Origin of the sequence: Kutzneria viridogrisea DSM 43870 (assembly GCF_000525635.1) — a bacterium.
GTDB lineage: Bacteria > Actinomycetota > Actinomycetes > Mycobacteriales > Pseudonocardiaceae > Kutzneria > Kutzneria viridogrisea.
In genome coordinates this window covers 2,169,304-2,226,974 of sequence record NZ_CP007155.1, presented here as the reverse complement: position 1 = coordinate 2,226,974, position 57,671 = coordinate 2,169,304, and the positions used below count along the sequence as shown (strand labels likewise).

Here is a 57,671-nt window from a genome sequence, read left to right as displayed (position 1 = left end):
TTCGCCGCGACCGTGACGGGCAGCCCGCTGGAGAGCGCCTGCCGGGTGATCGCCCGCTACGAGCAGCGCGGGCGCGGCTACTACAGCGGGGTCATCGCGCTGATCGGCCCACACGGGTCCACTGTGGACGCACCAATCCTCATCCGTACCGCCGAGATCGCACGTGACGGCTCGCTGCGCGTCGGGGTCGGCGCCACGCTGGTGCGCAACTCGGTGCCGGACAACGAGGTCGCCGAGACCCATGCCAAGGCCGCCGGGGTACTCGCCGCGCTGCACGGCCGATCCGGTTCCGGCCCCGCGGTCCAGTCCTTCGCCGAGGACGAGCAGGTGCGGCAGGCGCTGGCCGCCCGCAACGGCACGCTGGCCCGGTTCTGGCTGGACAGCCACCAGTCGCTACCCACCCCGCTGGCGGGTCGGCGGGCGCTGGTCGTGGACGCCGAGGACACGTTCACCGCCATGTTGCGGCACATGCTGCGCACGCTGGGGCTGGCGGTCACCACCGTGCGGTACGACGCGGACCCGGACCTCGACGGCTACGACCTGGTCGTCGCAGGTCCGGGTCCAGGCGACCCGCGTGAGGTCACCGACCCGAAGATGGCCGCCATGCGGGCGATCGTGGACCGTACGCTCCACAGTGGACAGCCGCTGCTGGCGGTCTGCCTCGGCCACCAGGTGCTGTGCTCGCTGCTGGGCTTCGAGCTGGTGCGCAAGGAGCTGCCGTACCAGGGCGTGCAGCGGGAGGTCGACCTGTTCGGGGCGCAACACCGGGTCGGCTTCTACAGCACGTTCGTGGCCCTGGCCGGAGCCGACGCGTTCGGTGACGTGGCGGTGAGCCGGGACGCCGTCAGCGGTGAGGTGCACGCGCTGCGCGGTCCTCGGTTCGCCTCCACCCAGTTCCACCCCGAGTCGGTGCTCACCGAACACGGCATCGACCTGCTGACCAAGCTGGTGCTCGGCATCCTGCCGTAACGGGGCACTTGCCCGCGGGGCGGGAGATGCGCTGAGATGGGTCTGCCGCCGCCGGGCCCAGAAGGGACACCCATGCGCGCCTCCCGCCTCGCGACGGCGAGTCTGCTGATCGTCGCGACCGCCTTGAGCACGCCAGCCCCCGCCACCGCGGCACCCGCCGACGGCCAGTACTACCTGCAGAGCGCCGACACCGGGCTGAACGCCGCCGACAGCGGTGGCACCATCGCCGCCCACCGCCCCAAGGGCAACGAGGACCACCAGCAGTGGGTGCTCCGCAGCAGCGGGGACACCGTGACCCTCAGCAACGCCGACGAGAGCAACGCCTGCCTGGGGCGCAGCGGGGGCAAGGCCGTGCGCCTGGCCTGCGACAGCCCCGACGCGCGGTGGACCCTCGCCGAGGGCTACACCCTGCGCGCGCCCGGCACCGACTCCTACCTGCGCGCCGACCTGACGCTGGGCGCCGCCGCCCGCTGGTACCTCACCCCGGTCACCGCCCGCACCGCACCGATGCCCGCGGACCCGCGCCTGGACCAGGTCACCTTCCTGACCGCGCACAACGCCTTCGCCAACGGGGTGGACGGCGGGTTCGCGCCGCCGTTCGTCAACCTGTTCCCCAACCAGAACCGCGGCATCAGCCAGCAGCTCGCCGACGGGGTGCGCGGCTTCATGATGGACATCTACCAGACCCCCGACGGGGCCATCCTGTGCCACACCAGTTGCACGCTGGTGAGCAAGCCGGTGGCCCTGTGGGTGGACGTGCAGCGGGTCGTCGACTTCCTGCGCCAGCACCCGGACCAGTTCGTGACGATCTTCCTCGAGGACTACGTCGACGCCGCCCTGCTGCGCTCCGAGCTCGCCCGCGTGAACGGGCTCGCCGACCTGCTGTACCGCCCCGACCGCACCGGGGTCCGCCAGAACGGCTGGCCAACCCTGTCCTCCCTGGTGGCCGCCAACCAGCGGCTGATGATCTTCACCGACCACGACCGCGGCAGCGACTCGGTGGCCCGCGACAGCTTCGGCGTGATGTACCAGCGCGAGTGGACCGTCGAGAACTACTGGTCCATGGGTTCCGGGGTCGGCAACTCCGACTGGTCCTGCTACAGCCGGTGGTCCGAGATCCCGCTGACCGCCGACCAGTCCCCGTTCCACCCGCTGTTCGTCATGAACCACTTCCGCGACACGCCCATGAGCGGCACCATCAGCACCGACAACGGCAAGCTGCTCGACCGCGCCCAACGCTTCTGCCAGCCCGCCGCCCGCAAGAAGCCCACCTACCTCGCCGTGGACCGCTACGACCTCAGCAACCCCATGTCCGCCGTCACCGCCCTGAACGGCTACCTCTACACGCCCTGAGGAGTGCCATGAAAGTGCCGTTCGTGGCGTTAGACGCCAGGAACGGCACTTTCATGGCATCGGCTCGCGTCAGAGCTCGTTCACGGCCGCCGGACCACCGTGGTCACCGGCCCCTCGTGGGTGAGGCCCGCGCCGTGCAGCCAGCCGTCGAGCTGCTGCTGGACCCGGCCCAGGGTGGGTCGGCGGTTGGGGTCCTTGTCCAGCGAGGCCATGAGCAGGCGCCGGTGCACGGAGCGCTCGGGCAGTCGGTTGCAGGGCTCGCCGTTGGCGGCGGCCATCAGCGCGGCCATGGGGTTGTCACGGCTGCCGCGCGGGGGGTGGCCGGTGAGGGCGTAGCTGACGGTGGCGGCGAGCTGCCAGGCGTCGGAGGCGGGGCTGGCCTGCTCACCCCGAGCGACCTCGGGGGCGAGGAAGTCGGGGGTGCCCATCATCATGCCGGTGGCGGTCAGGGTGCTGTCCCCGCGCCGCCTTGCCAGGCCGAAGTCGATCAGGTGCGCGGTGCCGGACTGGTCGATGATGACGTTGGACGGCTTGAGGTCGCGGTGCAGCACGGACTTCTCGTGCGCGGCGCCCAGCGCACCGGCCATGGTCACCCACAGCCGGGCGGCGGCCACGTCGTCGACCAGGCCGTTGTCGTGCAGGGCCTGGGCGAGCGAGGGCCCCTCGACGTACTCCATGACGATCGCGAGGCCGTCGGCGTCCTCGAGGATGTCGTAGACGCGCACGCAGTGCGGGTGCCGGACGGCGGCCAGCGCGCGGGCCTCGCGCAACATGCGCTGCTCGCTGTCCGGGTCGGTGGCGTGCGCGATCTTGATGGCCACCTTGCGGCCCAGGCTCGCGTCCATGGCCAGCCACACCTTGCCGAAGCCGCCCTGGCCGAGCTGGCGGATGCGGCGGAACCGCCCGCCGAAGGAGTCCCCGGTGGCGTCGAACTTGGTGGGCGCGTCCAGGTTGGCGGTGGTCGTGGGCGTCACCGGCTTGTCCCGCATCCAGGGCAGCGGCCCAGGCGTGTCGGCGAGCCCAGCCAGCGGCGCGGCGGCACTGGCAGCGGCCACGGGCGGCAGGGCGGGCCGGGGCTGGGGCGGGGGCTGTTGGCGCACGGGCTGGGGCTGGGGCGCCTGCTCGTACACCCTGGTCGGCGGGTTGGGCCGGGGCGGGGGCTGCTGCGCGAGCGGGCGCTGGGTCTGGGCGGGCGGCGGCTGGTGCTGCTGGACCTGTGACCGCGGCTGCGAGGGCTGCGCGGCCGGGGTGTGGGCGGACTGGTGCGCCTGGTGCGACTGCTGCGGGGCGGCGGCGGGCGCGGGGTGCAGCACGGCGTCGCTGGGGGTGCCGACGGCCTTGACCACGAGCACGCCCAGCGCGCTGACCGGCAGGAAGCCGAGCCAGAGCAGGCCGGTGACCCCTGCGGACAACTCCGCGGTGAGCAGGGCGAAGGCGAGGAACGGCGCGTAGTACAGGCGTGCGGGCCAGCGGGCACCCCCGCGGAACGCCTGCTTGGCCTGGCGGGTGATCCAGAACAGCACGAACGCGGGCACGACGACCAGCGCGGCGATGGACACCCAGCGCACCGGGGCGGACTCGTAGCTGGTGATGGCCAGGCCGACTCTGGGCGAGCCGCCGAGCAACTGGTTCTGGCTGGGCAGCACGAAGCAGGTGTGCTCGGTGAGCGAGCCGACCCCGGACATGCCCAGGCTGGTGCCGCCCGCGGCGAGGGTCCGGAACACCTGACTGGCGCCGCCGAACAGCCAGAACGGCAGCAGGAAGTTGCCCAGCACGCCCAGTCCGATGAACACGGCGATCGTGCCCAGGGTGTACCGGTTACCACTGACCTTCCGGATCAGGGCGACGACGATCGCGGTCACGACCGGCAGCAGGGCGATCACGCCTCCTGCCGCGGCCGTGGTCCACAGCCAGTCGCCGGGGCAGATCCCGAGCCCGAACACGCCGTGCAGCCCGGACAGGAGCCTCCCGACCAGAGCGACGACACCATCCACGACGCCAGACTATTGCAATCGGGCCGGTGCCCGGCGGCGTTGCCGACTACCGCCGGGCGAGTGTCCTGATCATGGATTTGGTTGCTGGGACGCTCACCACGTCACGCCAGATACGTGAGTGAGGTCACAGTCGGCGACGGCCCCGGCGCCTGCGCCCGGCCAGCACCAGCAGCGCGCCCGCGAACAGCAGGAACAGGGCGCTGACCAGGCCGACCGTCACGTCGGCACCCGTGCTGGCCAGCCCGGGCCGCTCGGGCAGCACTGGCGGCGGCGGTACCGGACGCGGGCTGACCGGCGTGTTCGTGCCGCAGTCCGGCCCGGGGCAGTTGCCGCCCGGGGTGTCCGAGGTCACCACGTTGACCAGCGCGCGGTCCCCGGCGGCGGTCACCAGCACCGAGTACGTGACCACGGCCTGCCCGCCGACCGGCAGGTCACCGGTCCAGGCCAGCTTCGGCGCGGTGTAGCCGACCGTGCCGATGGTGGCCTTGGCGTCCCCGTTGTACGTGGCGTCGTCGAGCACGGCGGTCAGGTCATCGCTGAACGAAGCGTGCAGCAAGGTTTGCCCGATGTTCGTGACCGTGACCGTGTACGTCACGGTGTCGCCCGCGGTCGCCCGCGCCTTGTCCACGGTCTTGACCAGCTTCACGCCGCCGACCGGGGTCGTGGTGGCGCAGTCCGGCCCGGGGCAGTTCCATCCACTGACGGTGTTGACCAGTTTGTGGTCCCCGTTGCCGGTGACCTTGACCGAGTACGTGATCACTGCCTGCGCGCCGATCGGCAGCGAGCCGGTCCAGGTGAGCTTCGGCGCGGCGTAGTCCACCGCGCCGACCGTGGCCTTGGCATCGGCGTTGTAGGTCGCGTCGTCGAGGACCCCGGACAGGTCGTCGGTGAACGAGGCGTTGTCCTGCACTGTCTGGCCGGTGTTGGTCACCTGCACCGTGTACGTCACGAGGTCGCCGGGATTGGCCTGCTGCTGGCTCGCCCGCTTGACGATCTTCAGCCCGGCGACGGGCGTGCTGGTGCCGCACCGCGGGTCGGGGCAGTTGCCGCCCGGGGTCTGGGAGGTCACCGCGTTGGTCAGCACGTGGTCACCGGCCCCGGTGACCTGCACCGAGTACGTGACCACCGCCTGTTCGCCGACCGGCAGCACCCCGTTCCACAGCAGCTTCGGCGCCACGTAGCGGGCAGCGCCGATCGTGGCCTTGGCGTCCCCGGTGTACGTCGCGTCGTCCAGCACCCCGGACAGGTCGTCAGTGAACGAGGCGTTCAGCACGGTCTGGCCGGTGTTCGTGACCGTGACGGTGTAGACCACCAGGTCACCGGGCTTGGCCTGCTGCTGGCTCACGGTCTTGCTGATCCGCAGGCCCGGCAGCAGGGTCTCCGTCGAGCAGTCGGGACCTGGGCAGTTGTTGCCCGGCGTGTCGGAGACGACCGTGTTGCTCAGCTTGTGATCGCCCGCCGCGGTGACCTGCACCGAGTACGTCACCAGGGCTTCGGCACCGATCGACAGCGAACCGGTCCACGACAGTTTCGGCGCCGTGTAGGAGACCGTGCCGACCGTGGCCTTGGCATCGGCGTTGTACGTGGCATCGTCGATGACGTTGGTCAGGTCGTCGGTGAAAGACGCGTCCTGCACGGTCTGGCCCGTGTTGGTCACCGTCACGGTGTAGGTCACGGTGTCACCCGGCTTGGCCTCGGCGGAGCTGGCCTTCTTCACGATGCGCAGACCGGACACCGGCGTGGTGGTACCGCACTTGCCGTCCGCGCAGTTGTTGCCCGGCGTGTCGGACACGACGGTGTTGGTGAGCTTGTGGTCCCCGTTGCCGGTGACCTGCACCGAGTACGTCACCACGGCTTGAGCCCCGACCGGCAGCGTGCCGGTCCAGGTGAGTTTCGGTGCGGCGTAGGACGTTGTACCAACCGTGGCCTTCGCGTCAGCGTTGAACACGGCATCATCGATGACGTTGGTCAGATCGTCGGTGAACGAGGCGTTCTGCGCGGTCTGACCCGTGTTGCGGACGGTGACGGTGTAGGTGATCGTGTCGCCGGGATTGGCCTGCGCGGCGCTCGCGGTCTTGGTGATCTGCAAGCCGGGCAACAGGGTTTGGGTTGCGCAGTCCGGTCCGGGGCAGTTGTTGCCCGGTGTGTCGGAGACAACCGCGTTGCTGAGCTTGTGATCACCAGCCCCCGTCACGCGAACCGAGTATGTGATCACCGCCTGCGCGCCGATCAGCAGCGAGCCGGTCCAGGTGAGTTTCGGTGCGGCGTAAGACGTTGCACCGACCGTGGCCTTGGCATCGGCGTTGTACGTGGCATCATCGATGACGTTGGTCAGGTCGTCGGTGAAAGACGCGTCCTGCACGGTCTGACCGGTGTTGGACACCGTCACGGTGTAGGTCACGGTGTCACCCGGCTTGGCCTCAGCGGAGCTGGCCTTCTTCACGATGCGCAGACCGGACACCGGCGTGGTGGTGGAATTCCCGCCGGTCACGGAGTTGACCAGCTTGTGGTCCCCGGCCCCGGTCACCAGCACCGAGTACGTGACGACGGACTTGGCGCCGATCGGCAGTGTGCCGTTCCACGACAACTTTGGCGCCGCATAGGAGATCGTGCCGACCGTGGCCTTGCCGTCGGCGTTGTACGTGGCATCGTCCAGCACACCGGACAGGTCATCGGCGAACGAGGCGTCCAGCACGGTCTGGCCCGTATTGGTCACCGTCACGGTGTAGGTCACGGTGTCGCCGGGATTGGCCTGCTTGGCGCTGACCGTCTTCACGATCTCCACACCGGGCAGCGCGACCGTGTTGGTGCAGCGCGGGTCCCCGGACTGCGGGGCGCAGTTGTTGCCCGGGGTGTCGGAGGAGACCACGTTGCGCAGCAGGTGGTCGCCGGTGATCGGCTTGGCGACCGTGACCGTGTACGTGACAGTGGCCGAGGCGCCCACGGGCAGGCTGCCGGTCCAGGACAACTTCGGCGCGGCGTACGAAACCGTGCCGACACTGGCCTTCGCGTCGTTGGTGTACGAGGCGTCATCCAGCACACCGGTCAGGTCGTCGGTGAACGAGGCCGTGGGCAGGTCGATCTGGCCGTCGTTGGTGACCGTGACCGTGTAGGTCACCGGTTGCCCCGGCTCGGCCTGCTGACGGTCGGCGGTCTTGGTGATCACCAGGCCGGGCGCGGGCACCTGGCTGCCGCAGTCGGGGTTCGTGGTGCCCTGCGGGCAGTTCGTGCCCGGCGTGTCGGAGACCACCGAGTTCAGCAGCTTCTTGTCCCCGGTGTCCGGGTCGTGCACGGTCACCGAGTAGGTGATCACCGCTTGGGCACCGATCGGCAGCGAGCCGGTCCAGGACAGCTTCGGCGCGGTGTAGGAAGCGGTGCCGAGGGTGGCGTTGGCATCGTTGTTGTACGAGGCGTCGTCCAGCACGCTGGTGAGGTCGTCGGTGAAGCGTGCGTTGTCCTGCACGGTCTGCCCGGTGTTACGGACGGTCACTGTGTAGGTGATCCGCTCCCCCGGCACGACCTTGTCCTTGTCGGCCTTCTTCACGATGTGCAGACCGGACACCGGGGTCGTGGTGGAGTTTCCCCCGCTGACGGAGTTGACCAACTGGTGGTCCCCGTTCCCGGTCACCTTCACCGAGTACGTGACAACCGACTTGCCGCCAACGGGAATCGAGCCGGACCAGGACAACTTCGGTGCAGTGTAGGAGGTCGTGCCGATCGTGGCCTTGGCATCGGCGTTGTACGTGGCGTCATCCAGGACACCGGTCAGGTCATCGGTGAACGAGGACGCCAGCACGGTCTGGCCCGTGTTCGTGACGGTCACCGTGTAGGTCACCGCGTCGCCGGGGTTCGCCTGGGTCTTGTCCACGGTCTTGACGATCTGCACCCCGGACACGGGAGTCGTGGTGGAGTTGCCCCCGCTGACGGAGTTGATCAGCTTGTGGTCCCCGGCGCCGGTAACCTTGACGGAGTAGGTCACGACCGCCTGCGCGCCGATCGGCAGTGTGCCGGTCCAGGTCAGTTTCGGCGCTGTGTAAGACGTCGTGCCGACCGTGGCCTTGGCATCGGCATTGAACGTGGCATCGTCCAGCACACCGGACAGGTCATCGGTGAACGAGGCGTTGTCCTGCACGGTCTGACCGGTGTTCGTCACGGTGACCGTGTACGTCACGGTGTCGCCGGGATCGGCCTGCGCGGCGCTGACCTTCTTCACGATGCTCAGGCCGGACACCGGAGTTGACGTGGTGCAACTGCCGTCCGCGCAGTTGTTGCCGGGCGTGTCCGAGGTGACGGCATTGGCCAGCTTGTGATCACCATTGCCGGTGACCTTCACGGAGTACGTCACAACCGATTGCGCGCCAACGGGAAGTGTACCGATCCAGGTCAGTTTCGGCGCTGTGTAAGACGTCGTGCCGACCGTGGCCTTGGCATCGGCATTGAACGCGGCATCGTCCAGGACACCCGACAGGTCGTCCGTGAACGACCCGTTCAGCACGGTCTGGCCCGTGTTCGTGACGGTCACCGTGTAGGTCACCGTATCGCCGGGGTTCGCCTGGGTCTTGTCCACGGTCTTGACGATCCGCATACCCGGCAACAGGGTTTGGGTCGAGCAGTCCGGGCCCGGGCAGTTGTTGCCGGGAGTGTCCGAGGTGACGGCATTGGCCAGCTTGTGATCGCCATTGCCGGTGACCTTCACGGAGTAGGTCACGACGGACTGCCCACCGATGGGCAGCGTGCCGGTCCAGGACAACTTCGGTGCGGCATAAGCAACCATGCCGACCGTGGCCTTGGCGTCGGCGTTGTACGTGGCATCGTCGACGACGTTGGTCAGGTCGTCGGCGAACGAGGCGTTCAGCTCGGTCTGACCGGTGTTGGTCACCGTCACGGTGTAGGTCACGGTGTCACCGGGATTGGCCTGCGCGGCGCTGGCCTTCTTCACGATGTGCACGCCGGACACCGGAGTCGTCGTGCTGCACGAGGTGCAGTCGTTGCCGGGCGTGTCCGAGGCGACGGCATTGACCAGCTTGTGATCACCGTTGCCGGTCACGCGAACCGAGTACGTCACGACCGACTTGCCGCCGACCGGGATCGACCCGGTCCAGGTCAACTTCGGTGCGGTGTAGGCAACCGAGCCGAGGGTCGCGGCGCCGTCGGCGTTGTAGGTGGCGTCGTCCAGCACACCGGTCAGGTCGTCGGTGAAGGACGCGTCCTGCACGGTCTGGCCCGTGTTGGTGACGGTCACGGTGTACTTCACGGTGTCGCCGGGGTTCGCCTGGGACTTGTCCACGCTCTTCGCGATGAGCAGACCGGCCACCGGGGTCGTGGTGGTGCAGGTCAGGCAGCTGCCACCGGGACTGACCGGTGTGACCACATTGGACAGTCTGTGGTCTCCGGTGTCGGGCTTGCGCACGGTCACCGAGTACTTGGCCGTGACGGACTGCCCGGCGGGCACCCGGCCGAAGGCGAAGGTCAGCTTCGGTTGCGCGTACTGGGCGTTCGGCGCGGCGTCACCGTTGTACGTGGCGTCGTCCAGCACACCGGTCAGGTCGTCGGTGACGGTGATGTCGGTGACCACCTGGCCGTTGTTGGTGGCGGTCAGCGTGTAGGTGACCTTGTCTCCGGGGTTGGCGGAGGCCTTGTCCACCGACTTGGTCACGGTGTAGCCGGGGCCGGGGATCTTCGTTGTGGCGCAGGCGGAAGCCGGATCGTCAGGGCACTGGTTGCCGGGCGGCACGATGCCGGGCGGCCCACCGGTGCCCCTGGCGCGGTTGACCACCGACTTGCCGATGGCGGCCTCGGTCACCCGCACCTTGACGGTCAGCGTGGCGCTCTCGCCAACGGCCAGGTCGCCGACGGTCCACGTGGTGCCGTTGACCGTGCCCCGCGAGGGCGTCGCGGACAGCAAGGTCGTGCCCTCGGGCAGGGTGTCGCCGAGGACGATGCCCGGCGCCGGGATCGGTCCGTTGTTGGCGGCCCGCACGGTGTAGGTCAACGTGTCCCCGGGCAGGGCGTCCGCCTTGTCCACGGTCTTGGTCAGCTCGTACCGCGGCGAGGTCACGGTGTTGCGCACGGTGTTGCTGGTGCGGAACTGCTCGCGGCCGGTGTCCTTGCCCTTGAAGCGCAGGCCCGCCGTGTTGTCCAGCTTGGTGCCGTCGGCGGCCGCGGGGTCCACGGCCACCTTGAACGCGACCTTCGTGCTGGCGCCGGGCGCGAGGTCGGGTAGTGAGCAGATCACGTTGCGGCCGCTGGAGGTGCACTGCTGGTTGGACCCGGCCACGTAGCTCAGCCCGGTGGGCAGCGTGTCGGTCAGCGACACGGCGGTGGCGGTGTCCAGGTCGTTGGTGCTGCCGTCGGTGTGCCTGTTGGCCACGTCGAAGCTGTAGGTGATCTGGCTGCCCTTGGTGACCCAGCCCGGCGGGCTGTCGCTGGTCGTGCCCACGGGGTCGTTGGCCTTGGTGATCTGCAGGTCGGGCTCGGCGGCGTCGCTCATCAGCCACAGCACCTGCGGGAAGAGGAAGTCGCCGGTGGTGGAGATGTAGGTGTCCAGGGCGGTGGCCCCGGCCGGGATCTTCCCGGTGACGTCGATCGTCCTGGAGTCGTAGCCCTGGTTGTTGCTGCCGTTGGGATCGCGCGTGTCGACGTTGCTCCCGGTGCCGTCGGCGTTCACGGTGTCGATCCGGCTGGCGAAGGCGTTGTTCGCGGTCGGCTGCCCGTCCGGGCCGGGCAGGGACAGCCGCTGGCGCCTGCCGGGGGCGCCGAACTCCAGGTAGTCCCCGCCGATGGTGGCGTCCCCGTCGCCGACGATCACGCCCAGGGTCGCGCTCGGGGTCCGGCTGGACACCGCCTTCACCCCGGACAGCCCGATGTTGACCGCGGTGTTGGACCGGACGTACTGGTAGCCGTCCCACATCTGGAGGTACCGCAGCGGGAGCGAGTCGTCCTCGTAGGCGACCACCAGCGACCAGCCGCCCCAGCAGCCCGGGTTGGTCTGGTTCCGGCAGGCCGGGATGTCGGCCACGGTGTAGGTGCCGCCCGAGGACACCAGGCTCGTCACGTCCTTGACCCCGGCGTGCGCGGTCAGGCTGCCGCCCGCGTTGAAGTAGTCGTAGGTGTCGGCGGTCAGCCGCTGGTAGCCGCCACCCGGCACCTTGAAGGCGACCTGGTTGGCCCGGTTGGCGTCCCCAGGGTTCGGGTTCGGGAAGCCGTTGACCACGCCGCCCGTGCTCAGCTGCCAGTACAGCCGGGCGGTGAGCACCTTGGCCGTGGCGGGCATGGTCAGCTGCGCCGAGGAGGCGGTGCTGCCCGGTGCGCTCGGGTCGGTCTTCACCCAGCGCACCGAGTTCTGCTGGTTGTCAGCGGTGCACGGCTGGGTCGCACAGGTGATCACCGTGTTGGCGGCCGTGGTGATGGCGCCGTGCGCCAACCCGGAGTAGGCCGGGTTCGGGCCGATGGTCCGCTCGGTGCCCAGACCACGGGGCTGGGCCGCGGAAGCGGGAATGCCACCGAGCGAGGCCACCCCCACCAGGAAGGCCACAACCGCGCACACCACACGACGCCCGACCGCACGCTGCTCCACGGTCGGAACATACGTGCGGTCGGGCGGGCCCACCTGCTCAGATCAGCCCGACCCAAGCGCTGACCTGGGAAAATTCCCCCCTTCGGGTGTCAGCCGGGCAGCCGCCAGAGCTGAGCACCGCTCCCGTTGCACTCCCAGATCTGCAACTGCGTGCCGTCGGTGGTGGTGCTGTTCGGGTCGTCCAGGCACTTGCCCGACTGCGGGTTCACCAGCGCACCCGAGCTGGCCTTCCACTTCTGGGCCCCGCTTCCGTTGCAGTCCCACAACTGCACCTTGGTGGCGTTGGCCGTGCCGGAGTTGCTCACGTCCATGCACTTGCCCATGGCCTGCACCGAGCCGTCCCCGGTGAGGAACCAGTGCTGGGCGTTGCTGTTGTTGCAGGACCAGAGCTGGATGTGGGTCTGGTTGCCCACCTCGCTGTGGTCCACGTCGGCGCACTTGCCCGCGATGCCCGAGGGCACCGGACCGTTCGGGTACACCGGCTGGCCGTTGCCCCCGTAGGACGGGGGCGCGGCGGAGTCGCCCGCCGCCCATGCGGTGTTGGGCGAGGTGCCCAGCGCGTAGTCCAGGGTGCCGCCACTGGTGATGATCGAGGGCGGCAGGAAGGCGTTGTTCCAGGCCGACCCGTTCAGCGCCAGCGACTGCACGTACGGGGCGTTGTCCGCGGCCTGCGGTGCATTGATCGTCAGGGACTTGCCGCCGGGCAGGGTGATCACGGCCTGGGTGAACATCGGGCTGCCCAGCGCGAAGTCGGCCGTGCCCGGGGTCATCGGGAACATGCCCAGCGCGGAGAACACGTACCAGGCGCTCATCGTGCCCAGGTCGTCGTTGCCCGCCAACCCGCTCGGCTGGGCGGTCCAGATCTTGTCCTGCACCTGCCGCACGATCTGCTGGGTCCGGTAGGGCTTGCCGATGTAGTCGTACTCCCAGGGCAGTTCGATGCTCGGCTCGTTGCCCAGGTCGGCCTGGCTGCCGCCCGCGCCCTGGAACCCGGCCAGCACGCTGTCCAGGTACTTGCCCAGCTTGTCCTTGCCGCCGAAGGCGTTCGCCAGCCCGGCCACGTTGAACGGCACCATGCCGGTGTACTGCCAGGAGGTGCCCTCCACGAAGTTGTCCTGGCTGCTGGGGTTGAAGCCGCCGCTCCACGACCCGTTGGCGTCCCGGGGCTGCATGAGCCCGCTCGACGGGTTGAACAGCGCGCGCCACTCCTGGGCCCGGTTGGCGAACTTGGCCTGGTTGGCCGTGTCACCGAGCGCGCCCGCGAAGGCCGACAGCGCGAAGTCGGCGGTGTTGTACTCCAGCTGCGTGGACACCGGCCCGTAGAAGTTGCAGCAGTTCCACTGGCCGTTGGTGGGCAGGTAGCCGGGGCTGACCAGGTAGTTCTGCCCGGGGCGCACGTTGTTCTGGGTGTTGCCCTGCTTGAGCATCGCCGCCAGCGCGGTGGCCGTGTCGAAGTCCCGCGCGCCGAAGGCGTGGTAGTCGGCCAGGATCGCGGTACCCGGATCACCCACCATCACGTAGGTCTCACCGTTGTTGAGCGTCCACTTCGGCAACTGCCCGCTCTCCTTGTAGTCGTTGACCATCGACTGGGCGATGTCGCTGACCTGGCGCGGTGCGAGCAGGGCCGAGAGCTGGGCCTGGCTGCGGTAGATGTCCCAGCCGGAGAAGTTCGCGTACTGGGCGTGGCCGGCGGGCACGGTGTGCACCTTGTTGTCGAAGCCCGTGTACTGCCCGTTGACGTCGGAGTACACGTTGGGGTGCAACAGGGAGTGGTACAGCGCGGTGTAGAAGGTCTTCTGCTGCGCGGGGGTCCCGCCGGTGATCGCGATCCGGCCGAGCAGGTCGTTCCACGCCTGGTGCGCGTTGACCCGCACCCCGTCGAAGTCCCAGCCGCCGTTCTCGGTGTCCCGGTTGCCCTGGGCGTTGCCGGTGGACACATAGGAGATGCCGACCTTGGCCTGCACCACCTGGTTGGCGGTCGTGTCGAAGGTGAGGTACTCCCCCGCGGGCCCGGACAGGGCGGGCGCGGCGGCGGGCCGCTGGGGCTGCGGGGCGCCGGGCCTGGTGTGCGGGACCCGCGGGGTCTCGGCGGCGCTGAACGAACCGCTGGTGGTGAACGGCCGGTCGAACTTGGCCGCGAAGTACACCGTGTAGGTCGGGCTCGCCCCACAGAAGTGCCCGGTGGTCACCGATCCGGTGATCTCGGTGTTGCTGACCACGGTCACCGAGGTGTTGCTGACCGGGGTCGCACTGCCCGCCAGCTTGACCAACAGGTTGGCCTGTTTGGTCGCCGGGTACGTGAAACGGGCCATGCCCGAACGCGTTGTGGTGGTCAGTTCAGTGGTTATTCCCGAGGCCAGCTTCACCCGATAGGCCCCGGCATCGGCCTTTTCGTCGGAATGCGAGAACGCGGCGGTCGCCGAACCGTTGACCGAGCCGGTGGTCGGCAGGAACGGAACGTCGCCCATGGCGGCGCAGCCCGGCCCGGCCAGGTGGGTCAGGCTGAATCCGGTGATGCTGGAGTCCTTGTACTCGTAGCCGCCGCCGTCCGGCCTACTCGGGGTGTCCGGGCTCCACTGGACCATGCCGAAGGGCACGTCGGCCCCTGGGAAGTCGTCCGCGGCGTTGCTGGTGCCGATGAACGGGTCCACCAGCGAGGCGGGGTCGGCCACCGGCGCGGCCGAGGCCGCCGGGAGCGGTAACAGGAATCCGAGTGCCGTGGCCGCGGAAATCGCGATCACCGACACGGATCTGGGCAGGGACTTCATCAGATCCTCCCGCGCGTGACATCGCTGTCACCCCCCGTTGCTTCACGAGAGAAGTACCTTTGTGTAACAACCACAAGCACGCGCGGGAAATCTGTCGGATTCAGGACAGCGGGACTGCTCCCTGTGGGTTAACGGGGCGATTTCCAGCTCTGCGCCTTCGTCCCGTTGCAGGCGTGGACCTCCAGCAGGGTGCCGTTGTGTACGGTGGTCCTCGGCGCCTCCAGGCAGCGGCCGGACAGCGCGTTGACCAGTGCCCCGCCCTTCACCTGCCACTGCTGGGCCTTGTTCCCCGCACAGGTGAACAACCGGACCTTGGCCCCCTCGGCACCACCCGAGTCGCCCGCGTCGAGGCACTTGCCCATGGCCTGCAACGAACCGTCCCCCGGCGCGGCCCAGTACTGGGAGGGCACCTTGCCGTTGCAGTCCCAGAGCTGGACCTGCACCCCGTCGGCGACCCCGCTGCCGATCACGTCCGCGCACCTGCCCGAGCCCGCCGAGCTCAGTGCCCCGTGCGGCACGAAGGGCTGGCCGTTGCCGCCGTAGGAGGGCGGGGCCGAGGACGGGTCGCTGGCCCAGGAGGTGTTGGGCGCCTTGCCCAGCGCGAACTCCACGGTGCCGCCCGCGCTGACCGTGGACGCGGGCAGGTAGGCGTTGTTCCAGCGCGCCCCGTTCACGGTCATCGACTGCACGTACGGCGCGTCCGGGGCGGCCTGCGGGGCGTTGATCGTCAGCGTCTTGCCGCCGGGCAGCGAGACCACCGCCTTGGTGAAGACCGGGCTGCCCAGCGCGAGGTCGGCCGTGCCGGGGATCAGCGGGTACATGCCCAGCGCGGAGAACACGTACCAGGCGCTCATCGTGCCCAGATCGTCGTTGCCCGCCAGGCCACCGGGCTGGTCGGTCCAGATGGCGTTCTGCACCTCGCGGACGACCCGCTGCGCCTTGTACGGCTGGCCGACGAAGTCGTACTCCCAGGGCAGGCCGAGGCTGGGCTCGTTGCCCATGTCGGACACCTTGCCGCCGCCGTGGAAGCCCGCCAGCAGGGTGTCCAGGTAGGTGATCAGCTTGTCCCTGCCGCCCAGGGTCTCGGCCAGTCCGCGCACGTTGAACGGGATCATGCCGGTGTACTGCCAGTTCGTGCCCTCGACGAAGTAGTAGTCCTGGTACTTCGGGTCCAGGTCCCAACTACCGTCGGCGGTGCGCGCCTGGATCAGCCCGGTGTCCGGGTCGAACAGGGCACGCCACTGCTGGGCCCGGTTGGCGTAGCGGGTCTGGTTGGCGGTGTCGCCCATGGCACCGGCGAAGGCCGACAGCGCGAAGTCCTGGGTGCTGTACTCCAGCTGCGTGGACACCGGCCCGTAGAAGCTGCAACAGCCCCACTGGCCGTCCGCGGGCAGATAACCGGGACTGGTCAGGTAGTTCTGCCCGGGGCGCGCGTCGTTGGTGGTGCTGGCCTGCTTCACCATCGCGTTGAGCGCGGCCTTGGTGTCGAAGTCCCGCGCCCCGAAGGCGTAGTAGTCGGCCAGGACCGCGGTACCCGGATCGCCCACCATCACGTAGGTCTCACCGTTGTTGAGCGTCCACTTGGGCAGGTGGCCCATCTGGTCGTAGGCGTTGAGCATCGACCTGGCCATGTCGCTGGCCTGCTGGGGCGCGAGCATGGCCGAGAGCTGGGCCTGGCTGCGGTAGATGTCCCAGCCGGAGAAGTTCGCGTACTGCACATGACCCTGCGCCGCGGTGTGCACCTTGTTGTCGAAACCGATGTACTGGCCGTTGACATCGGAGAACACGTTGGGGTGCAACAGGGAGTGGTACAGCGCGGTGTAGAAGACCCGCTGCTGCGAGGCGGTCCCGCCACCGATGCGGACGCGGCCGAGCATGTCGTTCCAGGCCTTGTGCGCGTTGGCGTGCACCCCGTCGAAGTCCCAGGCCCGGTTCTCGGTGTCACGGTTGCCGCGGGCGTTGTCCACCGACACGTAGGACACACCGACCTTGGCCTGCACCACCTGGTTGCCGGTCGTGTCGAAGGTCAGGTACTCGCCCTTCGGGCCGTCCAGCGGCGGGTCCGGCTCCTCGTCCGGCGGTTCGACGCGCGGGGAGAGCTTGGTCAACTCCCCGCTGCCGGTGATCGGCCGGTCGAACCTGGCCGCGAAGTAGATCGTGTACGTGGGGTCGGAGCCGCAGAAGTGGCCGGTGGTCACCGAGCCGGTGACCTCGTTGTCCCCCACCACGTTCACCGTGGTCCTGGTGACGGCGTTGTGGCTGCCCGCCAGCTTCAGCAGCAGGTTGGCCTGCTTGGTGGCCGGGAAGGTGAAGCGCGCCATGCCGGAGCGGGTCGTGGCGGACAGCTCGGTGGTGATGCCCGAGGACAGCTTCACCTTGTAGTAGCCCGCATCCGCCTTCTCCTCGGCGTGCGAGAACGGGGTGATCTCCGTGCCGTCCGGCTTGCCAACGCTGGGCAGGAACGGCACGTCCCCCAGGGTGCCGCAGCCCGCGCCCGCCAGGTGGTTGAGGCTGAACCCGGTGATGCCGGTGTCGTTGTACTCGTAGCCACCGCTGCCCGGTCGGTGCGGGGTGTCCGGGCTCCACTGCACCATGCCGAAGGGCACGTCCGCGCCGGGGAAGTCGGCGGCGAAGTTCGTGGTGCCGATGAACGGGTCCACGACCGAGGCCGGGTCGGCGACCAGTGGCTGCCCCTGCGCCGCGGCGGCCGGTGTGACGGGTGTCAGCAGTCCGGCGGTGGTGGCCGCCGCCGTGGCGGCCACCACCAGCGCGCTGCGCAACGACATCAGGTTCCCCCTCTTCCACCCTGTGAGGTCACCAACATCGTCGCGGGGGATTTGTGGGGGAATTACTGAAAAAGCGCGTGCAACCTCAAGTTCTGCTCAACGGTCATCGGCCCCCAAAGCGGACCGGACCACCGGCAGCACCTCGGCCCCGAACCGGCGCACGGTCCGTTCCGCCAGGTCAGGGCGGCCCGAGCCCTCCAACATCAGCAGCACCCGGTCCACCCCGCTGGCGCGCACGCTGGCTTCCAGCCGCTGCGCGCAGGTCCGCGGTGTACCGATGGGGAACGTGCTCAGCACGAATTCGAAGACCTTCTCGAAGTAGTCCTCGCCGCGCTGGGGACCAGGCCGGTCGCGGAGCAGGACGTACTCCTGCTCCGCCTTGCCGTAGAACTGCCGCAGCGGCCCGATCAGCTCCGCAACTGCCTGTTCCTCGGTGTCGGCCACGTGCGCGATCGTGGCGAAGGCGTGCTGGAACGGGCCCGCGTGTCCGGCGCGCGCGGCTTCTTCGGCGTGCAGGGCAACGAGTTCTGCCTTGCTGGCGTCGTCCTGGCTGAAGAAGAACAGCATGGGCAGGCCCAGCCGGGCGGCACGGCGCGCGGCCTCCGGTGAGGTGCCCGCGAGGAAGGTCGGCGGGTGCGGGCTGGTTCGCGGTGCGGGTGCGGGCCTGACCTCGCGGAACTCGTAGAACTCCGTGTCGGCGGAAACCTTGCCGGAGTAGGAGTCCAGCAGCACGCGCACGGCCTGGTCGTAGCCGCGCTCCCAGTGGTCCAGCGAGCTCATCACCTCGTAGTCCACCACCGGACCGCCCCGCCCCAGCCCGAGGTCGAACCGTCCACCGGAGAGCTGGTCGAGCAGCAGCGCCTGCTCAGCGACGTGCACCGGGCTGTGCGTGGGCAGCAGCGTGACCGCCGTGCCGACCCGCAGCTTCTCCGTGCGGCCGAGCAGGAACGCGGCCATGGCCAGCGCGGAGGGGTTGACCCCGTAGGAGATGTAGTGGTGCTCGGTCACCCAGAGCTCGTCGAAACCCGACTCCTCGGCGGCCTTCGCGTTGGCCAGCGCGGAGTCGAACACCTGCTTGTCGGTCATGCCCTCGAACCTGCCGGTGAACAGCATGGCCCCGGCCCGGAACCCGGTCATCAGCCCTCCCCTGGCTTGCGGACAACCCATCCAAGTTAGCCTAGCCTAACTTTATTCGTTCGGAAGGACTGTTGACCAACGCCGGCTCACCGCGTAGAACTGCTCCTGCCGCGCCACCGCTACTCGTCATGAAGGACGTGCATGGTGACAGGACGGCTCGGTTCGGTTCTGGCGGTTGTGCTCAGCCTGGTGATCTCCCCGTTCAGCGATCCGGCGCACGCCGCCGCCCCACCGAAGACCGTGGTGCTGGACGGCAGCGCGCTGGCCACCGTCAAGCAGCAACTGGCGGGCGGTACCGCGAGCAAGGCCCAGCGCGACGCGCTCAAGGCGTTGCTGCACAACGCGGACGCGGCGCTGACAAAGGGCCCGTGGGCGGTGACCGACAAGAAGCAGACCCCGCCCAGCGGGGACAAGCACGACTACCTCAGCCAGGCCCCGTACTGGTGGGCGTCGAAGACCCCGACCCCGGACAACCCGCAGGGCTGCCCGTACGTGAACCGCGACGGCCAGCGCAACCCCGAGGCCGACGCGATCAGTGACCACACCGCGCGCATGGTGGCCTGGGACGCGATCACCGACCTGAGCCTGGCCTGGTACTACACCGGCAAGGCCGAGTACGCGCAGCGGGCCGCGCTGGACCTGCGGACCTGGTTCCTGGACCCGGCGACCAGGATGAACCCCAGCCTGACCTACGCGCAGATCATCCCGTGCCGCAAAGAGGTTCGCGGCACCGGCATCATCGACACCTCGCAGAACATCAGCCAGCTGGTCGACGCGATCGCGCTGCTGGACTCCGGCGCACCGGGCTGGTCCGGCGCCGACACCAGTGCGATCAAGCAGTGGTTCGGGCAGTTCCTGGACTGGATGCAGACCAGCCCGCAGGCCAAGGCCGAACTGGCCGCCACGAACAACCACGGCAGCTTCATCGACATGCAGAACGCCACGATCGCGCTGTACGTGGGCCGCACCAGCACCGCCAAGGCCATCGTGCAGGACGCGCGCACCAAGCGGATCGCCACGCAGATCAAGCCCGACGGCAGCCAGCCGCTGGAGCTGTCCCGCACGATGTCCTGGCACTACAGCAACTTCAACCTGACCGCGCTCGGGCGGCTCGCCGAGATCGGCACGCATGTGGGCGTGGACCTGTGGCACTACACCGCCCCGAACGGGGCAAACCTGCTCAAGGCGGTGGACTTCCTGATCCCCGCGGCGGAGAAGGGCGCCAGCGCCTGGCCGTACCAGCAGATCAACGGATTCGACCAGTCGATCGCGGTGGACGTGCTGCACGCCGCCGCCGAACAGGGCGGGGACGCGAAGGCCAGGGCAGCACTGGCCAAGGTGCCCGCACCCTCCTTCGGCGACCTGTGGCCGATCCGCCCCGCCTGCACCCCCCTGGACCCGCCAACCAAGTAGCGCCCCACCCGCGAGTCCCGCTCTGAGGAGCGCGAGTCCCGGTCTGGGGGCGACGAGTCCCGGCCTCGGGGTGACGAGTCCCGCTCTGCGAGCGACGAGTCCCGTTTTGCAGGCGACGAGTCCCGGGCGGCGGGCCCGGCTCAGCGGGACTCACGCGCCAGCGGGCGGGACTCGCACGCGGCTGGGCGGGACTCACGCGCCAGCGGACGGGACTCGCACGCCGGCGGGCGGGACTCACGGGGGCGTGTGAAAGGTGTCAACTGGGTGAGGTTGGGCCGGGATCCAACCTTTTCGGGTCGGCGTGCGTCGATACCGGTGTGGCGCGACTGACGGCAGGGGCAAGACTCCGACAAAACCGGCAAACCTCGCGGCGTGCCGTGCAGCCGCTGGCGGCCCCGCTCGCGCCCGAACCACGGCCACGGCCCGAGCCCAGGCGCATCGGCTGGCGGCTCTACGCGATCCCGCTGCTGCTGGTGATCACGGCACTGACGGTGTTCAACGTGTCCCGCCAGCCCGCGGACACCGCCCTGGCCGCCGGCACCGTCCCCGCACCGCAGACCGGCACCTCGTCCACGGCGATCTCGGTGGGCGAGGCGCCACCCGGCAGCACCTTCGACAAGCGGCTGCCCTCGGCCGAGCTGCCCGCGGGAGCCCCGTTGCCCGGCCCCGGCAAGGGCACCTGGCACGTCGTGCCGGGCACCTCGGGGCAGGTCGGCACGGGCAAGCTGACCACGTACTCGGTGGAGGTGGAGGACGGGTTCACGCCCTCGGGCGGGGACGCGGCCTTCGCGCAGATGGTGCAGCAGACCCTGTCCAACCCCAAGAGCTGGATCGGCGGGGGCAAGATCGCGGTGCGACGGGTGGACAGCGCTCGCCCGGACCTGCACATCCGGCTGGCCTCACAGCAGACCACGCGCGGCAAGTCCGTGTGCGGCTTCGACATCCCGTACGACACCTCGTGCCGGATCGGCGACGCGGTGTACCTCAACGACGCGCGCTGGGAGCTGGGTGCCGTGTCGTTCCAGGGCAACATGCTGCTCTACCAGCAGTACGCCATCAACCACGAGGTCGGGCACTTCTTCGGCAACGGGCACGTGGCCTGCGGCCAGAACGGGGCGCTGGCCCCGGTGATGATGCAGCAGACGCTGAGCACCTCCGACAACGACCTGGCGGAGTTGACCACCCAGAACCCGCAGGGACTGGTGATCCCGCACGACGGCAAGGTGTGCCAGCCCAACCCGTGGCCGTTCCCGCTGGCCGACCAGGGCCGCTGAGGGCGCGCGGCAGACGCCCTCAGCGGCCGGCCCAACCCGCTCAGATGCTGTTGACGGCCTCGTCGTAGTCCAAACGGGGGCTACGCGGGAACCAGGCGTCCGGGCCGGGGCGGCCGATGTTGACCACGACCAGGGGCTCCAGCGTGGTGTCGGCGAAGAACTCCTTGCGCACGCCCTCGGCGTCGAAGCCGGTCATCGGGCCCGCGGCCAGCCCGGCGGCGCGCACGCCCAGGATGAAGTAGCCGACCTGGAGCAGGCCGTTGAACCGGGCGAACTCACGGCGGGCGGCGTCGTCGGCGAAGTAGTCCTTGGCGTTCGGGTTGTGCGGGAACACCTTGGGCAGGGTCTCGTGGAAATCGGTGTCGGCGGCGAGCACGGCCACCAGCGGGGCGGTGCCGGTCTTGGCCCGGTTGCCCTCGGCCATGTGCGGCAGCAGCTTGGCGCGCGCGTCCTCGCTGCGCACCAGCAGCACGCGCAGCGGCTGGGTGTTCATGCTGGTCGGCGCCCACTTGACCAGGTCGTAGATGGCACGGACCTGCTCGTCGCTGACCGGTTCGTCGGTGAAGGTGTTCGCGGTCCGGGCCTCGTGGAACAGCAGGTCCTGCGCCTTCTGCTCGAGTGCGAGGATGTCGGTCGCGGCAGTCATGGTGAGCCTCCAAGTTCTCGCCGCGGGTCTCGAACCGGCCGCGGCCTCACTGGAGCCAACATAGCTGAACTCTCAACTATTTCCCGCACCCTGCGACGTGATGGCCCTCACAGGGTTGAAGAGCAGGTTGAGCGCCACCGCGGCGATACTGCCCGCGCTGATGCCCGAGTTCATGATCGTCTGGAACCAGTCGGGGAACTGCGCGTACACCGTGGGCACGGCCACCGGGACCAGGCCGAGCCCCAGCGCGACGGCGATCACCATCAGGTTCGAGTTGTCCCTGAAGGAAACCGCGCCCAGCATGCGCACCCCGCTGGCGGCCACCGTGCCGAACATGGCGATGCCCGCCCCGCCGAGCACCGGCATCGGGATCGCGGCGACGACCTCGCCCAGCACCGGGAAGAGCCCCAGCAGGACGAGCATGCCGCCCGCCGTGGCGACCACGAACCGGCTGCGCACCCCGGTCAGCGCCACGAGGCCCACGTTCTGCGCGAACGCCGTGTACGGGAACGTGTTGAACACGCCGCCCAGCACGGTGGACAGGCCGTCCGCGCGCAGCGCCCTGGCCAGCACTGGCGGTTCGACCGGGCGCCCGACCACCTCGCCGACGGCCAGCACGTCGCCACTGGTCTCGGTCATCGTCACCAGCATGACGATGACCATCGAGAGGATGGCCGCGGGCTGGAAGCTGGGCAGTCCGAAGTGGAACGGGGTGCTGACGCCGATCAGCTGGGCACTCGTGACGTGTGAGAAGTCGGTGAGGCCCAACGGGATCGCGGCCAGGGTGCCCAGCACGACGCCGACCAGGATGGCGATCCTGCCGAGGAAGCCCGGCACGAAGCGCTGCACCAGCAGGATGAGCAGCAGCACCCCGAAGGCCAGTGCGAGGTTGCGCGGCGAGCCGAAGGACGGGGCGCCGACCCCACCCGCGGCCCAGTTGACCGCGACCGGCAACAGGGACAGGCCGATGATCAGGATGATCGTGCCGGTGACCAGCGGCGGGAAGTAGCGCAGCAGCTTGGCGAACCAGGGGGCCAGCAGCACCACGACCAGTCCCGAGACGATCACCGCCCCGTAGATGGCGGGCAGCCCGCCGCCGGTCGTGCCGATCAGCACCATCGGGGTGACCGCCGCGAAGGTGCAGCCCTGCATGAGCGGCAGCCTGGCGCCGAACACCCACACGCCAAGGCACTGGATCAGCGTGGCCACACCGGAGACGAGCAGGTCCGCGTTGACCAGGTAGCCGATGTCCGAAGTGGACATGTGCAGCGCCCCGCCGACGATCAGCGGCACCGCGACCGCTCCCGCGTACATCGCGAGCACGTGTTGCAGGCCGAACGCGAGCAACTGGGCCTTGGGCGGTACCTGGTCGACCGGGTGGGCGCTGTGGCTCATCGGCGGAGTGTAGGTGAGCGGGATTACGTCGGCGTTGCGGATCTCGGGGCGGGGAAACGCCTCGCGGCCACCCCGGTCAGCGCCTCACGCGGCGAGCTTCTCCCGCACCTTGGCGGTGACCTTGCGCTCGGCGAGGAACGACAGGAACGGGATGGTGCCCGCGACGAGCACGCCGAGGGTGTAGGTGATGGGCCACTTCGCCTTGAGCGACAGGTCGAAGGCGAACACCAGGTACACCATGTAGAAGAACCCGTGGATGGGCCCGACGATGGCGACCAGCGAGGGCATGTCGGCGGCGTACTTGAGCACCATCGCCACGCACAGGACGAGCAGTCCGACACCGGTCACGTAGGCCATGAACCGGAACCTGGCCAGCGCACCACTCATCGTCAGTCCTTCGCGTTCAGTTGGGCGAGGTAGCTGTTGTACTCCGCCAGCGCCTTGTCCTCGGGCTGCTCGACGGCGGCGGCACGGCGCCACTCGGTCGGCGAGCGCCGAGGCGGGTCCTGCGAGACGGGCTGCTCGGGCACGGCCGGGACGGCGGCCTCCGCCTGCTGGGCGTCCTCGGCAGCGGCGCGTTCCTGGTCCAGCTTGTACATGCGCCAGTACATGAACGGCACGAACAGCCCGAACAACGGCCACTGCAGGGCGTAGCCCAGGTTCTGGAAGGTGCCGCCCGCTTCCTGCGAGCGGTCCCACTGCCACCACCCGAGTCGGAAGCACACCAGCATGGCGAGAACCGCGACCGCGTGCAGCAGCAGCCACCGGGGGGTGAGCAGCCTGCGAACCACGCTGTCGACGGTAACACCGTCACTCGCGCGGGTTACCGCCCGGTGCTCGCCTTCGCGGCGGCCTCGGCCACGGCGAAGACCTTCTGCCCGTATTCGACCGAATTGTTGTAGGACATGACCCCGGCCCACCAGCCCTGGCCCGTGCCCAGGTCACGGCCGCCCGCGCACAGGTAGCGGCCCGCGGTGACCGCGGCGTCGTCGATGTTCTGCGGGTCGGCCCTGCCGTCCCCGTTGCCGTCGGAGGCCCAGTTCCGCCAGGTGCCGGGCAGGAACTGCATGGGACCGACCGCGCGGTCGTGCACGGGGTCGCCGTCCAGCGAGCCGTGGTCGGTGTCGGTGATGTTCTCGATGCCGGTGGAGCCGTCCAGCGGCACACCGATGATCGCCTTGGTCTCGGTGCCGTCGGCGGCCAGCTGGGCGCCGCCGAAGCGACCGTGGTTGGACTCGATGCGGCCGATGCCCGCGAGCATCGTCCAGGACAGGTGGCAGGTGGGCGCCACCTTGCGCAGGGTGAGGTCCGCATTGGCGTATGCGCGTAGTGCGCGGGCCGGGATGTCGCTCGCGGCGGCAACCCGGTTCAACCATGCCTCGGCGGTCTCCTGACCCGTGGTGCTGGCCTGCGCGGCCGGCTCGCTGCCCACGTTGGCCGGTGCGGCGGCACCGACCTGCACGGGTGCGGGCTTGACCTGCAGAGCCGGGATGTCCGCGGCGGTGGGTCCCGGCGCGGGAGTGGTCGCCACGGTGAGCAACCACAGTCCGCCTCCGGCCACCACGAGCAGGGCCACGACGACCAGCAGCCGCAGCGCCACCCTGGGCGGTTGCGGGCTCTGGCCGGTTACCGGGGTCTCCTGCTGGATCGCCACGTCACACAGGCTAGCGGCTCGTACCGACGGTTTCGCTCGGCGAGCGGCGGCGCGGGCCGCCGGATCGCCTCGTCCTCGTCGGGGTCAGGGCCGCTGCTGGCGGTTGAGCCTTGCCACGCACCAGGCCGGGGCGCTGCCCCTGCGCAGGTGCTCCAGCACCGTCAGCGGTCCCAGCCTGCGCCCGAGGTCGGACGGGGCCAGACCGGCCGCGCGGTAGTCGAGCGCGCGCTGGTCCAACGGGCTGATGCCCGCGTCCCACCACTGCTCCGCCTCGGTGAGCGTGCCGGCGAGCTGCCAGCAGGACACCGCGCCCATCAGCAGCTCGTCCGGGACTCCCGGCAGGCGCTGCCGCATGGCGGCGACGAACGCGGGGTCAACCGCGTCGACCTCGAACAGACCCGTCGAGCCGCCTCGGGCGGCCCGCTGGGCGGGGATTCCCGGCCGCTGCCGCGGCAGGGTGGGTGGTGCGTCGGCAAGCCACTGGGACTTGATCCGATTCACTTCCTGGAGCTCGGCGTCCTGCGACCGCTCTGCGGTCCACTGCCGGACGAGCTCGTCGACCCCGGAGTCATCGACCATCCGTGCCTCCTCGTGGCTGATGATCACCCAACGCCTGCGAACGGTATTGCGTTCCGCCGCGGGACCGCTAGACCCGAATTCTCGTTACCAGGGCGTTATCGGTGTTAATGCACCCGGTCGGTGGAACTGTCCCTCCAGAAGCTACTTTCCGCAATCGGCCGAGCAGGTGTCACCGGGGGAACAGGTTCCGCACGAAGGCGATCAACTGCTCCGCCCCGTAGCGCAGGCCCCCGAGCAGGTTGTTGACGCCGACGGCGGAGTCCTTGGGCTGGCTGATCACCACGAACAGCAGCAGCGCCACACCAGCGATGATGAGGATCCTCTTCATGTTCGCCACACCTTCTTCGTCCGCTACCGGCAGGCGTCGCGGCCCTGACCCGCTCGGTGGCAACCACCCGCCACCATGGTCCCCCGCCCGCCTCAGGTTGTCGCTCACCGCAGTCGGCAGCAGCCCAGGCTGCCGTCATCCTCACCCGTTCAGGTCAAGGTCATGGACTCTCACAGTGAAGGTAGCGCACCACTCGGTGAACGCGGGTCAAATCGCCCGAAGGAGCGACTTCAGATGCGGCTCGTAATCAGGTAAGTCAGCCCGGGCAGCTGCTCAGCATGTCCACGAGTGCATCGTGTTCGGCCTGGGTCACGAAAAGTTGATAGGTGTGCTTGACAATGACCCAGTTCGTCGCGTAAGTGCACCAGTACGTCTTGGCGGGCGGCTTCCACTGGGACGGGTCCTGGTCGCCCTTGCCCCGGTTGCTGGCCGCGGAGACCGCGAACAGCTGCGGCGCGGTGAGGTCGTTGGCGAACTGCTGGCGCCGCTCGTCGGTCCACTCGTCGGCCCCGGTCCGCCAGGCGGCCGCCAGCGGCACCATGTGGTCGATGTCCAGCTCGGTGGCCTTGCTGACCTCCTTGCCGTCGTACGGGCTCGTCCAGTGCCCGCTGGTGGCCTTGCAGGCGGCGTCCTTCTTGACGTCCTTGCCGTCCCGCTCGATGACCACCTCGCGGGTGTCGCAGCCGCCGCCCTGGGTGATCCAGTGCTTGAACCGGTCCCGCGAGTAGCCCTTCATCGCGTGCTGCGCCTTGACCGGCAGCTCGGCCAACTGCACCTGCACCGGCGAGGTGCCCTGTGCGGTTGGCGGGGCGACCACCGTGCGGGTCAGGAACGCGGCGATCGCCAGCACGACGACGGCGGCCAGCGCGATCAGCCAGGTACGGGCGCGCATCAAGATCCTCCTCAGCTCGGCGGAGATCATTACGCACCCGGCCGCCCGATCGTGGGACGCTGACCGGCATGGCTGACACCGTCTTGGTCGAGCGCGAGGGCCCGGTCACCCAGGTGCTGATCAACCGCCCGCACGTGCGCAACGCCGTGGACCGGCCCACCGCGCAGGCGCTGGCCGAGGCCTTCCGGGAGTTCGAGGCCGACCAGGGCGCGGCCGTGGCCGTGCTGACCGGGGTGGGCGGCACGTTCTGCGCGGGGGCCGACCTGAAGGCAATCGGGCAGGGCCGGGGCAACCGGTTCGAGCCGGACGGGGACGGGCCGATGGGGCCGACCCGGATGCGGCTGCGCAAGCCGGTGATCGCGGCCGTGCGCGGTCACGCCGTGGCGGGCGGGCTGGAACTGGCCCTGTGGTGCGACCTGCGGGTGGCCGACGAGACGGCCGTGTTCGGCGTGTTCTGCCGCCGCTGGGGCGTGCCGCTGATCGACGGCGGCACCGTGCGGCTGCCTCGGCTGATCGGGGTCAGCCGGGCGATGGACCTCACGCTGACCGGGCGGCCCGTGGACGCCGCGGAGGCCCTGTCCATCGGGCTGGCCAACCGGGTCGTGCCGGACGGCCAGGCGGTGGCGGCGGCCGTGGAGCTGGGGCGCCAGCTGGCGGCCTTCCCGCAGGAGTGCCTGCGCAACGACCGGCAGTCGCTGCTGGACCAGGACGGGCTGGACGAGGACGCGGCGCTGCGGGCCGAGTACGAGCACGGGCGGCGCTCGCTGGCCGCGGGCGCGGTGGACGGGGCGGCCCGCTTCGCGGCGGGGGCGGGGCGGCACGGGGAGTTCTGAGGGGCGTGGGCCCCACCAAACGCCATGAAAGTGCCGTTCGCCGCACCCAACGCAATGAACGGCACTTTCATGGCACCCCCTCACCGCACGTAGGGCTGCAACCCCGGCCGGATCTGCTTGGTGTCCAGGAACTGGTGCAGGCCCTGCTCGCGGCCCCGCTCGGGGTCCAGGAACTGGGACTGCTCCAGCTTGGCGTACAGGTAGTCCTGGGCCTGGTCCCAGCTCATGTCCCGGCAGTGCTTGAAGCCGACCTTCGCCGCGCGCAGCACCACGGGGTTCTTGGCGAGCAGCTCACGGGCCAGCTCGGTGACCTCCTCGCGCAACCGGGCCAGCGGCACGCTGGCGTTGACCAGCCCCATGCGCGCTGCGGTCGGGCCGTCGAACTTGCGGCCGGTCATGATGTAGTACAGCGCCTCGCGGCTGCCCACGGTGTCGGCCAGCGCCTTGCTGACCACCCCGCCGGGCGGGATGCCCCAGTTGATCTCCGAGAGGCCGAACTGGGCCTCGTCGGCGGCGATGGCCAGGTCGCAGGCCACCAGCGGGATGAAGGCCCCGCCGAAGCACCAGCCGTTGACCATGGCGATGGTGGGCTTGGCGTAGTTGCGCAGCAGCCGCCAGTGCCACTCGGCGGCGTCGCGGCGCACCCTGGCCTGCACCGCCTCGTCCCCGGTGGCGTCCACCTCGCGGAAGTACTCCTTGAGGTCCATGCCCGCCGACCAGGCCTCACCCGCGCCGGTGAGCACCAGCACCCCGCAGCGGGGATCGGCCTCCAGCTCGTGCAGTACCTCGATCATCTCGCGGTTCATGGTCGGGTTCATGGCGTTGCGCTTGTCCGGGCGGTTCAGCTCCACCCAGGCGATGCCCTCGTCGGAGAACTCGACGCGTACGGTCTGCCAGCTCATCTGCCCTGCCTTCGGTACCCTGCGCTGTCATGCCAGTCCGCCAGCCCGACCCGGTGCAGGAACCCAGGTTGAGCTATCTCATCGGGCGTCTGGACCGGGCGCTGCGCAGGCAGATCGAACAGGCCGTGAAACCGCACGGGCTGACCGTGCCGCAGTACACGACCCTGTCCGTGCTGCGCCGCCACCGGGGCCTGTCCAACGCCCAGCTGGCCCGCCGGGCGCTGACCACCCCGCAGTCGATGAGCGAGGTGATCACCGCGCTGGAGCGGGGCGGGCTGATCAGCCGGGAGGCCGATCCCGGGCACGGGCGGATCATCCGTACCGAGCTGACCCCCGCGGGCGTGGCCGTGCTGGACCGCTGCGAGCCGCTGATCACCGAGATCGAGAACCGGATGATGGCCGAGTTGGCCGGTTCCGACCGGGACCGGCTGCCGCAGTTCCTGCGCAGTTGTGTGCGGATGCTCGCCTCTGGCGCCGAGAGCTGATCCGTTCACGCACCCGCCAGCTGGGTGCGCAGGACCTTCTTGTCGTACTTGCCCACGCCCGTCCTCGGCAGGCACCGCACCGGCACGATCTGCTCGGGCAGCCACCATTTGGGCACCCGCGTGCCCAGCCAGGCCAGCAGTTCCTCGGTGCTCGGCGGGGTGCCGCCCGCGGTGGCGACGATCGCGGCGGCGGGCCGCTCGCCCCAGTACGGGTCGGGCACGCCGACCACGGCCGCCTCGGCCACCAGCGGGTGCGCCGACAGCGCCTGCTCCAGTGCCAGCGAACTGATCCACTCCCCGCCGGACTTGATCACGTCCTTGGTGCGGTCCACCAGCTCCACCGTGCCGTCCGGGGCGATCCTGGCCAGGTCCCCGGTGCGCAGCCAGCCCCGGTCGAACCGGCTGGTGTTGCTGTCGTCCTCGGGGTCCAGGTAGGCGCGGACCACCCACGGCCCCCTGGACTGCAACTCGCCGACGGCCACCCCGTCCCAGGGCAGCTCGGCGCCCTCGGCACCGACCAGGCGCAGCTGCACGCCCGGGGTGGGCCTGCCCACCATCGTGACGGCCGCACCGGGGCTGTCCAGGTCGGTGTCCGGGGTCAGGTGCTGCATGGTGCCGCTGGGCAGCATCTCGGTCATGCCCCAGCCCTTGCAGAAGACCAGCCCGCGCCGGGCCACCTCGTCCAGCAGGGTGCGTGGGGCGGGCGCACCGCCGCACAGCACGCGCCGTAGCGAGCTCAGGTCGTGCCCGTCGGCGAGCAGGTCGATCCACACCGTGGGCACGGCGGCGGCCACGGTCACCCGCTCGGACTCGATCAGCGCGCCCAGGGCCGCCCCGGACACTTCGCGGCCGGGCAGTACGAGCTTGGTGCCCGCCATCGCCGCGGTGTAGGGCAGGCCCCAGGCGTTGACGTGGAACAGCGGGGTGATGGCCAGCAACACGTCCTGGCGGCTGATCGCGTGCGAGTCGACCGTCATCGAGGACATCGAGTGCAGCACCGCGGCCTGGTGCGAGGCGACCACACCTTTGGGGTGCCCGGTCGTGCCGCTGGTGTAGCAGATCCAGGCCGCGTCGTCGGGTTCGGGCACGAACCGTCGCACGGGCGGGCACACCGAGCCCAACAGGTCCTCGTACAGCGGGCAGCGCGCGAACGCCGGGTGCACGGGGCTGCCGTCCTCCATGACGACCACGTCGCGCACGGCCAGGCCGTCGCGCAACGGGGCGAGCCGCCCGGTGAGCGAGGCGTCCACGAACAGCACGTCGTCGTCGGCGTGCCGCACCTGGTAGAGGATCTCCTCGTCGGACAGCCGCACGTTGACCCCGTGCACCACCCGGCCCGCCGCGGGCACCCCGAGGAACAGCTCCACGTGCCGGTGGCTGTTCCAGGCGAAGGTCGCCACCCGGCCGCCCCGGGCCACACCCAGCGCGTCCAGGACACCGGCGATCCGGACCGCCCGCTCCCCCACCTCCGACCACGTTCTGCGATCGGGACCGGCCGGGCCCACGGACACCACCTCGGTGCGCGTCCCGACGGATCGGCAGCGTTCGAGCACCAGTTCCAGGGTGAGCGGGAACTCCTGCATCAGGGCTTTCACTACGCCTCCCGACAGACGCCAGCGGCACAACAATGTCAGGCTTCCTGATATTCGACGGTATCAGGAAGCCTGACACTTGGACAGGTCAGTTATGAACGGTGTGTGACGAGAACACCGTTCGGTGCCGGGTCGCTCGCGGGCTGTGCGAACATGTGCACTGCGATGCCCGCGACACCATCTCTCCCCCGCTCCAGCGCCGACCGTGGTCCGGTGCCGACGGGGCGTACTCCGGGACCGGACGGCACCACGGCTGCCGATGCGGAGGACAAGGCCGCGAAACCGGCCCGCCGCGAGCACCCGTTCCCGATCAGGACGGTGCTGCTGGGCACGGCGGGCATGGCCCTGCTGGCCTTCGGCGGCATCGGCGCGGGCGCCACCCTGATCCACGACCCGCTGCTGGCCAACGGCCCGTTCAACTGGGTCCGCTACGGCCACGGCATGATGCTGGCCACCTGGATGCTCTACGTCGGGCTCGGGCTGATCATCTGGGCCTGGACCAGGCTGGGCAGACATGCCAGGGCGGGCAGGGTCGGCACCGCCGACATGGTCCGCATCGTGCTGATCTGGACCCTGCCGCTGCTGGTGGCCCCGCCGCTGTTCAGCAAGGACGTCTACAGCTACCTCTCCCAGGGCGACCTGGCGCTGCACGGGCTGGACCCGTACGCGGTCGGACCGGCCGCGCTGCCCAGCCCGCTGTCGGAGAACGTCAGCTGGGTCTGGCAGAACACCCCGGCCCCCTACGGCCCGTTGTTCGTGCTGCTGGCCAAGGGCGTGGTCGCGCTCACCGGCACCAACCTGATCACCGGCGTGATCGGCATGCGGCTGGTCATGGCCATCGGCCTTGGCCTGCTGTGCTGGTCGCTGCCCGGGCTGGCCCGCCACCTCGGCGGCAACGCCCCCGTCGCGGTCTGGCTGGTCGCCGCCAACCCGCTGCTGCTGGTGCACCTGATCGGCGGGGCGCACAACGACATGCTGATGATCGGCCTGATGGCCGTCGGCGTGCTGCTGTGCCTGGACCGCAGGCACGTCTGGGGCATCGCACTGGTCACCCTGGCCTGCGCGGTCAAGGGCACCGCCGCGCTCGCGCTGCCCTTCCTGGTGTGGGTGTGGGCGGCCCGCATGCCCGGCTCCCCCAAGGCCCGGTTCGCCAAGGCCCTCGCCGCCTCGCTGGGCGTGTTCCTCGCCGTGTTCGCCGTGTGCAGCCTGGTCGCCGGGGTGGACCTCGGCTGGATCCCCGCGTTGCAGGGTTCGTCCACAGTGGTCAACTGGCTGTCCCTGCCCTCCGGGGTGGGCCAGCTGGTCTGGGGCCTGGTCTGGTTGGTCACCGGCTTCGGGGACGTGACCCCGTTCGTGGTGGTCGCCCGGATCCTGGGCGGCGCGCTGCTGGCCTACCTGGTCGTCAAGCAGTGGTGGCTGGCCCGCGAGGGCGGTTACGAGGCGATCCGCCGCGCCGCGTTCGCGATGGCGGCCGTCAGCCTGCTCGCCCCGGCCACCATGCCCTGGTACTTCAGCTGGGCGCTCGTGCTGGGCGCCGGGTTCGCCTGGTCCACCGGGGCGCTCACCGCAGCCGCCTGCGGCTCGGTGTGGATGCTGCTGGTGACCTACCCCGCGGGCGGCACCGCCCTGTACGACTGGGGCTACCTGCTGGTGACCCTGGGCGTGGCCGCGCTGGCCGCCGTGTCCCTGCTGCGCCCCGACCCGCTGAACATCTCCCTGCGCACGATCTCCGACGTGCCCGAGCAGTCGCTGCGGCACCACTAGTGGACCTGGACCTGGCCTACGCGCGGTGCCGGGAGCTCAACGCCCGGCACGGCCGCACCTTCTTCCTCGCCTCGCTGATGCTGCCCGCCCCGCAGCGGCCCGCCGTGCACGCCCTGTACGGCTTCGCCCGGCTCGCCGACGAGGTCGTCGACGAGATGGCGGCCGATCGCGGGCCCGCCGAGCGCTCCGCCGAACTGGACCGGCTGGAGCAGCAGCTCAAGCGGGGGCTGGCCGGTGAGCCCCCGACCCACCCGGTGCTCGCCGCGCTGGTCGACACCATCGGCCGGTACCGCATCGACACCGTGCTGTTCGAGGACTTCCTCAGCTCGATGCGGATGGACCTGCACCACACCGACTACGCCAGTTACGCCGACCTCGCCGTCTACATGCGGGGCTCGGCCGAGGTCATCGGCCTGCAACTGCTGCCCGTCATCGGCACGGTAGGCCCGCGCGAACTCGCCGAGCCGCACGCCGCCGCCATGGGCGAGGCCTTCCAGCTGACGAACTTCCTGCGCGACGTCGCCGAGGACCTCGACCGCGGGCGGGTCTACCTGCCCGCCGACGAGCTCGCCGCGTTCGGCGTGGACCGCGAGCTGCTCCAGTGGTGCCGTGACCGGCGCGGGTCCGATCCCCGGGTCCGCCGCGCCATCGCCCACCTCGCCGCCCGCGCGCGCTCCGTGTATCGCACCGCCGAGGCTGGTCTGCCACTGCTCGCGCCCACCGCCCGGCCCTGCGTGGCCACCGCGCTGACCCTGTACCGCGGCATCCTCGACCAGATCGCCGCCGCAGGTCACGAGGTGTTCCGCGGCCGGGCCGCCGTGCCGCCCCACCGCCGCCTCGCCGTGGCGCTGCCCGCCTTCGCCCGCGCCTGGGCGGTCCGCTGAGGTCGGCCACGTGGCCCATCGCGGTGGGAACGACCTAGGCCCCACCCACTTCGATCCTCACTGAAGCCATAGCGCCCCACGATGCCATGAAAGTGCCGTTCATGGCGTTGAACGCCGCGAACGGCACTTTCATGACATGCCGCTACGAGTGCTGGCTCAGGTCGGCGGCGCGGCGGCAGGCCTCCACGGCGTCCTCGTGCGGGACCTTGCTGTGCTCCATGGAGTCGGTGCAGCTGGCCAGCAGGCTGATGGTGCCGAACGAGCAGCCGACGACGACCTCCTGGGTCATCGGGGCGTGCTTGTCGATCAGGTACTGGAGGCAGTCCTGGGTCGCGGCGTGCGCGGGCGCGGCGGCTAGCACGGGGGCCGCCGCACCGGCGAGCAGCGCGGCGGCCAGTCCTGCGGAACGTGCCAAGCGAGGCATGAGGATCCCTTCGGTGGGGGTGGGACGGCCAGCCCAACCGAACAGCTCGGTCGCGTTCAAGCCGCCTGCCCCGTTCGAGGGACGGGGTTCACCTGATCCGTGTCAGAGACGCCCTCTTCAGCGCCTGGGTGCAGGACCGCATCACCGCCGCGAACACCGACGCGTTGTGCGTCGACAACGCGGACGAACTCGGCCGCGGAGGACGCCGCGTCACGGTCGACGGTCAGCCCCGTCAGGGACGGTCCGGCGCGCACGGCGACAGCAACGCCCCTACGTCATCGGTTTCTCGCCGGCACCACGTGCCCGATCTCCACTCTGGACACTTCAGTGGTGAGCTTCTCCGTGACAGCCACCACGTGGTGCGTGCCCGCGTGCGTGACGGCCTCGACGCTGAACTCCGCACCCGTGATGTACCGCTCCACCAGCGGCGGGTACCAGCCGGTCCACGACTCCCCCCGCCCGCGTCCCACAACCGCAGCCGCATCTGGTACTTGTCGTGCACCCAACGCACAGTGTCCGCCGAGTGGAACGGCAGGCGGAGCGCGTTCGCGATGGCGACCGACTTGTCCTGGCTGCTGTCGTTGAGCGAGGCGATGACGTCCACCCGCCAGGACCGGTGCAGGGCGCGGGCGGCGGCCACCCAGTGCTCGGTCGGCCGTTGGTCGTCCACGCCAACCACGACAACCGGGTCCACCAGTTCGTCGGCCCATCGCAGGGAACTGGTCCAACACAGCACGGCGGTCTGGAGGCTGGGCAAGATCCGAGCGAACCTCGGCTGCCAGTACCAGTTGCCGTCCAGGACGAGAACGCGCAGGTCACAACGCCTTCCCGCGCGGCGGCAGCAGCAACTCGGTGCCCGGCTCAGCGAGCAGGGTGATCTCGACGCCCTTGGGCACCGGCTCCACGATCTCGAGCGCCCCCACCAGGATGTCGTGCGGCGGGAACATGAACGAGATCGCGTCGGCCCCTGCCGGAACGCGCGCGGTCGCCGGCTCGACATGCCCATCGTGGTGTGCACGTCCTGCAGCATCCGGAGGAAGTCGGCGTCGTCGAACAGCGGGTCGGCACCGTCCACGAAGTGGTCGGTCTCCTCGTAGTAGGACGGTTGGGCGATGTTCACCCGCACCACCGGCATCGGCAACGGCGACGGCACCGAGGGCGCGCACCAGGGCAGGGTCGTCGGCACCTACCTGCACGGCCCGGTGCTCGCGCGCAATCCCGCGCTGGCGGACCTGCTGCTGGAGTGGGCGGTGGGCAACAGCGACTACTCCAGCGTCTCCCTGATGCTCGGTGGCGCGGAGCACCCGACCGAGCGACAACTGGACGGCACGGTCGAACTGCGCGAGCACCTGGCGGCCCTCGGTGCGGGTGCCGAGGTGCGCGGGCAGCTGGAGTTCTTCGCCCCGGAGTGTCCCGGCCACATCCTGTACGACCCGCTGCGGCGGGGACGTTTCGGCGGCACGCCCCGCCAGGCGGAGGAAATCGAGTGAGCTCGGGTCAGCGGGCCGAGACGCCCGACCGCCGGTCCCGTTACCCGTCGACGACCAGTTCCACGACCTCGTCCAGGCTTGTCACGTGTTCATGGTCGCCCGCGGGATCGGGACAGTTGTTGAGCGGAACGAAGTGCAGTGGACGCAGACCGGCCCGCCGCGCCCCGTCCACGTCGATACGAGCCGTGTCGCCGACATAAACCGTTCCCGTGGCCGGTACCCCCATCGCGTCGAGTGCGATCCGGAAAATCTCCGGATCGGGTTTCTCAACGCCGACGGCTCCGGAGTCGACGATGGTCTCGACGCGACACAGCGGTCCGTCTCCTACCTGGCAGACGCCCCCGCCCGCGAGCATGCCAGCGACCGTTCCCGTCGAATTGGACACGATTCCGACCGACACTCCGGTGGCGACGAGCCGGCGCAAGCCTCGCACCGCGCCGAGGGCGACCCGCGTCCAGTCAAATCCGGTGAAGACCCTCGTCATGTTCGCGACCACGTCATTCTCGTATTCGGCCGGAACACCGAGAGACCGAGCGTACGTGCGACGATATACGTCACGATCGAAATACCCTATGGCGTCCGTCGCAGCAACGGCGAGATAGTGCGCCCGATCGAACTCGACGGCCGCCGGCCGACCGAAAATCCCCACGATCGCCCTGCTCATGATGGCCGGGTTCGGCATCAACAACACGCCGCCCACGTCGAGCAACACCGCACTGTTCACTTATCCCCCTATAGTCGCCGAGTGTAGCGCAACGCGACGAACTATAGACACACCGTGACCCGCTTGCTAGCCTGGACAACGTTGCAACTACCCAGGGGGGGTGTTGGCGTACTGACGTCAGATGTCGTCCGAGCGTCCCAGCTTCTCACAGGTCGCGGCTGTGGGCCGCCATTTTTGCCGCCCACAGTACGCCATTTAGGCGAATCGTCGATTTGACAATTTTTTGGGGGGTCAAAATCGTGGAGCACAAGCTCGCGCCCATCGCGGCCGACGGCTCTGGGGAACTCATCGACGAGCATCTGATCGAAAAACTACGTATCGACTACTACTTCGACATCGACCGACTGCCCTTCAAGGAGCTGTTCGCGGGTCTGGAGACCGTCCTGGAGATCAAGCCGGCGCTCGTGGACTGGCTGGACTCGGTGGCCCGCAGGGACGTGCGCGGTGACGTACACCCCCGGGCCTTCGTCGAGGGCGACGTCGTGGTGGAGGAGGGCGCCCAGATCGAGGCCGGGGCGTACGTCGAGGGCCCCGCGGTGATCTGCGCGGGTGCGGTCCTGCGGTCCAACGCCTGCATCCGCGACCACGTGGTGATCGGGCCGCGCAGCAAGATCGGCCACTGCACCGAATTGACCAGGTCGGTGCTGATGGCCGACTCCATGGCCACCCACATGGCGTTCATCGGCGACTCCGTGATCGGCAACAACGTGAACATCGGGAGCTCCTGCGTGACGACCAACCTCCGGGTCGACCGGCCTGTAAGGGAACCGGCGACCGCCGAGATCGTGCTATCCATAGAGGGCTGGACCGTGCCGACGAGGCAGACGAAGTTCGGCGCCATCATCGGGGACCGGACCCAGCTGCCCGCGCTGATCTCCACCTCGCCCGGCACGCTGATCGGTCCGGGAACCATCGTCATGCCACGCGGTCAGCTCGGTGGCGTGCTCCCGGCCGGCACCCGGGTCAGGTGAGCGCGCGGATGAGCCGTCTCGTTGTGACCGGAGGCCACCCGCTCGTGGGCACCTGCCCGGTCCAGGGTTCCAAGAACGTCGCACTGCACCTGTACGCGGCCGCGCTGCTGATGCGTGGACCGGTCACGATCCACAACGCCCCCGCGATCACCGACACCGCGGTGTGCGTGGAAATCGCGACGCACCTCGGTGCGCAGGCTGGTTACGTGGGCACGGACTTCCATGTCACCCCGCCGGCTCGGCTGGGTGACAGCATCCCGGCCGAGTTGGGGCGCCGCATCCGGCCGACCGCGTGTTTCGGCGCCGCGGTCCTCGCCAGCACCGGACGGATCTGGTTCCCGCTGCCGGGCGGCGACGCGTTCTGCGATCGGCCCATCGGGCTGCACCTGACCGCGATGGCCAACGCCGGCGCCACCGTCGAAAACCGCCACGGCGGCGTCGACGTGCGGCTGACGGACGCGCGGCCCAAGGCGTTCAGCATGTCACTGAACACCCCGTTCGGCCCGAGTCTTGGTGCGACCGTGACAGCTCTGTTCATGGCCGTGCGCGCGAACGGCACCTCCGTGCTCGAGGACATCAGCGTCGAGCCGGAAGTGCTGCACACCGTCGACTTCCTCAACAGCGCCGGGGCCAGGATCGAGCTGTTGCCCGGCAACCGCGCGGAGATCACCGGTGTCGACGAGCTCGGCCACGCCGACTGCACGGTGCCCGCCGACCGTCTCGAGGTCGGCACGATCGCCATCGCGGCGGCGATCACCGGCGGGCAGGTGCTGCTGACCGACACCAGGCGCGCCGACCTGACACCCGGCTTCCTGGACTGCGTCGAGGCCATCGGCATGGTGCTGCACGACCAGCCGGACGGCCTGTTCGTCCGGATGGACGACGAGATCCGGCCCGGCGAGGTCGTCACCGGACCGCACCCGGAGTTCCCGACGGACCTACAGCCGCAGGCGACGACCTTGCTCACCCAGGCCAACGGCACCAGCCAGGTGGTCGAGCGGGTGTACCAGCAGCGCGCCACCCACACGCCGGGGCTGCGGGCGTTCGGCGCGGACATTGAGCAGGAGGGCAACCGGCTGAAGATCTCCGGACCCACCGCGTTCACGGCAGCGGACGTGGAGGGCAACGACATCCGCTGCGTCACCGCGCTGGTGCTGGCCGCGCTCGCCGCGCGGGGCGAGTCCCGCATCGCCGGCCTCTACCACCTCGCCCGCGGGTACGGCGCGCTTGTGCCGAAGCTGATCGCGCTCGGCGCCGAGATCACCTTCGTGGAGAACGACCCTGGAATGATTGCCCCATGAGCGAAACCTGGTCGGACCGAGCGGCGCACGCCATCGATCCGCGCGTCAAGGAGTTCGTCGCGGCCAACGCGGCCCCGGGCGCGATCGTCGTGCTCGGCGACGCCGAGCGGACCCACACGGTGGCCCACGGCACGGTGGAACCGCATCGCGCCGCGGTGCTGCCCACCGCGGCCGTGCGCTACGACCTCGCGTCACTCACCAAGGTCGTCGCCACCTGGCCGCTGGTCGGCAAAGCCGTCGCGGCCGGTCAGCTGGATCTGGACGCGCCGGTCGGCGGCTACTTCGACCTGCCGGCGCTGCCCGGGTCCGTGGTCACCACGCGGCAGATCCTCTCGCATACCAGCGGGCTTCAGGCGTCGACGCGCTTCGACCGCTATGTCGGCCCCGGCCCGGACCTGGTCGAGCGGCTGCTGTCCGAGCCGCTACAGACCGTTGCCGGCACAGAACACCGCTACATCAACCGCGGTTTCATCCTGCTGGGTCTGCTGCTGGAACGGCTGTCCGGCCAGCCGCTCGACGTGCTGGCCGAGCAGCTGTGGCGGCAGCTGGGCATGGACGCCACCTGCTACGGGCCCGTTCCAGCCGACGTGACCGTGGCACCGACGGAGATCCGGCTGCCGGGCACACGTCCGGCCTGGGGTGTGGTGCACGACGAGAACGCCGCCCTGATGGGTGGAGTCGCCGGCCACGCCGGAGTCTTCTCCACGGCCCATGACCTGGCCCGGTACAGCCGTTGCCTGCTCGGCGTCGAGCAGGTCGATCCCGGTCTGGCCGCGTTCCTCGGCCAGAGTGCCCGTCCGCACGTCACGGATGCCGACGGCAGCCGCGGCCTTGCCTGGTTGCTGGCGGCGGACAACGAGGTTGTGTACCACCACGGGTTCACCGGTACGAGCCTGTTCCTCTCGTTGGCGCACAGGCGTTTTGCTGTGCTGCTGTCCAACGCCGTGTACAGCTCGCGGGAACGGCATGGCGTGGCCGGACTGCGCGCCGAGTTGCTCCGGGAGGTTGTCAGCCCGTGATCAAGCAAAGTGCGCCGGCACTGGACACCGACGTACCACTGCGGCCGTTGACGACTCTCGGTGTCGGTGGGAACGCGGACCGGCTGCTGCGCGTCACCAGTGCCGGCGATCTCGTCGAGTACGCGGCGGGTATGGCCGCCGACGAGCCGCCGCCGCTGCTACTGGGCCACGGCAGCAACGTCGTGGTGTCGGACAGCGGGTTCCCCGGCACGGTGGCGCTGATGTGCGGTGGTGGGATCGAGCCGCGCTCGGTTTCCGGCGACCGCGTCGAGGTCGTGGTCGATGCGGGTGAGTCGCTGGAGCGCCTGGTCCGTTTCGCCGTGGACGAGGGGCTCGCGGGCGTGGAGTGCCTCGCCGGTGTCCCCGGCACGGTCGGGGCTCTGCCGGTGCAGAACGTGGGGGCCTACGGCCAGGACGTCTCGCAGATCCTGCTGCACGCCGACGTGTTGGACTGGCGGACCGGAAGGCGCGGCCGAATGACGGCACGTGAGTGCGAATTCGGATACCGCGACAGTCGGTTCAAGCGGGAGCCCGGCCGGTACGCGGTGCTGTCGGTGACCTTGGGGTTGCACCGCCGTGGACTCGGCGAACCCGTTGCCTACCAACAGCTCGCCGACGAACTCGGGATCGCCGTCGGCGACCGGGTGCGGCTGGCCGAGGTCGAGGCCGCCGTGCTGACCATCAGGCGGCGCAAGGGAATGGTGGTCGACCCCGCCGATCCCGACAGCCGGTCGGTCGGCTCGTTCTTCCTCAACCCCACGATCCCCCTGCCGGACTGGGACGCCTTCAGCGAACGCCTGCTCGCGGCGACCGGCCGTCGGCCGCCGCACCTCGCCGACGTCGGCGACTCGGTCCGCACCAGCGCCGGCTGGCTGATCGAACAGGCCGGATTCACCAGGGGGCAACGGTTCGGGACGGCCAGGATCTCCACCAAGCACACGCTCGCGCTGGTGGCCGAGGAGGGCACGAAGGCCTCAGACATCTGGCTGGCGGCCGGCACCATCGTGAATCGCGTGCACGACATGTGCGGCGTCCGGTTGCATCCGGAACCGCGGTTCGTCGGTCCGTTCGACGAGTACCCGACACCGGGAGGTGACGGGCGGCATGCCTGACACCGCTTCCCCGATCGACCTGCCGCTGCCGCGGGAACATCTCGCCGCGCTGCTGTTCGACCTGGACGGCACGCTGATCGACACCAGGGCGATCAACAGGATCGCACTGGCCGCGGTGTTCCGACCGTTCGGGCTCGAACTGGCCACGCTGCCACGACCGCCGGAGGGCACCGCGTTCATCGACTGGGTGGCGCACCTGGTCGACAACGGGTCGCTGCCCGCCGACGTGGACACCGCGGCACTCTGGCGGCACTGCGAGCGTGAGGTGATCGAACGGGCCACGCAGGCGCCCGCGATCGGCCCGGTCGTGGCGCTGGCCCGCTGGGCAGGCGCGTGGGCGCCCGCGGTGCCGACAGCGGTGGCGACCGGGAGCAGCCGCGTCGTCGCCGAGTCGCTGCTGGCGGCGTCCGGGCTGGACGACCTGTTCGGCGTCCTGGTGACTCGGGACGAGGTCAGCAGGGGCAAACCGGCGCCGGATCTGTTCCTGGCCGCCGCCGAACAGCTCGGCGTGCCGCCGTCGGGCTGTGTCGTGGTCGAGGACACCGACATTGGACTGTCGTCGGCGCGCAGCGCGGGAATGGCTACGCTGGACGTCAGGCCGTTCAGGGAGACCTGATGGGCGCGCCCGCGCTGTCCCGCCCCGACACCGACCACCGCCGGGGCATGGTGATGTGGGTGCTCGGCGCGTCGGTGTACCTCGTCGCCGTGTTCCACCGCACGAGTCTCAGCGTCGTGTCCGGTCTGGCCGAGCAACGGTTCGGGATCGGGCCGGCGGAGCTGTCCATGTTCACGGTGCAGCAACTGCTGGTCGCGGCCGGGCTGCAACTGCCGGCCGGGCTGCTGGTGGACAGGTTCGGTCCACGTCGGACACTCACCGCCGCACTGGTGCTGATGGCCGTGGGACAGACCGGGTTCGCACTCATCGCCGACTTCCCGCTCGGTCTGGTGGCCCGTGCGCTGCTGGGGTTCGGCGACGCGTTGACCTTCGTCAGCGTCCTGCGGCTGACCACGTCGTGGTGTCGGGAGAAGCGGATCGCGCTGCTCGTGCAGTTGACCGCTGTGCTGGGCATGGCGGGCAATCTCCTGAGCACTGCCCCGCTGCACCTGCTGCTGGCCGATCTCGGTTGGACCCCGACGTTCCTCGGCACTGCCGCACTGACCGCCGTGCTGGGCTGCCTGATCTACGGCACGGTGCGGGACTCCCCCGTGCCGGTACCGGTGAGCACGCAGCCATCGGAACGGCTGCGTGGCGTGGTGGCGGACCTCGCTGCGGTGTGGCGGGTGCCCGGCACCAGGTTGGGCTTCTGGATGCACTTCACCAGCACGTTCTCGTTCATGGCGTTCTCGCTGCTGTGGGGCTTCCCGTTCCTCACAAGGGGACAGGGCATGTCCCCGGCAGCGGCCAGCCAGGTGCTCGCGCTGCTCGTCGTTGCGAACATGGTCGCCGGTCTGGTGTTCGGCCAGCTCGCGGCCAGTAGTCGACGGACACGGGTGCCGGTCAACGCCGTGACCATCGTCGTGGTCGCCGCGCTGTGGGCGGCCGTGCTGTGGTGGCCGGGGCCAGCGCCCTATCCGCTGGTGGTGGCGCTGGTCGTAGGGCTCGGGACCTGCGGTCCGGCCTCGATGCTGGGGGTGGACGTGGCCCGTACGGCCAACCCACCGGAGAAGGCCGCCACCGCCGCGGCCACGGCGAACGTCGGCGGGTCCATCGGCGCACTGGTCGCGGTGGGGGTGGTCGGCGTCGGGCTGGCCCTGCTCGACCACCTGGCGGTAGCCACCGCGACCGCCTACACCATCGCTTTCACCGCGCAGTGGTCACTCTTCCTCGTCGGCGGCACCCAGATCGTCCGCTACTGGCGAATCACCAGGAGCGCTCGACCGACTGGCCGGCTTCCATGAAGGTCGTGACCCCAGCGGCCCTTGCGCGCAGCGCGCCGGTCACCCGCCGGACCAGTCGAGGTGAACAGCGGTCCGCGAGATCGTCCGGCGCGACGAATTCGATGGCCTGGAGTTCCGGGTCGCAGGGGCGAAGAGACTGCCGCAGTTCACCATCGAGGACACCGCCGTCGAAAACAAATCCCAGCATGGCTCGACAACCAGGCTCCGGAGGCACCCAGTCGACACACAGCAACCGTCCCGATTCCAGGTCGAATCCCAGCTCCTCCCGAATCTCACGAACACACGTCATCCAGGGGGAATCACCGGCCTCCGCGATACCTCCGGGAATTTCCCAGCCAGCCTTGTAGACCGGTTTCACGAGCAGCAGCCGGTCGTCCGAATCGAACAGCAAAGCCCCACCGGCCACCGGAAAACCCGGCAGCGTCGCATGCCAGTCGGCGGGATAGGTGGTCGAGGCCGGGTCGCCCGACGACGGTTGTCCAGGCATGACATATCCCTCTCGTCACTTCGGAGTGCATACGAAATCCGCGTACTCGGTCACCACACTACCGCACCGCGACACGGCCCGTGACGATATCGCAGCGAAATGAACACCTACAGCCCAGTCGAAACAGCATCAGGGGGAACGGTGAAGGTACTGGGGATTCATGACGGCCACTCGGCGTCGGCCTGCCTCGTCGACGACGGGAAAGTCGTTGCCGCGATACAGGAAGAGCGGCTGGTCTACGAGAAGAACCGAGGCGGCTATCCGGAGCGTGCGATCGGCCGGGTGCTGGCGACCGCCGGTGTCGAGCTGGCCGACGTGGACCGGGTGGCGTTCAGCACCCGGGAGTTCCGCAACCTCAACATGCGCAACGCCGCCGACGTGATGGCCACCTACGGCCGCATGTTCACCGACCCGTCCGGGCAGCGTGCGCTGGAGTCGGAGGACAACGAACAACAGCAGCAACGGCTACGGTCCGCCCGGCTGACCGAGGCCGGCTTCCCCGCCGAGCGGATCCAGTTCGTCGACCACCACACCTGCCACGCCACCACGGCGTACTTCGCGCGCGGCACCTTCGACCGAAACATCCTGGTGATCACCAACGACGGTCACGGCGACGGGCTGTGCGCCACCGTCTCCATCGGCCGCGGCGGTGAGCTGACCAGGCTCGCCAGCGTGCCCAAGGACGACTCGATCGCCGCGATCTACAGCTACATCACGTATCTGCTCGGGTTCACCCCGCTGGAACACGAGTACAAGCTGATGGGCATGGCGCCGTACGCCGAGGACAGCGGGCACGCCAAGCAGGTCTGCGACTACTTCGAGTCCCTGTTCGAACTCCATCCCGAGCAGCCGCTGCTGTGGCGCAGGACCGCGGGCACCACGCCGGTGTCCGCGCTCGCCCCGGAGATCGAGAAGGCCATGCGGTTCCGGCGGTTCGACGCCATGATGGCCGGATTGCAGATGTTCACCGAGAACCTGGTGACCCGCTGGGTGGCACGTGTCGTCGAGGCGACCGGGGTGACCGACCTCGCGCTGGCCGGCGGCATCTTCATGAACGTCAAGCTGAACCATCGGATCGCCGACCTACCGGGGGTCCGGTCGGCGTTCTTCTGCCCGTCGGCGGGCGACGAGAGCAATTCCTTCGGCGCGGCCTGGTCGCTCGGCGGTGTGCCCGAACAGGGTCGGCCGCTGCCCCACCTCTACCTCGGCACCGGTTACACCAGGCAGGAATGCGAGAAGGCGGTCGCCGATCACAGCTTCCGCAAGCGTGTCCGGGTCATCGAGATGTCAGATCCCGACGAGCAGTGCGCGCTGCTGCTGGCCGATCGACAGATCGTCGCCCGGTTCGCCGGGCGGATGGAGTTCGGGGCCCGCGCACTGGGCAACCGGTCGATCCTGGCCAACGCCAGCGATCCCGACGCGTGCTCGCTCATCAACCGCATGATCAAGCGGCGCGACTTCTGGATGCCGTTCGCACCGACGATCCTCGCCGAGCACGCCGACGAGTACCTCGTCCCGCACCCGGACTGCCCCGCCGAGTACATGGCGCTCGCCTTCGACGTCAGGCTGTCGGCGCACAAGCACCTCACGGCTGCCACCCATCCGCACGACCACACCTGCCGACCGCAGATCCTGACCGCCGAGGCCAACCCGGCCTACCACCGGCTCATCTCACTGTTCCGTGAGCACACCGGCATCGGCGGTGTGCTCAACACCTCGTTCAACCTGCACGGATACCCCATCGTCGAGACACCTGAGCAGGCGCTGGACGTCTTCGACTCCTCGGGCCTGAACTACCTGGCCATCGAGCACCTGCTCGTGCAGGAGGTGTCCGAGGACGACTGAATGGCGTACCGACGGGCAACCTGCCCTCCAGCCAGGGGACCAGTGCCCACCCGGGAGGGGTGGTGAGCACCATCAACGCAGGTGAGAGTGCTCACTACCCCTAACCGGGTGTCAGAAGGCCAGAGCCTGGGCGCGGCGCTTGACCTCGCGGCCGCGGTCGCCGCGCAGTGCCTCGATGGGCGAGCCGGGCAGCGTCTCGTCCTCCTCGAACAGCCAGCGCAGGATCTCGTCCGGGGAGTAGCCGGAGTCCCGCAGCACCGTGATCGTGCCGGGCAGCCCCTTCACGACCCCCTCCTCGCCGAGGAAGCAGGCGGGCACGTACAGCACGCCCTCGCGGCGCACGGCGAGCAACTGGCCGTCGCGCAGCAACTGGTGCACGCGCGTCACGGGCAGGCCGAGCCGCTCCGCGACGTCGGGCAGGGCCATGACCTCCAGATCGGGGTTCAACACGTCGGCGGCAACTGGGATGGCGCTCACCTGGCCCACGATGCCACATCCCCGTTTGTGGTGCCTTGCCCAGGCACGTCGGGCGCCTCGCCTACCATCGTGTGTCGTGGGAACCCAGAGCGTGAGCCTCGTCGGGGGGCTGCTGGAACAGCGGTACCGCGTCGACGCCCTGCTCGCGCGGGGTGGGATGTCGGCGGTGTACCGCGGCGTGGACACGCGCCTGGAACGATCCGTGGCGATCAAGGTCATGGACGAGCGGTTCGCCGGTGACCAGACCTTCATCGACCGGTTCGTCCGGGAGGCGCGCACCGCGGCGCAGCTGCACCACCCCGGGGTGGTCGGGGTCTACGACCAGGGTGTCGACCACTCCCCCGAGGGCGAGCGGGTGTTCCTGGTGATGGAACTGGTCGCCGGGGGCACCCTGCGCGACCTGCTGCGCGAGCGCGGCGCCCTGCCGGTGCCGCTGGCCGTCAGCGTCATGGAACAGGTGCTCTCGGCGCTGGGCGCGGCACACCGGGCCGGGCTGGTGCACCGGGACGTCAAGCCGGAGAACGTGCTGATCGGCCGCGGCGGCGTGGTCAAGGTCGCCGACTTCGGCCTGGTGCGGGCGGTGGCCAGCGCGAACACCACCAGCGACTCCATGATCCTGGGCACGGTGGCCTACCTGTCGCCGGAGCAGGTGGCGACCGGTGCCTCAGACGCCCGCAGCGACGTGTACTCCGCGGGCATCCTGCTCTACGAACTGCTCACCGGGGTCCCGCCCTACACCGGGGACAACGCGATCTCCGTGGCGTACCGGCACGTGAACGACGACGTGCCGCCGCCGAGCGAGGCGGCCACCGGCAGCATCCCGCCCGCGCTGGACGACCTGGTGCTGCGCGCGACCCGCCGCGAGCCCTCGGGCCGCCCGGCCGACGCCGACGCGCTGCTGGCCGAGTTGCAGCGCACCGCGGGCGCACTGGGCATCCCGGCGATGGCCGTGCCGCTGCCCGCCACCGCCGACGTCCGACTGGACGACAGCACGATGCGGGTGCGCGACGACGGGCCGCCCACCGAGAAGATCGCGCCGATCACCATGGCCACACCGCGCCCCACCGGGCCGACGCCGATCGGCCCGCAGGGCACCCGTGCCATGTCCCGCGAGGAACTGGACGCCAACGCGATCACCGCACGGCACGAGCCGGTGCCCGCGGGGCCCGCACCGATGTCGGCGGCCGAGCGCTACCACCAGCAGCGCAGCCGCAGCAGACGGATCTTCACCATCTGGATCCTGATCATCGTGCTGCTCGCGGCGGCGATCGGCACCACGGCCTGGTGGCTGGGCTCGGGCCAGTGGTCGCAGGTGCCCCAGGTCAAGGGCCTGGAGCAGTCGGTGGCCGAGCAGCGGCTGCGCGACTCGAACCTGACCTTCCACGTGACCAAGGTGCGCAACAACACCGCGAAGCCAGGCATCGTGCTGGACGTGCGCCCCGGTGAGCTGCAACAGGTGCAGCGCGGCTCGGACGTGGAACTACAGGTGTCCCAGGGCCGTCCGACCGTGCCCAACGTGCAGGCGGGCGCGGACCCCGCGGACGCCGACAAGCAGATCACCGACCAGGGGTTGCAGGCGGTCCGCGACGCCAGCAAGGACGGGTACAGCGACTCCGTGCCGCAGGGCAGGGTGCTCGGCCTGGACCCCAGCGCGGGCACCCCGCTGGACGTGGGCGCGCCGGTGAAGGTGTTGCTGAGCAAGGGACCCGCCCCCAAGCAGGTGCCCAGCGTGGTCGGCATGTCGCGGGACGAGGCCTTCGCGGCGCTGACCCAGGCCGGGTTCGAGCCCTTCGACGCGGGCACCGAGTTCTCCGACAAGGTGGACAAGGACAAGGTCACCAAGACCAGTCCGGCCGCGGGGGCCACGGTCGCCAACGGGGGCAGCAAGCGGGTCGGCGTGTTCACCTCCAACGCGGTGACGGTGCCGGACCTGAGGGGCCAGAAGGCGGAGGACGCGCGCAAGGCGCTCAAGGCGCTCGGCCTGGAGATCGACGTGCGCGGCTTCTTCCGTCGACCGGACTCGACCGTGTTCAGCCAGGACCCCGGGGCGGGCAGTCGGGTCAAACCGGGCACGAAGGTCGCCGTGGACGTGTTCCCCTGACCAGTGCGGTGTCCAAGGCCCGGGTCGGGTGATGTCGTGATCCAGGTGGATGGATCGGCGTGCCGCCCCCGTGCCGTCGTACTGGGTGTACGGGGGCACGGGGGCGGCGCGGGGAGGCGCCGCCTGGGCGCGGCAGCACCGGCCCGGGATGCCGGACACCGCACTATGCTCGCCCCATGATCGGCACTCGGGGTCGCGTGACAGGTCGGATCGGACCTGGGCTTGTCGGCGAGGTGATGCTCGCCGTGCGCGGCGGGGCGGAGGCGTTCTACGCCCACCCGGTGGAGCCGAACGAGGTCATCGAGCGCGGTGAGCAGGTGCTCGTCGTGGACTTCGACCCGCCCCGGACCGTGTACGTGCAGCGGTGGCGCCCGCTGGCCTGAACCGCTGCACGGCCGTTTCCTAAATGTGTGTCAAGAGACATCGACATCAAGGGAACGCAGGAATAGCGTCAGCCCTCCAAGGTGCGCCGGGAAGACTGGTCGGCAACCACGACTAGGTCGTGGGGCGCACCTCCGCGCCCCACGCGTGAAGGGGGCGTCAACGGATGGACGCGAGTGCACTAGTGCTCGCCGGTGCCGTCGTAGTGGCGGTACTGGCGTTGTTCATCATCCTGCGGATCCTGTGGCGGGTGGCCGAGCCCAACGAGGCGATGATCATCTCGGGGCTGGGCACCAAGGGGCACAACCAGGAGCTCGGGGCGGACAGCCTCGGGTTCAAGATCGTCACTGGCAAGGGCACGCTGGTCCTGCCGGGATTCCAGACCGCCCGCAGGCTCTCCCTGGACACCAGGTCCTCGGAGATCGCGGTGTCCTGCGTGACCAAGCAGGGCATCCCGGTTCGGGTGCAGGGCGCGGTCATCTACAAGGTGGGCGACGACTTCGTCTCGATCGCCAACGCGGCACGGCGCTTCCTGGACCAGCAGAATGCGATGGACACTCGGATTCACGCGGTGTTCGCCGGTCACCTGCGATCCATCATCGGCGCGCTGACCGTGGAGGAGCTCATCCGCGACCGGGAGCGGCTGACCGCCGAGGTGCGCAGTTCCTCGGCCACCGAGATGAGCAAGCTCGGGCTGGTCGTGGACTCCATGCAAATCCAGGAGATCGACGACGAGTCGGGCTACATCGCCAACCTGGGCAAGCCGCACGCGGCCGCGGTGGCCGCCTCGGCCCGCATCGCCGAGGCGCAGCGCGACCAGGAGGCCACCGAGGCCGAGCAGATCGCGGCGGCGAACAAGGCGTCGGCCTGGCGGGACAGCCAGATCAAGCAGGCCTCGTACCAGGCCGAGATCGACCAGGCCAGCGCGCGGACCAAGCAGGCGGGCCCGCTCGCCGAGGCCACCGCGCGCCAGGAGGTCGTGGTGCAGGAGACCAGGGCCGCGCAGTTGGAGGCGGACCTGTCCGAACAGCGACTCCAGTCTCAGGTTCGCAAGCCGGCTGACGCCAAGGCGTACGAGACCAGGACCCTGGCCGACGCCGACCGCGACGCGCAGATCGCCCGCGCCCAGGCCCAAGCCAAGGAGACCGAGCTGCGTGCCGCCGCCGACGCCACCCAGGTGAAGGCCGCGGCACTGGCCGAGGCCGAGGCGACCAAGGCGCGCGGTGAGGCCATGGCCTCGGCGACCAAGGCCACCGGTGAGGCGGAGGCCGCGGCGGCCAGGGCACAGGGCCTGGCCGAGGCCGAGGCCGCGCGGGCCAGGGGTCTTGCCGAGGCCGAGGCGATCAAGGCGCGGGCCGCCGCGCTGGCCGAGAACCAGGATGCCGTTGTGGCACAACAGTTGGCGGAGAACTGGCCGGCCATCGTCGCCGCGGGCGCGGGCGCCTTCAGCAACGTGGACAACATGGTGGTGCTCAACGGCGCCGAGGGCATGTCCGAGCTGTTCACCAAGGCCCTGTCCCTGGGCGGCGCCGGGTTCGGCATCGCGCGCCAGCTGATGGACGCGGTCAAGACCGGCACGACCTCCAGCGAGAACAACGGTTCCTCGCCGTTCGGTGACCTGACCGAACTGACCAAGTCCGAGTGAGACGGCCGGTGCTCGGGGCGTCCTCAGCGCGTCCCGAGCACCGTCTTCGCCAGCAGTGCGGCCTGGGTGCGACTGGTCACGCCGAGCTTGCCGAACAGGTTGCCCAGGTGCACCTTCACCGTGCGCTCGGCCAACCCCAACCGGCCCGCTATGTCCTTGTTGGACAGTCCCTCGCCCAGCAGCGCCAGGACATCCCGCTCCCGCGGCGTCAGCGGGTCGGCGGGCTGACTGGTCAACGCCCGCGCGGCGGAGCCGCTCAGCGCCGTGATGCCCTGGCACGCCCCGCGCACGGCAGCCGCCAACTCCTCGCCGGTGGCGTCCTTGAGCACGAACCCGTTGGCACCCAAGGCAAGTGCCTGCCTGATCTCGCGCTGTCGGCCGATCGTGGTCACCATCAGCACCTTCGGTTGCCCGCCGCCCGCCGCGCGCAGCAGGCGCAGGGTCCGCAAGCCGTCCATGCCAGGCAGGTACAGGTCCAGCAGCACCACGTCCGGTGCCGGTCCGGTCCAGTCCAGCAGCTGCTGACCGCTCTCGCAGCCGCCGACCACCTCGATGTCCGGCTGCGCGCCGAGGATCACCGCCATGCCCTCGCGGACCAGCGCCTGGTCGTCGACGAGCAGGACCCGGATCACCCGGCCAGTCTACTGTCGTGCCATGCGCACCTGGCTGGCCGCGAACTCGGTGACCCCGGTCGACCTGGGGCTGACCGCGCTGGTCGGCCTGCTGCTCTGGGTGGGCGGCGTGTGGTCCCCCGGCCAGGGCTGGCCCGAGCTGCTGCTCGGCGCGGCCCAGGTGCTCCCGCTGCTGCTCCGCCGACGCGCGCCCGGCGTGGTGCTCGCCGTGGTCACCGCCGCGACGGTCGCCCAGCTGCTGATCGGCCTGCCCCGCAACCTCGGCTACGTGCCCGTGCTGCTCGCGCTCTACTCCGCGCAGGGTTCGCCGCACCGTGCGGTGCGCTGGTGGCTGTGCGGGGTTGCGGCCGTGGCGGTCGGATTGGTCATGGTGCCCACGAAGGGTCCCGTGGAGGGCACGCTGCTCACCGTGGTGGTGGCCGGTGTCGCGTGGGCGATGGGCCTGGAACGCCGCAGGCACCTGGCCGAGCGCGGCGAACTCGCCCGCTACCGTGCCGCCGAACAGCGCGAGCGCGCCGCACGCCGGTTGCACGACACCATGGCGCAGACCACCACGGTGATGCTGGTGCACGCCGAGGCCCTGCGCGCGGTCGGTGAACTCAGCGAGGCAGATCGCGCGCGACTGGACACGATCCTCACGGCCGGTCGCGCGGCGTTGAGCCAGGTCCGCGAGGCCGTGCGCGAACTGCACGAGGACGGGGCACCGGCTGACCCCTGTGACCTGCCCGAGGTGTTGCGCCTGCTCACCTCCGCCGGACTCGTGCTCGACGGCGACCCACTCACCGCTCTGGCCGGTCTCGACGCCCCGGCACGCGAACTCGCCGAGCGCGTCGTGGCCGAGTCGGCGACCAACGCGTTGCGGCACGCCGGTCCCGGAGCCGTGCTGCGCGTGCGGATCATCGCCTCGGCGGACTCGGTGCTGGTCGACGCCAGCAACACCGCGGGCCGCAAGTCGCTGGCGCGCACCGGTTACGGCCTGTCCAGCCTGGCCGGCCAGCTCAGCGCCAGCGGTGGCGAACTGGACTGCGGACCGGTGGACGGCGGCTGGCGCGTCACCGCTCGGATCCCAGTGCCAGCAACTGCGAGACGGTGACGAACCGGTAGCCGCGGGCCCGCAACTGGTCGATGATCGGCCCGAGGGCGGCACGGGTCTGCTCGCGGCCCTGGTACATGCCGTGCAGCAGCACGATCGAACCGGGCGTCACGTGGTTCACGGTGTAGTCGGTGATCGCCGAGGCGCTGCGGTCGACCTCCGGGTAGGAGTTGGGCTCCACGTCCCAGGTGATCGTTCGGCGGTCGTGCTCGTGCAGGTAGTAGGGCAGCGCGAGCAGCTTCTTGCCGTTGGGCGGCCGGAAGGTGATCTCGCCGGTGTAGCCGGTGCGCCGGATCAGCTCGTCGGTGCGTTCCACCTCCTCAGCGACGAACTGCGGGCTCACCAGCACCATGCGCTGGTGCGAGTAGGTGTGGTTGCCGATCTCGTGACCGGCCTGGGCGATGGCCCTGCCCAGTTCGGGGTGCGCAGCCAGGTCGCGGCCGATCAGGTAGAACGTGCCGTGCACTCCCCTGCTCGCCAGTGTGTCCAGCATCGGTTGCGCGCCAACGGGATCCGGTCCGTCGTCGAAGGTCAGCGCGAGGACCTTCTCAGCGGTGTCGACCCGGCTGGTGAGCCCACCGAAGAACTGGAAGGTGCGCGCGCTGGCCAGTCGCAGCAGGCCGAAGGCCGACAACGGGAGCAGCACGAGGAGCACGCCGAGCACGATCAGCAGACGGCGTGGCCGCGGGAACGAGCGCATGCGGGCAGCTTTCCCGTGCCCGCCCCCGCGAGGAAGCGGCGGAGGTACTAGTACCTGCGGCACAATGACGGGCGCCACCGCTGCCCGAAGGGGCAAGCCACTGCCGAGGGGAACGTCGTTGCGCGGTCTGGTCCTGGGAGGCGGACTCGCGGGCACGCTGGCCGCCGCCGCACTCGGCGTGCACTGCACGCAGGTCACGGTCGTGGAGCGCGACCGCTACCCGGACGGCCCCAGGCACCGCAAGGGCGTTCCGCAGGGCAAGCACACGCACACCCTCATGTCGGGCGGGGTGCGCACGATCGAGCAGTTGCTGCCCGGCACGCTGGACCGGCTGCTGGCGGCGGGCGCCCAGTACATCGGCGTGCCCAACCGACTGCTGTCGTACATGCCTGGTGGGTGGCGGCCGCGGGACCCCGAGCTGCAGTTCGTGATCGGCACGACCCGTGCGCTGCTGGACTGGACCATTCGGCGTCAACTGTCCGGGGTGGAGTTCCTGGAGGGCACCGAGGTGGTGGGCCTGCTCGGTGACGCGACCCGGATCACCGGCGCGCGGGTGCGGGACCGGGCCAGCGGGGAGTTCGCCCAGGTGCACGCGGACTTCGTCGTGGACGCGACCGGGCGCGGGTCGGCCACGGCTACCTGGCTGGCCGCGCTGGGGCTACCCGCGGTGACCCAGGAGGCACAGGGGCCGGGGATCTTCTACTCCAGCAGGGTCTTCCGCGCCCCACGGGGCAGCGAGTTCGCCGCGGTGTTCATCGCACCCGACCCGAACGTGGACCGCAGGCTGCGCAGCGGGGTGCTGCTGCCCGTCGAGGACGAGCAGTGGCTTTTCACGTTGACCGGGGTGCGTGACGACGAGCCGCCAGTGGACGCCAGGGGCTTCACCGAGTACGCGGACGGGCTGAGCCATCCCCTGCTGGGGCAGTTGATGCGCCGCGCCGAGCCGCTCGGCGACCCGTTCGGCTTCCGGATCGCGGCCAACCGCAGGCTGCGCTACGACCAGCTCAGCCGGTGGCCGGAGTGCTTCGTCGTGATCGGCGACGCCGCCTGCGAGTACAACCCCGTGTACGGGCACGGCATGACTGTCGCCGCCCGCAATGCACTGGCAGTGCGGGAAGGTCTGCGCCACGGGGTCGGCGCGCACGCGATCCAGCAGGACGTGACCAAGGCCGGGCTGGACGCCTGGCAGGTCGCGACCGAGGTGGACACGCGCCTGGTCGGCATCCTGGAGAACCAGCCGGTCGACCTGCTCACCCGCCTGCGCTACCGCTTCGCCGACCGGATGACCCGCAGCAGCCCGACCCGCCCCGCCCTGAACAAGGCGCGGCTCGACGTGTTCACGCTGTCGGTACCGACCCGTGAGGCGATCACCGCGCGGGTGATCTGGGAGGCGCTGCTCGGACCGGCCGGTCCCCCGCTGGCGCACCCACCCCTCACCCCCGCCGAGCACGCAATCCTCCACCCCACCGAGCCCCGCCCTACGGGGGACGAGTCCCGCTCAGGGGAGCGCGAGTCCCGCCCTGGGGGCGACGAGTCCCGTTCTGGGGGCGACGAGTCCCGCTGACACGACGGCGAGTCCCGCCCGGGCGAACGTGAACTACGCCCAGCAGCCGACGACTCTCGGCCACACGGCAGTGAGTCCCGCTCCGGCGAACCCGTGTCCCGCCGAGCGGACGACGAGTCCCGCCCAGGTGAGCGCGAGCCCCGCCCACACGACGACGAGTCCCGTCCAGGCGAGCGCGAGTCCCGCTGCCCCCGGTCACGGGACAGCGGGACTCACACACAGGACAGCGGAACTCACTGTCACGCAGCGGGACTCACCTGGCTGGGAACGGGACTCACGCCCCACACAACGGGACTCGCGCGCCTCAGCGCGGGACTCGCCCACCCGGCAACGGGACTCGCGCATCGCAGAACGGGACTCACGCCCCACAGAGCGAGACTCGCCCGCCAGACAACGGGACTCGCCCACCCCACAGCGAGACTCACGCCTCGCAGAACGGGACGCCCGCCCCATAGCGAGACTCACGCGCCTCAGAGCGGGACGCCCGCCGCCCAGCGGGACTCACGATCCCCACAGCGGGATTCGCGCCCCGCAGAGCGGGACTCGCGGGCTGGGGGTCAGTGCTGGGTGCCGCCGCCACCGGTGGCGACGCCGCCGACCGGCTTGACCTTGACCTGCTGCTCGGGGGCGGTCGCGGGCTTGGTGGTCGGCGCGGTGGCCGGGGCCGAGGTCGCCGGGGCGCTGGTCACCGGCGAGGAGGTCACCGGCGCCGTGGTCGGCACGACCAACTTCGGCGTGGCAATGTCCACGGCCTCGTCGGCGATCGCCTGCGCGTCGCCGGCCTGGGCCATGCCCTGGCCGACGAGGATCCGCACGTCGTGGGTCATACCGGGGACGCTGCCCGGCTGGTCCAGGAACACCTGGGCGTCGTCGAGCATCTTCTGGGCGTCGGCCTTGGCCTTGTTCGCCGCCTCGATGGCCGCCTTGGCCTGCTCGGGCGTGGTGGCGTCCTCGGCCTTCTGCTTGGCCACGCGCGCGTCGGCCTTCGCCTGCTGGCCCGCGGCGTTGAGCTTGCGGGCGGTGCGCGCCGTCTCCTGGGCCGGGTCGCTGGCGGTGGTCGCCTGCTCGGTGAGCGCGACGGCCGGTGCACCGGTCGCGGTCAGCACGGCCCCAGCCAGCAGCACGGACGCGACGAATCTCTTGCCGATCTTCACAATTCCCCCTCATCAGGACATTCGCGTCGTGAGGCTACGCGAGCATCCTTCACCGCGCCAAGACCGCTACGAAGCGCTCAACGGTCGTCACGGATTCGGTCCACCCCAGGCCCTGCGCCAGCCGCATCATCGCGGGCGCCTCGACCGCGGCGCCCGCGACCACCTCGGCGTCGGCGAACACCTCGTGCACCGTGCCGTCGGCGAGCACCCGGCCCTGGGCCATCGCGACGACCCGGTCGAAGTTCTCGGCCACGAAGTCCATGTCGTGCGTGATGGCGATCACCGTGCGGCCCCTGGCGTGCAACTGGGCGATCACCTCACTGACGTCGCGGACCCCGGCGTGGTCCTGGCCGGTGGTCGGCTCGTCGAAGACCACGACGGGCGTGTCCATGGCCAGCACCGAGGCGATCGCCACGCGCTTTCGCTCCGCGAGGGACAGGTGGTACGGGTGGGACGTGGCGTGCTCGGTGAGCCGGGTCGCGGTCAGCGCCCAGTCGACCAGCTCGTCACGCCGCGCGCGGTCGTACCCGAGGTTGCGCGGCCCGAACTCCACCTCGGCCCGCACGGTCCTGGCGAACAGCTGCTCGTTGGGGTTCTGGAACACGTAGCCCACCGTGCGGGCCAGTTCGGCGATCTCCCGCCCGGCCAGGTCCTGCCCGTCGACGAGCACCCGGCCGCCCGTGGCGCGGAAGATCCCGTTGAGGTGGCGCACCAACGTGGTCTTGCCGGCCCCGTTCTGCCCCACGATCGCCACCCGCTCACCGTCTGCAATGGACAGTGAAACGCCTTGCAGCGCAACGGTTCCCGATGAGTACGTGTAGTGCAGGTCCTCGACCTGGATGCTCACCGCGCACCCCCGAACCCGGCCAGGGCCTGGTCCAGGGTCACCGGCAGCGCGGCACCGGAGGGCCAGCGCCCACCGGCCCGCACCGCGGCGGTGGTGAACCGGGTGTGGCCGATGCCCCACTCGACCAGCTCGGGCGCGGCCAGCACTGTCCCAGGTGGACCGTCCATGCGCAGTTCCCCATCCACCAGAACGACAACCCTGTCCGCGAACTCCGCCAACCGCTCGATCTTGTGTTCGATCAGCACCACCGTGATGTCACGACTGCGCAGCTCACCCAGTGCCTCGAACACCAGCCGACTGCCCGCCGGGTCGAGCTGGGAGGTCGGCTCGTCCAGCACCAGCACGTCGGGGTTCATCACCAACATCGCCCCCAGCGCGACGAGCTGCTGCTGGCCGCCGGACAGCTCGTAGGGCGAACGCTCGGCCAGGTGCTCGATCCGCAGGCGCCGCAACACCTCCCGCACGGCGATCAGCATGTCCTGGCGCGGCACACCGAGGTTCTCCAGCCCGAAGGCCAACTCCTCGGCCACGGTGAACTTCGCGCCGGAGATCTGGTTGAACGGGTTCTGCGACACCATGCCCACGCGGGTGACCAGGTCCGGCAGCGGGGTGTCGACCACGTGCAGCCCACCGATCTCCACCCGGCCGGTGACCTCGCCGCCGAGCACGTGTGGGATGTACCCGGCCAGGGCCTGGGCCAGCGTGGTCTTGCCCGCCCCGCTGGGGCCGACCACACCGAGGAACTGTCCACTCGGGACGTTCAGGTCGATCTCGCGCAGCACCGGGCGCGCGGTCTCCGGGTAGGTGTAGCCGAGCTTGTCAACGGTGATCACGACACCACCCCCGTGGTGGTCAGGGCGATCGCGGTCAGCGCCGCCAGCAGCATGAGCCAGCGGGCGAGCCGCTGTGCGGTGGAGTCCGGGATCACGGTGTAGCTGGTGCGCCGCGCCGTGGAGCCGAAGGCCCGTGCCTCCATGGCGATCGACCTCTCGTCCACTTCGGACAGTGCACCGAGGATCAGCGGGCTGATCAGCGGGACCAGTGCGCGGACCCGGCTCACCAACCCGGTGTCGGTGCGCAGGCCCCGGGCGCGCTGGGCCTGCAGGATGCCCTGGGCCCGCTGGCGGAACGCCGGGATGATCTGCAGGGTCGCCGACACCACGTAGCTGATCTTCGGCGGCAGCCCGCGGGCGACCAGCGCGGTCATCAGGTCTCCGGGGTGCGTGGTGAGCAGCAGGAACAGGAAGGAACCGGTGAGCACCACCAGGCGCAGGGCGGTGCGCGCGGCGAACAGTAGGCCGTCGGCGTGCACCGAGAGCGGGCCGAGCGTGAGCAGGACCTGCCCGCCGCCGGGGTAGAACAGGCCCTGGATCACGAACAGCAGCAGGATCACCGGCAGCAGGAAGCGGCTCATCGTGGCCAGGAACCGGCGCTGCACCCCGCTGGCGAGCACCGCGGGCAGCAGCACCAGCACCAGCAGGGCCACCGGCCACCACAGCACCGGCAGTGCGAACGCGGTGACCACCAGGGTCAGGCTCAGCGACAGCTTGGTGACCGGGTTCCAGCCGTGCACCCGGCTGCGGCCCGCCTGGTAGAAGTCCAGGGTCGCCATCACGCCTCCAGTGCGACGCGGCGGGCGAACACCCGGTGGCTGCGGGCGAAGGCGAAGCGCTGCCGGAACCGGGCGGGCAGCGCGAGCAGGATCAGGAAGGTCAGCGAGAAGGTCACCGTCTTGTCCAGCGGGTCGGAGATCAACCCCTGAAGGGTGGTGGAGGCCAACAGGGTGTTGCCGTAGGCCTGGAACACGCCGACCACCGCCGTGGTGCCCGCCGAGGTCGTGGCCCCGCCGTAGACGAAGGCGGAGATCGGCGAGGACACCAGCGCGGACACGATGCCGGTGAGCAGCCCGCTCAGCGCCGCCCACCACGGCCTGCGGAAGGCGCCGACCATCGCGGCCAGACCGGCCAGCGTGCCGATCTCGGCGGCGGTCACCGCGAAGGGCATGATCGTCGGGTTGATCGTCAGCCCCCAGATCACGCAGGTCAGCGCCCCGGTCGCGGCCCCGGCCGCCGGTCCGGCGAGCACGCCGACCAGCACGATGCCGATCGAGTCCAGGTACAGCGGGATGCCGGTGGCCAGTGCCAGCTGGCCGACCACGATGTTGATCGCGATCGCGACCGGCACCAGTGCCACCGCCGAGGTGGACAGCCGGTCGGTGGCGCCGAGGATGATCAGCACCGAGCCGAGCAGGTAGCCCGCCAGCGCGACCAGCGCGCCGATCCCGCTCACCCCGGGCCGCTCCAGCACCAGGTAGACGTAGGTGGCCAGCACGACGAGCGTGCCTGCCGCGATCTTGACGGAGGGTCGCACCGCAGGAGCCTAACTGGTCCAGACCGGTGTGAGAGCCCCTATCAGGTCCAGGTACCGCTGGTAGTGGCTGTCGAACCGCTCGGCGCCGATCGGGTCAACGGTGAACCTCCGGCGCACCCGCACCGTGTCGGCCACGGCGCTGTGCAGGTCCGGCCACACGCCGACACCGATGCCCGCGAGCACCGCTGCACCGCGCGCCCCGGCCTCCTCG

At 70.1% G+C, this 57,671-nt stretch carries 49 protein-coding genes and 1 pseudogene (2 of these 50 only partly in view); 21 read left to right on the top strand and 29 right to left on the bottom strand.

Going from position 1 to position 57,671, the window contains the following annotated elements:
• Positions 1-969: the 3' portion of an anthranilate synthase family protein gene (locus tag KALB_RS10100; RefSeq protein WP_236650212.1), read on the top strand. 837 nt of this gene lie to the left of the window's left edge; only the last 969 of its 1,806 coding nucleotides appear in the window; the start codon falls outside the window, past its left edge; it ends in the stop codon at positions 967-969.
• A 72-nt stretch (positions 970-1,041) separates the two neighbouring features.
• Positions 1,042-2,322, top strand: a complete 1,281-nt coding sequence (locus KALB_RS10095; RefSeq protein WP_025355599.1) for a phosphoinositide-specific phospholipase C-related protein — start codon at positions 1,042-1,044, stop codon at positions 2,320-2,322.
• An 80-nt stretch (positions 2,323-2,402) separates the two neighbouring features.
• Here KALB_RS10095 and KALB_RS10090 read toward each other — a convergent pair whose 3' ends face one another.
• The 5 genes from KALB_RS10090 to KALB_RS10070 form a co-directional block, all read right to left on the bottom strand.
• Positions 2,403-4,316: a serine/threonine-protein kinase gene (locus tag KALB_RS10090; protein WP_042220309.1), complete on the bottom strand. Its 1,914-nt coding sequence runs from the start codon at positions 4,314-4,316 to the stop codon at positions 2,403-2,405.
• Positions 4,317-4,440: 124 nt separating this feature from the next.
• A complete protein-coding gene (locus tag KALB_RS10085; protein WP_052360445.1) occupies positions 4,441-11,892 on the bottom strand; it encodes a DUF7927 domain-containing protein in 7,452 nt (2,483 codons plus the stop codon).
• 89 nt (positions 11,893-11,981) lie between these two features.
• Entirely contained in the window at positions 11,982-14,660 is a 2,679-nt protein-coding gene (locus KALB_RS10080; RefSeq protein WP_025355597.1) for a lectin, read from the bottom strand.
• Between the two features lie 128 nt (positions 14,661-14,788).
• Positions 14,789-17,446: a lectin gene (locus KALB_RS10075; protein WP_025355596.1), complete on the bottom strand. Its 2,658-nt coding sequence runs from the start codon at positions 17,444-17,446 to the stop codon at positions 14,789-14,791.
• 96 nt (positions 17,447-17,542) lie between these two features.
• Positions 17,543-18,583: an LLM class flavin-dependent oxidoreductase gene (locus KALB_RS10070; RefSeq protein WP_025355595.1), complete on the bottom strand. Its 1,041-nt coding sequence runs from the start codon at positions 18,581-18,583 to the stop codon at positions 17,543-17,545.
• A 141-nt stretch (positions 18,584-18,724) separates the two neighbouring features.
• Between KALB_RS10070 and KALB_RS10065 the strand changes: the two genes are divergently transcribed.
• Positions 18,725-19,996 (top strand): alginate lyase family protein, encoded by a 1,272-nt coding sequence (locus KALB_RS10065; protein WP_025355594.1) that lies wholly within the window; start codon positions 18,725-18,727, stop codon positions 19,994-19,996.
• Between the two features lie 377 nt (positions 19,997-20,373).
• Positions 20,374-21,270 (top strand): DUF3152 domain-containing protein, encoded by an 897-nt coding sequence (locus KALB_RS10060; protein ID WP_025355593.1) that lies wholly within the window; start codon positions 20,374-20,376, stop codon positions 21,268-21,270.
• Between the two features lie 40 nt (positions 21,271-21,310).
• Here KALB_RS10060 and KALB_RS10055 read toward each other — a convergent pair whose 3' ends face one another.
• The 8 genes from KALB_RS10055 to KALB_RS10025 all read right to left on the bottom strand — a co-directional run bounded on the left by KALB_RS10055 (position 21,311) and on the right by KALB_RS10025 (position 26,764).
• A complete protein-coding gene (locus KALB_RS10055) occupies positions 21,311-21,916 on the bottom strand; it encodes a malonic semialdehyde reductase (protein WP_025355592.1) in 606 nt (201 codons plus the stop codon).
• Positions 21,917-21,988: 72 nt separating this feature from the next.
• Positions 21,989-23,311, bottom strand: a complete 1,323-nt coding sequence (locus KALB_RS10050; protein ID WP_025355591.1) for a nucleobase:cation symporter-2 family protein — start codon at positions 23,309-23,311, stop codon at positions 21,989-21,991.
• Positions 23,312-23,395: 84 nt separating this feature from the next.
• Complete coding sequence (locus KALB_RS10045; RefSeq protein ID WP_025355590.1) at positions 23,396-23,698, bottom strand: DUF3817 domain-containing protein; 303 nt, start codon at positions 23,696-23,698, stop codon at positions 23,396-23,398.
• 2 nt (positions 23,699-23,700) lie between these two features.
• Positions 23,701-24,102 carry a hypothetical protein gene (locus KALB_RS10040; protein ID WP_030111008.1) on the bottom strand — a complete coding sequence of 134 codons (402 nt, stop codon included), beginning with the start codon at positions 24,100-24,102 and terminating at the stop codon, positions 23,701-23,703.
• 32 nt (positions 24,103-24,134) lie between these two features.
• A complete protein-coding gene (locus KALB_RS10035; RefSeq protein WP_236650332.1) occupies positions 24,135-24,959 on the bottom strand; it encodes a lytic transglycosylase domain-containing protein in 825 nt (274 codons plus the stop codon).
• Positions 24,960-25,049: 90 nt separating this feature from the next.
• Positions 25,050-25,544, bottom strand: coding sequence for a hypothetical protein (locus KALB_RS10030; RefSeq protein ID WP_025355588.1), 495 nt, complete (start codon positions 25,542-25,544; stop codon positions 25,050-25,052).
• 169 nt (positions 25,545-25,713) lie between these two features.
• Positions 25,714-25,872, bottom strand: coding sequence for a hypothetical protein (locus KALB_RS48225; RefSeq protein WP_169743529.1), 159 nt, complete (start codon positions 25,870-25,872; stop codon positions 25,714-25,716).
• A gap of 256 nt (positions 25,873-26,128) precedes the next feature.
• Positions 26,129-26,764, bottom strand: coding sequence for an HNH endonuclease family protein (locus KALB_RS10025; RefSeq protein WP_148309418.1), 636 nt, complete (start codon positions 26,762-26,764; stop codon positions 26,129-26,131).
• 68 nt (positions 26,765-26,832) lie between these two features.
• On the opposite strand from KALB_RS10025, the gene KALB_RS10020 reads away from it, so the two are divergent.
• Positions 26,833-27,597 carry a crotonase/enoyl-CoA hydratase family protein gene (locus KALB_RS10020; RefSeq protein ID WP_025355586.1) on the top strand — a complete coding sequence of 255 codons (765 nt, stop codon included), beginning with the start codon at positions 26,833-26,835 and terminating at the stop codon, positions 27,595-27,597.
• Between the two features lie 80 nt (positions 27,598-27,677).
• Here the strand turns inward: KALB_RS10020 and KALB_RS10015 are convergent, their stop codons facing one another.
• Positions 27,678-28,499, bottom strand: coding sequence for a p-hydroxycinnamoyl CoA hydratase/lyase (locus tag KALB_RS10015; RefSeq protein ID WP_025355585.1), 822 nt, complete (start codon positions 28,497-28,499; stop codon positions 27,678-27,680).
• A 29-nt stretch (positions 28,500-28,528) separates the two neighbouring features.
• Here KALB_RS10015 and KALB_RS10010 point away from each other — a divergent pair, with 29 nt between their 5' ends.
• Positions 28,529-28,984: a MarR family winged helix-turn-helix transcriptional regulator gene (locus KALB_RS10010; RefSeq protein WP_025355584.1), complete on the top strand. Its 456-nt coding sequence runs from the start codon at positions 28,529-28,531 to the stop codon at positions 28,982-28,984.
• Between the two features lie 5 nt (positions 28,985-28,989).
• On the opposite strand, the gene KALB_RS10005 is transcribed toward KALB_RS10010, so the two are convergent.
• Positions 28,990-30,579, bottom strand: coding sequence for a long-chain-fatty-acid--CoA ligase (locus tag KALB_RS10005; protein WP_025355583.1), 1,590 nt, complete (start codon positions 30,577-30,579; stop codon positions 28,990-28,992).
• A gap of 210 nt (positions 30,580-30,789) precedes the next feature.
• On the opposite strand from KALB_RS10005, the gene mptB reads away from it, so the two are divergent.
• Together mptB and KALB_RS09995 are read left to right on the top strand one after the other, a co-directional pair.
• The gene (gene mptB / locus KALB_RS10000) at positions 30,790-32,340 is read left to right on the top strand and encodes a polyprenol phosphomannose-dependent alpha 1,6 mannosyltransferase MptB (protein WP_236650211.1); all 1,551 of its coding nucleotides are present in this window, start codon (positions 30,790-30,792) and stop codon (positions 32,338-32,340) included.
• Positions 32,340-33,224, top strand: a complete 885-nt coding sequence (locus tag KALB_RS09995; protein ID WP_042220306.1) for a phytoene/squalene synthase family protein — start codon at positions 32,340-32,342, stop codon at positions 33,222-33,224. The genes mptB and KALB_RS09995 overlap by 1 nt, the downstream gene beginning before the upstream one ends.
• Positions 33,225-33,366: 142 nt before the next feature.
• Here KALB_RS09995 and KALB_RS09990 read toward each other — a convergent pair whose 3' ends face one another.
• From KALB_RS09990 to KALB_RS49780, 3 genes are all read right to left on the bottom strand, one after another.
• Positions 33,367-33,648, bottom strand: coding sequence for a hypothetical protein (locus KALB_RS09990; protein ID WP_148309417.1), 282 nt, complete (start codon positions 33,646-33,648; stop codon positions 33,367-33,369).
• A gap of 275 nt (positions 33,649-33,923) precedes the next feature.
• Positions 33,924-34,118, bottom strand: a complete 195-nt coding sequence (locus tag KALB_RS09985) for a hypothetical protein (protein ID WP_030108164.1) — start codon at positions 34,116-34,118, stop codon at positions 33,924-33,926.
• Between the two features lie 345 nt (positions 34,119-34,463).
• Positions 34,464-34,595, bottom strand: a complete 132-nt coding sequence (locus KALB_RS49780) for a hypothetical protein (RefSeq protein WP_268872242.1) — start codon at positions 34,593-34,595, stop codon at positions 34,464-34,466.
• 183 nt (positions 34,596-34,778) lie between these two features.
• Between KALB_RS49780 and KALB_RS45160 the strand changes: the two are divergent.
• A pseudogene (locus tag KALB_RS45160) lies at positions 34,779-34,907 on the top strand (glutamine amidotransferase); the annotation flags it as partial.
• Positions 34,908-35,178: 271 nt separating this feature from the next.
• On the opposite strand, the gene KALB_RS43765 reads toward KALB_RS45160, so the two are convergent.
• A complete protein-coding gene (locus KALB_RS43765; protein ID WP_148309416.1) occupies positions 35,179-35,862 on the bottom strand; it encodes an HAD family hydrolase in 684 nt (227 codons plus the stop codon).
• Between the two features lie 239 nt (positions 35,863-36,101).
• Between KALB_RS43765 and KALB_RS43760 the strand changes: the two genes are divergently transcribed.
• From KALB_RS43760 to KALB_RS09945, 6 genes are read left to right on the top strand one after another with little or no spacing between them, the layout of a single operon-like run.
• A complete protein-coding gene (locus tag KALB_RS43760; protein WP_025355577.1) occupies positions 36,102-36,833 on the top strand; it encodes an LbetaH domain-containing protein in 732 nt (243 codons plus the stop codon).
• 8 nt (positions 36,834-36,841) lie between these two features.
• Positions 36,842-38,134: a UDP-N-acetylglucosamine 1-carboxyvinyltransferase gene (locus KALB_RS09965; RefSeq protein ID WP_081789270.1), complete on the top strand. Its 1,293-nt coding sequence runs from the start codon at positions 36,842-36,844 to the stop codon at positions 38,132-38,134.
• Entirely contained in the window at positions 38,131-39,153 is a 1,023-nt protein-coding gene (locus KALB_RS09960) for a serine hydrolase domain-containing protein (protein ID WP_025355575.1), read from the top strand. Before KALB_RS09965 ends, KALB_RS09960 begins: the two co-directional genes overlap by 4 nt.
• Complete coding sequence (locus KALB_RS09955) at positions 39,150-40,265, top strand: UDP-N-acetylmuramate dehydrogenase (protein ID WP_025355574.1); 1,116 nt, start codon at positions 39,150-39,152, stop codon at positions 40,263-40,265. Before KALB_RS09960 ends, KALB_RS09955 begins: the two co-directional genes overlap by 4 nt.
• Positions 40,258-40,881 carry an HAD family hydrolase gene (locus KALB_RS09950; RefSeq protein WP_042220305.1) on the top strand — a complete coding sequence of 208 codons (624 nt, stop codon included), beginning with the start codon at positions 40,258-40,260 and terminating at the stop codon, positions 40,879-40,881. The genes KALB_RS09955 and KALB_RS09950 overlap by 8 nt, the downstream gene beginning before the upstream one ends.
• Complete coding sequence (locus KALB_RS09945) at positions 40,881-42,164, top strand: MFS transporter (protein ID WP_025355572.1); 1,284 nt, start codon at positions 40,881-40,883, stop codon at positions 42,162-42,164. Before KALB_RS09950 ends, KALB_RS09945 begins: the two co-directional genes overlap by 1 nt.
• On the opposite strand, the gene KALB_RS44805 is transcribed toward KALB_RS09945, so the two are convergent.
• On the bottom strand, positions 42,127-42,651 hold the full coding sequence (locus KALB_RS44805) for an NUDIX domain-containing protein (RefSeq protein WP_081789269.1): 525 nt from the start codon (positions 42,649-42,651) through the stop codon (positions 42,127-42,129). The genes KALB_RS09945 and KALB_RS44805 overlap by 38 nt on opposite strands.
• Before the next feature lie 141 nt (positions 42,652-42,792).
• Here KALB_RS44805 and KALB_RS09935 point away from each other — a divergent pair, with 141 nt between their 5' ends.
• Positions 42,793-44,496: a carbamoyltransferase C-terminal domain-containing protein gene (locus tag KALB_RS09935; protein ID WP_025355570.1), complete on the top strand. Its 1,704-nt coding sequence runs from the start codon at positions 42,793-42,795 to the stop codon at positions 44,494-44,496.
• Positions 44,497-44,607: 111 nt separating this feature from the next.
• Here KALB_RS09935 and KALB_RS09930 read toward each other — a convergent pair whose 3' ends face one another.
• On the bottom strand, positions 44,608-44,973 hold the full coding sequence (locus tag KALB_RS09930) for an Rv2175c family DNA-binding protein (RefSeq protein WP_025355569.1): 366 nt from the start codon (positions 44,971-44,973) through the stop codon (positions 44,608-44,610).
• Positions 44,974-45,049: 76 nt separating this feature from the next.
• Here KALB_RS09930 and pknB point away from each other — a divergent pair, with 76 nt between their 5' ends.
• From pknB to KALB_RS09915, 3 genes are all read left to right on the top strand, one after another.
• Entirely contained in the window at positions 45,050-47,074 is a 2,025-nt protein-coding gene (gene pknB / locus KALB_RS09925) for a Stk1 family PASTA domain-containing Ser/Thr kinase (RefSeq protein ID WP_268872241.1), read from the top strand.
• Between the two features lie 176 nt (positions 47,075-47,250).
• Positions 47,251-47,457 carry an NfeD C-terminal domain-containing protein gene (locus KALB_RS09920; RefSeq protein WP_025355567.1) on the top strand — a complete coding sequence of 69 codons (207 nt, stop codon included), beginning with the start codon at positions 47,251-47,253 and terminating at the stop codon, positions 47,455-47,457.
• Positions 47,458-47,621: 164 nt separating this feature from the next.
• Positions 47,622-49,100 carry an SPFH domain-containing protein gene (locus KALB_RS09915; protein WP_025355566.1) on the top strand — a complete coding sequence of 493 codons (1,479 nt, stop codon included), beginning with the start codon at positions 47,622-47,624 and terminating at the stop codon, positions 49,098-49,100.
• Between the two features lie 23 nt (positions 49,101-49,123).
• Here the strand turns inward: KALB_RS09915 and KALB_RS09910 are convergent, their stop codons facing one another.
• Complete coding sequence (locus KALB_RS09910; protein ID WP_025355565.1) at positions 49,124-49,732, bottom strand: response regulator transcription factor; 609 nt, start codon at positions 49,730-49,732, stop codon at positions 49,124-49,126.
• 22 nt (positions 49,733-49,754) lie between these two features.
• Here KALB_RS09910 and KALB_RS09905 point away from each other — a divergent pair, with 22 nt between their 5' ends.
• Complete coding sequence (locus KALB_RS09905; RefSeq protein ID WP_025355564.1) at positions 49,755-50,825, top strand: sensor histidine kinase; 1,071 nt, start codon at positions 49,755-49,757, stop codon at positions 50,823-50,825.
• Here the strand turns inward: KALB_RS09905 and KALB_RS09900 are convergent.
• Entirely contained in the window at positions 50,785-51,525 is a 741-nt protein-coding gene (locus tag KALB_RS09900) for a polysaccharide deacetylase family protein (protein WP_025355563.1), read from the bottom strand. The two genes, KALB_RS09905 and KALB_RS09900, sit on opposite strands and share 41 nt — an antisense overlap.
• Positions 51,526-51,643: 118 nt before the next feature.
• Here KALB_RS09900 and KALB_RS09895 point away from each other — a divergent pair, with 118 nt between their 5' ends.
• Positions 51,644-53,089, top strand: coding sequence for an NAD(P)/FAD-dependent oxidoreductase (locus tag KALB_RS09895; RefSeq protein ID WP_025355562.1), 1,446 nt, complete (start codon positions 51,644-51,646; stop codon positions 53,087-53,089).
• A 557-nt stretch (positions 53,090-53,646) separates the two neighbouring features.
• Here KALB_RS09895 and KALB_RS43755 read toward each other — a convergent pair.
• The 6 genes in view from KALB_RS43755 to KALB_RS09865 are tightly spaced (at most 49 nt apart) and all read right to left on the bottom strand, a layout consistent with a single transcriptional unit that may run on beyond the window.
• Entirely contained in the window at positions 53,647-54,243 is a 597-nt protein-coding gene (locus KALB_RS43755) for a BAR domain-containing protein (protein ID WP_025355561.1), read from the bottom strand.
• Positions 54,244-54,292: 49 nt separating this feature from the next.
• On the bottom strand, positions 54,293-55,090 hold the full coding sequence (locus KALB_RS09885) for an energy-coupling factor ABC transporter ATP-binding protein (RefSeq protein ID WP_030107891.1): 798 nt from the start codon (positions 55,088-55,090) through the stop codon (positions 54,293-54,295).
• On the bottom strand, positions 55,087-55,923 hold the full coding sequence (locus tag KALB_RS09880) for an energy-coupling factor ABC transporter ATP-binding protein (protein WP_025355560.1): 837 nt from the start codon (positions 55,921-55,923) through the stop codon (positions 55,087-55,089). The genes KALB_RS09885 and KALB_RS09880 overlap by 4 nt, the downstream gene beginning before the upstream one ends.
• Positions 55,920-56,702 (bottom strand): energy-coupling factor transporter transmembrane component T family protein, encoded by a 783-nt coding sequence (locus tag KALB_RS09875; protein WP_025355559.1) that lies wholly within the window; start codon positions 56,700-56,702, stop codon positions 55,920-55,922. The genes KALB_RS09880 and KALB_RS09875 overlap by 4 nt, the downstream gene beginning before the upstream one ends.
• Positions 56,702-57,460 carry a hypothetical protein gene (locus KALB_RS09870; protein WP_025355558.1) on the bottom strand — a complete coding sequence of 253 codons (759 nt, stop codon included), beginning with the start codon at positions 57,458-57,460 and terminating at the stop codon, positions 56,702-56,704. Before KALB_RS09870 ends, KALB_RS09875 begins: the two co-directional genes overlap by 1 nt.
• A 9-nt stretch (positions 57,461-57,469) precedes the next feature.
• Positions 57,470-57,671: the end of an FGGY-family carbohydrate kinase gene (locus KALB_RS09865; protein ID WP_025355557.1), read on the bottom strand. It continues 1,265 nt past the right edge of the window; the window shows 202 of its 1,467 coding nt (coding positions 1,266-1,467); its start codon lies beyond the right edge, outside the window — the gene reads right to left on this strand; the stop codon is at positions 57,470-57,472.

Coding starts and splice junctions, on each gene's coding strand:
- KALB_RS10095 (WP_025355599.1), top strand. CDS start 1,042: ATGCGCGCCTCCCGCCTCGCGACGGCGAGTCTGCTGATCGTCGCGACC.
- KALB_RS10080 (WP_025355597.1), bottom strand. CDS start 14,660: ATGAAGTCCCTGCCCAGATCCGTGTCGGTGATCGCGATTTCCGCGGCC.
- KALB_RS10075 (WP_025355596.1), bottom strand. CDS start 17,446: ATGTCGTTGCGCAGCGCGCTGGTGGTGGCCGCCACGGCGGCGGCCACC.
- KALB_RS10070 (WP_025355595.1), bottom strand. CDS start 18,583: ATGACCGGGTTCCGGGCCGGGGCCATGCTGTTCACCGGCAGGTTCGAG.
- KALB_RS10065 (WP_025355594.1), top strand. CDS start 18,725: ATGGTGACAGGACGGCTCGGTTCGGTTCTGGCGGTTGTGCTCAGCCTG.
- KALB_RS10055 (WP_025355592.1), bottom strand. CDS start 21,916: ATGACTGCCGCGACCGACATCCTCGCACTCGAGCAGAAGGCGCAGGAC.
- KALB_RS10050 (WP_025355591.1), bottom strand. CDS start 23,311: ATGAGCCACAGCGCCCACCCGGTCGACCAGGTACCGCCCAAGGCCCAG.
- KALB_RS10045 (WP_025355590.1), bottom strand. CDS start 23,698: ATGAGTGGTGCGCTGGCCAGGTTCCGGTTCATGGCCTACGTGACCGGT.
- KALB_RS10030 (WP_025355588.1), bottom strand. CDS start 25,544: ATGGTCGATGACTCCGGGGTCGACGAGCTCGTCCGGCAGTGGACCGCA.
- KALB_RS48225 (WP_169743529.1), bottom strand. CDS start 25,872: ATGAAGAGGATCCTCATCATCGCTGGTGTGGCGCTGCTGCTGTTCGTG.
- KALB_RS10025 (WP_148309418.1), bottom strand. CDS start 26,764: ATGCGCGCCCGTACCTGGCTGATCGCGCTGGCCGCCGTCGTCGTGCTG.
- KALB_RS10020 (WP_025355586.1), top strand. CDS start 26,833: ATGGCTGACACCGTCTTGGTCGAGCGCGAGGGCCCGGTCACCCAGGTG.
- KALB_RS10015 (WP_025355585.1), bottom strand. CDS start 28,499: ATGAGCTGGCAGACCGTACGCGTCGAGTTCTCCGACGAGGGCATCGCC.
- KALB_RS10010 (WP_025355584.1), top strand. CDS start 28,529: ATGCCAGTCCGCCAGCCCGACCCGGTGCAGGAACCCAGGTTGAGCTAT.
- KALB_RS09990 (WP_148309417.1), bottom strand. CDS start 33,648: ATGCCTCGCTTGGCACGTTCCGCAGGACTGGCCGCCGCGCTGCTCGCC.
- KALB_RS49780 (WP_268872242.1), bottom strand. CDS start 34,595: ATGTTCCCGCCGCACGACATCCTGGTGGGGGCGCTCGAGATCGTGGAG.
- KALB_RS09965 (WP_081789270.1), top strand. CDS start 36,842: ATGAGCCGTCTCGTTGTGACCGGAGGCCACCCGCTCGTGGGCACCTGC.
- KALB_RS09960 (WP_025355575.1), top strand. CDS start 38,131: ATGAGCGAAACCTGGTCGGACCGAGCGGCGCACGCCATCGATCCGCGC.
- KALB_RS09950 (WP_042220305.1), top strand. CDS start 40,258: ATGCCTGACACCGCTTCCCCGATCGACCTGCCGCTGCCGCGGGAACAT.
- KALB_RS09945 (WP_025355572.1), top strand. CDS start 40,881: ATGGGCGCGCCCGCGCTGTCCCGCCCCGACACCGACCACCGCCGGGGC.
- KALB_RS44805 (WP_081789269.1), bottom strand. CDS start 42,651: ATGCCTGGACAACCGTCGTCGGGCGACCCGGCCTCGACCACCTATCCC.
- KALB_RS09920 (WP_025355567.1), top strand. CDS start 47,251: ATGATCGGCACTCGGGGTCGCGTGACAGGTCGGATCGGACCTGGGCTT.
- KALB_RS09915 (WP_025355566.1), top strand. CDS start 47,622: ATGGACGCGAGTGCACTAGTGCTCGCCGGTGCCGTCGTAGTGGCGGTA.
- KALB_RS09905 (WP_025355564.1), top strand. CDS start 49,755: ATGCGCACCTGGCTGGCCGCGAACTCGGTGACCCCGGTCGACCTGGGG.
- KALB_RS09900 (WP_025355563.1), bottom strand. CDS start 51,525: ATGCGCTCGTTCCCGCGGCCACGCCGTCTGCTGATCGTGCTCGGCGTG.
- KALB_RS09875 (WP_025355559.1), bottom strand. CDS start 56,702: ATGGCGACCCTGGACTTCTACCAGGCGGGCCGCAGCCGGGTGCACGGC.